Genomic DNA, 56587 nt, shown 5'->3' with positions numbered 1-56587 from the left:
CGGCTCATGCACTAAAGCACGCGCTGCTGCTGAACGTTGTTTCTGTCCACCAGATACTTCAGATGGATACTTTTGAAGTATTTCTGTAATCCCTAACATATCCGCTACTTTTTCTACTTTCGGTCCAATATTACGTGATGCGACACCTTGAAGAGAAAGTGGAAGTGCAATGTTTTCATAAATAGATAAGTTCTCTAATAAGTTAAAATCTTGGAAGATAAATCCTAATTTTTGCGAACGGAAATCTGAAAGCTCACCTTGCTTCATTTTTGTAATATCCGTTCCCGCAATTTCAACAACGCCACCTGTTGCCTTATCTAACGTTGAAATTACATTTAATAATGTCGTTTTACCGGAACCAGATGGTCCCATAATTCCAACAAACTCACCCTCTTGAATTGAGAATGAAACACCCTTTAACGCGTGTGATTGGTTCTCACCTTTTTTACCGTACACTTTTTGAACGTTTTTCACGTCTACAACTGGTTTCGTCATATATATCCTCCTACGCTTGTTTTTCCATTACCTATTTTGCGCTTTTTAGAAGTGAACTGCTATTTGTTAACATTACAATTACCTTACACTTTTGTAAGATAGAAAATGGATGCGTGTAAGGTTGGCTTTTCATACTAGTTCACATTTCGACATAGTAAATCGGTAAATGAAATTACATCGGCGATTGTTAAAATATATCAGCGGTTCTTACACTTTTATCGGCGATTGTTAAAATATATCAGCGGTTCTTACACTTTTATCAGCGATTTTTCAAATATATCGGCGATTCTTACACTTTTATCAGCGATTACCAAAATATATCGACTTATCGACAAAAGATGACAATAAAAATAGGCTGTTCCGCGAAAGGAACAGCCCACTGATTAAAGTTTCACTTTATTTCTTTAAAGGTGTTACCGTCCAGTACGTAATAACACGCCAAACCCATTCTAATGGACCCATTTTAAAGATTTTCATCCAAATTACACTAAACACAATTTGAATTGCATAAATTGCGATACATACATATAGCGTCTGCATGTATGTTAAGTTACCTGCAAAGTTAAATACACTACCAGCAATTAAAATCATTGCCGTTTGTCCGATATAATTTGTTAAAGCCATACGACCGTAGTATTTCAATGGTGCTAATAATGTTTGAACTGGTTTTAACTGAAGTAATAAAATTAATGCTCCTACATAGAAAGCTGAAATAATTGGTCCAACAGTAATACCAATTTTTAGAAACTGGCTTGCAGCATCCATTGTTCCATCTTCATTCATCAATATCATATTTACAAATGGGCCAGCAGGCACGTGTCCATATTGATACCATACAGCTGCCACACTTAAAACAAACATAATGCCTGTAAAAATAGCGACTTGCTTTATGTTTTTTGAAAGATTTTCAAATGCACGATATTGTCCTGCAGCAAGACCTAATAAAATTAAACCAAGTGGTAATAGTTCTTTAACACCCATTACACTAAAGGCTATTGTCAAAATAAGACCAATTACTAAGTTCGCTTGTTTTTTCGCTTTATAAAACGGTAAAACGATTAATCCGCAAATTGCATATAACGTTAACGCTTCTCCAGGCTGAAACATGTAATGAATCAAACCAAAAATAAATAATGCAACTACGCGGCGGAAAAATAGAACATATCCATTTTTCCCTTTCGCAATCGCTCTTGTAATGAAGATATAGAATCCCACTCCAAATAAGAATGAGAAAATCGAGAAAAAACGACCTTCTACAAATAAGTATAGAAACCTTTGATAGCTAGCATCTACTGTATTAGGATCTGGAGTTTTAATATTAAGTAGTGCTAAAATATTTACTAAAATAATCCCCAGTAATGCGAAGCCACGAATGTAATCTAACTCATCAATTCGTTTGTTTGTAATATTGTTCCCCATAAAGCAGCTCCTTGTCCAAAATTTAATCCTCCCTTACTCTACTGGAAAAGGACAATTACAACTATCGGCAAACCTTACAGAAATCTTACACTATTGTCATATAGCAAAATAAAACCAGGTCATATTTCGACCTGGTTTACTCTGATTGTTTTGATTTTTGAGGTTGTCCTTTTTTACTATTACGCTGTTTTACTTGAACAATGGGATCAAGTTCATTCGAAAACTCAGCGTTATGTCCATTTTGTGTTTTTTGCTCTGGGTTATTTTGATCTGAACGTTTCGCCATTACATTCACTCCTTATTAGTGCGGTGTAATAATCATTTGATGTTGCAATTGGCGAATTGCCATACGTGCTCTATTTAATTGCTCACGTTGCTCATCATTCGCATGTTGTTGCATCGTTTGTAAATCGTTATACGCTTGTTCTAATTGTAACTGTGCATCTGAATACTCCATCGTATTGTAATGCTCTTGTCTCATGCCTTGTTCTAATTGTTCTTTTGCATATTCCACCGCTTGTTCCGCTTGTGTAATATACGATTCAAGTGATTGACGCTCTGCCATAATTGTCCCTCCTTGCTTCAATTCCCCTTTAGTGTGTCCCTTCCATCTCTACCTTATGAGTATGTTATAATGGATTTTGTTTCATTTTGACTCGGCTTAGGAGGGAAAATAATGAAGGTTCAAAACCCTTTTCCATATACAAACGACAATAAACGTTATCATACATGGAATTACCATTTACGAAATGAATTTGGTGAAAAAATCTTTAAAGTTTCATTAGATGCTGGCTTCGATTGTCCGAACCGTGATGGTACAGTTGCTTACGGTGGTTGTACATTTTGCAGCGCTGCCGGATCTGGCGACTTCGCTGGTGATCGCCGCGATGATGTTATAACACAATATCATGAAATGAAAGAAAAAATGCGCTCAAAGTGGAAAGATGGAAAATGTATCGCTTATTTCCAAGCGTACACAAATACACACGCACCACTTGAAGTGTTAAAAGAAAAATTCGAACCGCTTCTAGCAGAAAAAGATGTTGTCGGTCTTTCTATCGCAACTCGTCCAGATTGTTTACCAGACGATGTCGTTGAATATTTAGCGGACTTAAATAAACGTACGTATCTTTGGGTTGAACTTGGACTACAAACCGTTCATGAACGCACTGCAAACCTTATTAATCGCGCTCACGATTATCCGTCTTACGTGGAAGGCGTAAATAAATTACGTAAGCACGGCATTAGAGTTTGCTCTCATATTATTAACGGTCTTCCACTTGAAGATTACGACATGATGATGGAAACAGCTCGTGAAGTAGCGAAACTTGATGTACAAGGAATTAAAATCCACTTACTTCACTTATTAAAAGGAACGCCAATGGTGAAGCAATATGAAAAAGGACAACTCGAATTCCTTTCTCTTGAGGATTACGTAAGTCTTGTTGTTGACCAACTTGAAATTATTCCAGAAGACGTAATTGTGCACCGTATCACAGGTGACGGCCCACCTGATTTAATGATTGGTCCAATGTGGAGCTTAAATAAATGGGAAGTATTAAATTCCATCGATGCAGAATTTGTACGCCGCGGAAGCTGGCAAGGAAAATATGCAAATGAGGAGAAACAACAATGAAATTAGAACGTGTATTACCGTTTGCTCGCACACTGCTGCAAACGGCTGTTAAAGAAGGCGACTACGCTGTAGATGCAACACTTGGAAATGGTCATGACACTTGCTTCCTAGCTGAAATTGTTGGGGATAGCGGAAAAGTATTTGGATTTGATATTCAAAAAGAAGCGATTGAAAGCTCAACAACTCGTCTAAAAGAAAAAGAACTTTTTGAACGTACTGTTTTAGTTCACGATAGTCACGATACACTTCTATCCGTACTACCAGAAGACGCAAAAGGAAAAGTAACAGGCGCTATCTTCAACTTAGGTTACCTTCCTGGCGGTGACAAGCATATCGTTACAAAACCGAACTCAACAATTTCGGCAATTGAACAATTACTAGAAGTAATGGCACCTGAAGGTATCATCGTCCTCGTCATTTACCACGGACACCCAGAAGGACAAGTAGAACGCGACGCTGTTCTCAAATTTGCAGAAGAACTAGACCAAAAACAAGCTCACGTACTGCGATATGGCTTCATTAACCAGCAAAATAATCCGCCATTTATTGTGGCGATTGAGAAACGATAAAGTGAAACTTTAATCAGTGGGGGGAATCCCCACTGATTATTAGTTGAACCAATCGGGCATTTATGGGCAGTTTATCTCCCACCTAACATCTTTGCTCCAGGCGAATTTTAAGGTGGGAGTTTTACTGCCCGTTAATGCGGGGTAATATATCAACGATTTTTCAATTATATCTATCGTAACTCGGGATATATAAACGATTTTTTCGATATATCTATCATAACTTACAATATATCAACGATTTCTCGGATATATCGATTGTTCGACAAAACATAACAAAAAAAGACGTGCACTCATTGCACGTCTTTTTGTTATTCTCCTATATAATGGATATATACACTATTTAAAGAAAGAAGGATAGAACTTTGCTAGTAGAACTAAGGGGAATTCAAAAGAAGTATAGCAAATCACTTATACTAGACAACATTGATTTATCCATTCCAGAAGGAGAAGCGCTCGCTATTATCGGCGGGAACGGGACTGGAAAAAGTACTCTGCTCAAAATAATTGCAGGATTTATTTCACCTACGGCAGGGACACTCAAAAGAAAAGAACATATACAAATTGGTTATGTACCTGAACATTTTCCTGAAGGAATTCGTTTTACATTAGCGGATTATTTATTTCATCTCGGCTGCATTCACGGCTTATCAACAACATATTTAAGAAATAAAATTCCGATGCTCCTTGAGACTTTTCACTTACATCATGCAAGACATTCCGTTGTACGAAACTTTTCAAAAGGTATGAAACAAAAAACAGGTATTATGCAAGCATTACTTACGGACGTCCATTTATTAATTTTAGATGAACCGCTTTCTGGGCTCGATCCTAACTCTCAGCAAGAATTAGAACATATTTTACTCTCATTAAAACAACAAGGTATATCTATACTCTTCACATGTCACGAAAAACAACTATTAGAAAACTTCGCCGATAGAATTGTGACGTTAGCAAATCATACAATTGCAGAAAATACCTCTGCACAAAAAGTAGCGGAACAGGTCTATATTGAGGCAATCGTTCACGACACATTTTCAGCAATAGAACTACAAAAGCAATCCGGTTTTATACACGTTGCACACAATGCAAATCAAAATCTTATTCAATTACAAATCGAAAAAGAATATACAAACGAAATACTTCAGTTTTTATTACATAAAAAAGCATCTATCACACTGCTACAACCTAACTTTTAAATCGAAAGAAGGTTTATTATGTTTGCGCTTATTCGTTACCATTTTCTCGACTATACAAAATCGTATAAGTATGTCCCTCCTATTGCGATGTACTTTGTGAGCTTGCTTTTTGTATATACATATAAACCGACTCCTATTGTACCGACATATTTAGAAACAGCTCTCGCGCTTTATTTATTATCTGCCTGGATTACGGTCACAATTTTTCATACTGAAGACCCTGTACAAGAACAAATTACTATTTCTCACACAAATAATATTTCCGCATTATATGTTGGTAAATATATTACAGCTCTTCTCATTTGTACTGTATTATCTTTTATATCCGTAATCTATCCAATTATTTTGCAAATGTTTAATGAAAAAATGACAGTTTCTTTATTTCTAGTCGGATTTCTCTCTCACATGTCTTTCTCTATACTAGGAATTTCAATCGCAACATTATTTACTAGAAATATGATTCAAAAAACAGGCACTGCTTGGCTTAGCCTTACCTTTATATTGCTTATAACGATCGCATCTATCCGGTTTTAAAAAGAGTTATTATGGTTTTTACCACCTGTCGAAAGCTTTCTAATGCTTGGCCAATACAAATATAATATACTGACTCACACACTATGGCTCACAGCTTGGGCTATCGTATATTCATTTTTATTATTTACCTTATTTCTTTTTATCGTTCGCAAAAAACGTTTTTAATTACATATTAAAGGAGACGACACAATGATCGGAATACTAGCAGGAATGGGGCCAAAATCAACTGGACCATTCGTCGATACAGTTGTAGCAGGGTGTCAAACAATATACGGAGCAAAGCATGATATGGACTTTCCTCATATGATGATTTATTCATGCCCAACACCGTTTTACATGGATCGCCCTATTGATCACGAAGCGATGAAAAAAGCGATTATTGAAGGAGCACAAAAACTTGAAAGTACTGGCGCAAGCTTTATCGCTATGCCGTGCAATACGGCGCATCTTTATTTTGAAGAATTACAGCGTTCTCTTTCTATCCCGATTTTAAATATAGTCGATGAAACGTTACAAGCAATTCCTGAAAATATAAAAAGAGTCGCTCTTCTCGCAACAGAAGCAACTGTTCAATCTAGGATTTACCAAGATGGGATTACAAAGCGTAATATAGAATACATTCATCATGAAAAATGGCAGGAAAGCATTAATCAAATTATTACTTGCATTAAATCTGGAGAGATTGAAGAAGCTCGCGAATTGTGGAATGCGCTCGTTTTACAATTGAGAGAGGAAGTTGATACGGTAATTATCGCATGTACTGATTTGAATGTTGTGGCTAGTGAGGATTTTGTTGATTCTTCTCAATGTCTTGCGAAAGCGGTTGTTAGGATGTACTTATCAAATATAATGAGATCTTCATAAACATAAAAAACACTCCTTCTAAAATGTGTTTTCTGTTTAATAAAAATCCCACAAACTTTTAACTTTCTTCACAATTCTTTCAAAGTAATCACACTTAATCTCGCTATATTAAATAAGTAGTTATTCATATAGGGAAGGTTAGGGGAACTGAAAGTATGAAAGTAGATCGTTCGCTTCATTACATTTTTTGGCGTTGGCATTTTTATGCTGGGCTTTTTATTACGCCGCTTCTTATTACGTTGTCACTAAGCGGAATTGGGTATTTATTTCGGGAGGAAGTTGAAGATTTCATCTATAAAGATTTATATTTTGGGAAGAGCGCCCAAACAGAATCTATTTCGATGGCTGATTCTATTTCCTTAACAGAAAAAAAATATCCACATTATAGCGTGGCGAAAATTAGTGAGTTTAATGGGGATTATAATACGAGACTTACGATTACAAATGAATATACAGGGCAACAAAAGTATGTGTATTTAGATAGCAATAATCAAATTGTCGGAGATCAAAACGCAAGTGAAACGTTTGCCAATATAATGCGGGAATTACATAGTTCTCTTTTAGTTGGTGGCACTGTCATCAACTATACTGTAGAACTTGCGGCGTGCTGGACAATCTTTTTAATTGTAACTGGTTTGTATATGAGTATACGACAGTTCAAAAACACACCAGCATCCAATAAGCGAGAAAAAGCAAAACGACGTCATTCTATTATCGGTATTATATTTACAATTCCACTCTTTCTGCTAGTCGCATCTGGATTGCCATGGTCAGGATTTATGGGTAACCAAATTTATAAAATTGCGTCGTCGAATGAATCGCTCGGATATCCGAAATTGTATATGGCGCCGCCTGAATCAAAGGTAAAAGAATTGCCATGGGCAACAAGAAAAGAAGCTCCTCCTGAATCGGATTCAAATGAACCGAAAGCTATTTCTGTCGATGAATTACAAAAAGGAATTGAAATAAAGAAGCCATACGTTATCTCACTACCAGCTGATCCGAAAGGTGTATTCACTGTTTCGAAATCGAGCGGTTCTGGTATTACAGGTATGCATGTTGCACCAAATGAAGAGATAACAGCTTACTTTGATCAATATAGCGGAAAGCTTATTTCCAAAACGGACTATCGTGATTATGGAATACTTGCACAATGGTTCACTTACGGCATCCCGCTTCATGAAGGACATTTATTTGGATGGTCAAATAAAATATTATGCTTACTAACAACATTATCTCTACTACTTCTTATTTATTACGGAGTAAAAATGTGGTTAGCAAGAAAGCCGAAAGGAAAATTAGCAGCACCTCCAAAACAAAGAGATAAGAACAGTATATTCGTTTTCTTTATCATGATGGTTATACTGGGCGCTGTCATGCCTTTATTTGGATTATCTGTATTAGTGATTTTTGCGATTGAACTTCTTATATATGTATTTTCAAAAATACAATCATAATGAAAAGAAAACCACTCTACATGAGTGGTTTTCTTCATCACTGCGCTGTTTTCTTTCGGTACATCTTCCCGTTCCAATAGAAGAATCGTGAAGTGAGGCCTCCGTACTTTACAATGCGCCGTGCCATTTTGTGCATATTCTTTTGTGCCGATACTTTTTGATCTGATAAATAAATACCAAGTAACCCTCGGCTTATAAGGCGATGAAACTTCGCATGAGGCAAATCACCAATGCTCTTCTCTGCTTCTTCTACAAAGTGTTTCATCCGATCTAATATCGCTTGCTCGTTTTCGTAATAACTACAGAAATTCAAATCTCCGCCTATACGGTCTTCTTCTTGATCAATGAAATAATCCAGCAAAATGTGAAGTCCTTGTACGTAAGGGAAGTATCCTTGTCTAATTTTCGCAATATCTTCATCATGTAATTCATCATGAAATGCATATGCGACAAGACAGAAAATCCCAAGTGTAGAACCGGCACATGCTGAAAATTCAAACCAACTCATCTCAGGTAAGTTTTCTTTATGTGCTTCAAACCACGTTTGTAATCGTGGTTCTCTTTCTTCTAATTTTACATGTTTATGAATTTGTAAATCACAATAATAACAAGCAAGTTCATGAAGAACAGGAGCAATTTTATCATAGTGCTTCGTTTTCTTTAAAACATCTTGGCATGTTTCAACAAGTTCATCTAAATAACCACCATCATCTTGATCATCACGATAACGATAATAATTACCGCCGCCTTCTACTTCAGGTGATAATGCCATTAACATCGATTCATGCAGTGCGGCAAAATCATTTGGATCAAGTGATGTACTGCGATCACATAAATTATCTAAATAGTCGCTGATCGTTTGATACGCTACGATAAAACGAATACATTCTTCTCGGTGTTCATTTGCTAGCAGAGCTAAAATGCCACCGCCCTCACAATGAAACGTTTTATGCTCAATACTTGCGATTGCCTGACTATGAAGCTCATCATTCGGAATATGGTAGGCACGCTCTTTCCACATCGCTAGCTCATGGTGTACAACCGGAAACACATCACGGTATACTTTCGCCATGAGCGTTATGGGATTACTCGGTACGTTCACTTCTTCCTTCATCTCCTCTATTAAATGTACAAATAATGATTTATTTGTTTGTTTTTACTATATTATTGACATGCATTTCAGTAAATGACTGAATATAACTCAAAATTTCATCACGCTCATACTCATTTAATAGCTCGTGATAACAATTCGGCCATTCTTTAAAAGCCTTATCACTTATTTTAACACTATCAAACCAAGTGCGGACACGTGTTTTATCTACAAGTTTATCCTCACAAGCTTGCATTAGCAAGAGCGGAACATCTGGAAAATCATCTATTTTTTTATGAGCAATTTCAATAGACTTAATCAATTCACTATACCAACGTACTGATACTTTGCGCAAGAACAAAGAATCATTCTCCATTGCATCTCTCACTTCATGGTTACGTGTTGACATTTCCACCGTAAGATTCGTTGCAAATTGCAATTTTGGAGCCACAACATTTAATATTCTTGAAGCAAATTGAAGCGGAGCAGAGGGTCCAGTCACTACCCCTAAACAAGGCGAACTCAAAATAATACCTTCTACATCTTCTCTCTTCGTTTCTTGCATCATACGAATGATAATAAGACCACCCATACTATGACCGAATAGAAAAATAGGTAACCTATACTTTCTTGCTTCTTTCACCCATAATTTAACTTCCTCTATGTATTCATCAAATGAATCAATATGTCCTCTATTTCTTGAAGTCGTTCCATGTGACGGAAGATCCCCCATCACGACGTGGTAGCCGATATGATTCCACATTTCCGCAACGGCTTCGTAACGTCCGTGATATTCCATTGCGCCGTGCACAATAACAATGACCGCTTTTGCTTCCTCCGCTTCATAATTCCACATACGGCTCTCCTCCATTTCACTCTTTCTCATAATTTGATACACTAAAACTAGTCTCTAGGAAAGGAAGACTTTACATGATATATCCTTACAAAGAAAAAAAACCGAAAATTGCGAGTAGTGCTTTTATCGCTGACTATGTTACGATTACAGGCGATGTTTCCGTTGGCGAGGAATCAAGTATTTGGTTTAATACAGTCATCCGTGGTGATGTGTCACCGACAATCATTGGAGACCGAGTAAATGTACAAGACCAATGTACACTTCACCAAAGCCCGCAGTATCCTCTTATTTTAGAAAACGACGTAACAATTGGGCATCAAGTCATTTTACATAGTTGCCATATTAAGAAAGATGCTTTAATTGGAATGGGATCTATTATATTAGATGGTGCTGAAATTGGCGAAGGAGCTTTTATCGGCGCTGGAAGCCTCGTTTCACAAGGAAAGAAAATTCCACCAAACACGTTAGCTTTCGGTCGTCCCGCGAAAGTCATTCGTGAATTAACAGAAGAAGACCGTAAAGATATGGAGCGTATTCGCACGCAATACGTTGAAAAAGGTCAATATTATAAATCATTACAGAAGTAAATTTCCGCTGCCATAAGATTGGCAGCTTTTTTTATATAAAATCTAACTTTTTCTTTACAAAACATTATTACTCCCTCAACAAAATCTTATTAAAATAAAAGCTAATATCTCCATATATATGTAGATGAGGGAGGAGAATTTTCATGAAGGTCAGTGGGTTATATAAAATAGAATGTTACATTTTCAGAGGAATTAACCGCTACTTTGATCAAAAAACATTAAATATCTTTTTCAGCAATATTACTCATATCGGTGGCGCGACTTTCTCCATCGCACTCACACTTTTCTTTTTAATTTTCGCAAAGGGAACTTTGCATCAAGCTGCAATTGCAACTGCTATTTCGTTAGCAATTAGCCATATTCCTGTGCAAATATTAAAAAGGTGGTATCCGCGAAAACGTCCTTATTTAACAATTCAGGATGCAAAATATCCAGTCCATCCATTAAAAGACCACTCTTTCCCGTCTGGTCATACAACAGCCGTTTTCTCTGTCTTCATTCCATTTATTTGCTATAATCCAAGCTTACTTGCTTTCCTATTACCGTTAGCATTATGCGTCGGTATTTCACGTATTTATTTAGGACTTCACTATCCGTCAGATGTATTCGTCGGTATGTGCCTTGGCACTTGCTCTGGCATCATCTCTTTTTATCAATTCATCCCACTTTTCACATAAAGGAGTGATATGATGAGAGTCGCCATTTTTACCGATACTTTTACGCCACAAGTTAACGGGGTTGCGAAAACGTTAGAGCGATTAACACAATATTTTCAGAAAGAACAGATCTCCTATTCTGTTTTCGCTCCTCAGCATACAGCTGAAGATAATTTTGTAGCGAATGTGAATAAGATGAGAAGTATCCCGTTAACAATATTATATCCAGAATGTCGTTTTTCTTTTCCTACTCCGCGCATTAAACGAGAACTACTTTCCTTTAAACCTGACATTATTCACATTGCCACACCTTTCAACATGGGACTTTGTGGATTGTATTATGCAAAAAAGTTAAACATCCCAGTTGTCGGTTCTTATCATACTGATTTCGATGCCTATTTACGTTATTACAAAATCGAATTCCTCTCCAATATGCTGTGGAACTATTTAAAATGGTTTCATAGTCATATGCAAAAAAATTTTGTACCTTCCTTTGAAACATTACATCAATTAAAAAACAAAGGCTTTCAGACCCTCTCTATATGGGGACGTGGTGTAGATTGCACACTCTTTCATCCTGCTTACAATACAGACCTATTCCGAAAAAAATATAATATTACAGCGAAGTATGTCCTTTCCTATGTTGGACGAATTGCTCCTGAAAAAGATATTGATACGCTACAACACCTTATCGTTAAAACAGCACATACTCGAAACGATATTCATTGGCTCATTGCAGGAGACGGTCCTCTAGCAACAAGTTTACGTGAAGCTGTTCCGAAAACAAATATCACTTTTACTGGCTATTTACAAAGTGCAGATTTAGCTGCAGCATATGCTTGTTCTAACATAATGGTGTTTCCATCAGCTACTGAAACATTCGGAAATGTCGTACTTGAATCACTCGCATGCGGTACACCTGTCATTGGTGCAAGTAGTGGCGGGGTTAAAAATATTATTACAGATGGAAAAACGGGAGTTCTTTGTCCTCCTAAAAATGAAGATGCATTTCTATCATCCATTTATTTTTTATTACAAAATGAAGAAAAACTTGAGCAGATGGGAATAGCAGCTTCATCTTTTGCGAAATCAAAGAGCTGGGATGAGATCTTTCGCGGTTTGCTTAACCAATATGAAGAAGTCCTGCAGCATAACGCATCAGAGTTGCTTGCTTAAATAGAAAAACTCCCTTCAAAAAAACGAAGGGAGTTTATTACATGGTCATAAATTTTAGTTTAATAAATGATACATAAGGTTAAACATTGTTTTATTTCTATATTAATTATATCAAAAATAAACATAACTAAACAGACTTGTAATAAAAACCCATAAAAATTAATATATGGTTATACAGTATTTTAAACTGTATAATGATTTTAAGAATTCCCCTTAAAATCAACTTACTCACATACCTTTATACAGCAATTGTTCCCCAATTCTGTATATCAAAAAACCTTTCATTCATTTGAAAGGTCTTTTTGAGCCTGCACATATTCTTCTTTCGTATTTACATTTATAAACCAATCCGCATTCGCCTGTACATCTTCTCCAGAAACATACTTCACATTACATAGTGATAAAAGCTGGCCCATACTTCTTTTTTCTTCCTGAAGTAAAGCATAAATCTTTTCTTTCACGCGGTTATGATACGCCGCAAGTAGCGGTTGTTTTCTTCCATTAATAATAGGTACAACCGCATCATATTCATTGCTCGTTTGCTCTAGTAAAATGGCAAACCATTGATGCGAAACGTTTGGTGCATCGCAAGGCATAATAGCGTACCAATCTGCTTCTATGTATTCCATACCTGATACAATGCCCGCAAGCGGTCCATTTCCTTTATAGTGCGGGATATCTTCTATAACAGGAACTTGTACGAATTGCTCTACTCGCTCTTTTATATCAGTATGGCTAATTACTACAATGTCTTGCAAAGTAGTTCCCATCACTTTCACAATATGCTCAACAAAAGTAGTTCCCTTCCAAATTGCTAACGCTTTCGGCTCACCAAATCTACTCGACATACCGCCCGCTAATACAATTCCAGCACACTTACTCATTGGCGATGCAGCTCAAATGTAATATGGCCTAATTCCGGTAAAATTAATTTATTCATCGCAAGTCGAACCGCTCCGCTAGACCCTGGCATCGAGAAGACTACTTTGCGCCCAATTGTACCACCAATCGCTCTACTTAACATTGCGCTGCTTCCGATATCTTCTAAATAACTAATCATACGGAACAGCTCACCAAATCCAACAATTTCTTTATCTAATAACGCTGATACTGCTTCAATTGTGACATCGCGTTTCGTAATACCAGTACCGCCGTTTGTTAATACAACATCTACATCTTCCTTATGATAACCAGCTAACACCGCTTGCTGAATACTTTCTTTATCATCTTTTACAATTTCATAAGAAGTTACTTTATGTCCCGCTTCTTTTAACAATTCATGTAATAGTTGTCCGCTCTTATCTGTTTCTTCCGTACGTGTATCGGAAATCGTAACAATCTTGCAACGCACTTCTTTTGGAGCTTGTTTTTTATGTTCAGTTACACTCATTTTTTATCTTTCCTTTCTTAAAGACTTTTCTTCATTTTATCATACATACCTTTACACAATTATGTATGAAGCCAATCATGCGCCATGATACAATATAAGTATACTAACCCACAAAAAGGAAAGTGTACTTTCTTATACTCCTAGACTACACATCTTTGGCTACTCTTTATATTTTCTACATAATAGAATTCAATTTTAAAACTTGTACTAAAAAATAAATTGGAGGTCTACATAGTATGGAACTTTATAAAAAATTAACAACAACATTTATCCTCTTATTCATCGCTTCAATCACTGTCGGCTTTTCCTTAAAAGGCGCAATTCCATACGCTACATTAGTAAGCATTATATTCGCGACACTATTTTTACTAAGTAGTGCCTTTTGCGCAAGTAAAGCACGTCAAATGAAAGGTTGATTACATATGTTCAAAAAGAAATCAATCTTTTGTAAATCATGTAAAACAGAAATACAAACGTATGAAAAAGCGTGGATTCATATGCCCTTTCCGGCGAATGGCATGACAAATATGAAAAAGTATATTGAATTAGAAGGACAAATTTATTGTAGTTCGTGTGTTGAGATAATGAACAAAAACCAGTAAATACAAAAGGGGTGTTTACATTGTTTGAATCCAACCGTATCCAGTTACGAAAGTTTTCCGAAGATGATATTCTAACATATTATAAATGGCATAATGATATAGACGTTATGAGCTCAACTACACTCACTCTTGATAAATATTCCTTTCAAGACACAGAAAAACTTTGCCGGCAATTTATTCATTCTTCGAACTCTAAGAGCTATATCATTGAAGAAAAAGCTACGCATCTTCCAATTGGTATTACTTCTTTAATTCATATTGATTCGTATAATCGAAACGCTGAATGCATTATTGATATTGGTAAAAAGGATTACTGGGGGCAAGGTTATGGGCAGGAAGCTTTAACCCTATTATTGGATTATGCATTTTTAGAATTAAATTTACATCGCCTTTCTTTACGAGTATTTTCTTTTAACGATAGAGCAGTTAAATTATATAAATCACTTGGTTTTCAACATGAAGGAACTTGTAAAGAAGCTATATTCCGCAACGGCACTTGGCATGACATTGAACTCTTCGCTTTATTCCAACGTAATTATAAATAAAAAAAGCTTTGCGCTCACCGCGCAAAGCTTTTTTTCATATATTATAGACCAGCTTGCTCTTTTAAAGCTGCAGCTTTGTCTGTACGTTCCCATGATAGATCTACATCAGTACGTCCGAAGTGGCCGTAAGCTGCTGTTTGTTTGTAAATTGGGCGACGTAAGTCTAACATTTTAATAATACCAGCCGGGCGAAGATCGAAGTTGTTACGAACTAGTTCTACTAGTACGTCTTCAGATACTTTACCAGTGCCGAATGTATCAACTGAAATTGATACTGGTTGTGCTACACCGATTGCGTATGCAAGTTGTACTTCTGCTTTTTCAGCAAGACCAGCTGCTACGATGTTTTTCGCAACATAACGAGCTGCATATGCTGCAGAACGGTCAACTTTCGTTGCATCTTTACCAGAGAATGCACCGCCACCGTGGCGAGCGTATCCACCGTAAGTATCAACGATGATTTTACGTCCTGTTAAACCAGCATCACCTTGTGGTCCACCAATTACGAAGCGGCCAGTTGGATTAATGAAGAATTTCGTTTCTCCATCCATTAATTCTGCTGGTACTACAGCTTTAATTACGTGCTCTTTTAAGTCGCGATCGATTTCTTCCCATGTAACATCTGGGTGATGTTGTGTAGAAATTACGATAGTATCAACACGTACTGGTTTACCATTTTCATCATACTCAACTGTAACTTGCGTTTTTCCATCTGGACGTAAGTATGATAATGTATCATCTTTACGTACTTCAGTTAAACGGCGAGCTAATTTGTGAGCAAGCGAGATTGGAAGTGGCATTAATTCTTGTGTTTCATTACATGCAAAACCAAACATTAAACCTTGGTCCCCTGCACCAATTGCCTCAATCTCAGCGTCAGTCATTTGACCTTCGCGTGCTTCTAGCGCTTGGTCAACACCCATAGCGATGTCAGCAGACTGCTCATCGATAGATGTTAAAACAGCACAAGTTTCTGCATCGAATCCGTATTTTGCGCGTGTGTAACCAATGCCTTGAATTGTTTCACGAACGATTTTCGGAATATCTACGTAAGTAGAAGTCGTAATTTCCCCCGCTACCAATACTAAACCAGTTGTTACAGTTGTTTCACAAGCTACACGTGCATTTGCGTCTTTTGATAAGATCGCATCTAAAATTGAATCAGAAATTTGGTCACAAATTTTATCTGGATGTCCTTCAGTTACAGACTCAGATGTGAACAGATGACGTTTTTTTGTCATGTGGTAAACCTCCCTACAGTAATTGTATATATTGTACGGAACTCATCCTTAATTTGCCACAAACTGCGACATACATTTATTCTCCCACACAAGCATACAGAAAAACCTTTCCTACTTTACATAGAGGAAAGGTTTAATTTGCTACTTGCATACTGCTTTTTGCCCTTCGCTCTTATCGTTCGAGACCTGTAGCCTCGCACAGGTTTTAGCACCTATTCACCTGCATTTATCAATACAAGTGAGGTTGCTGGGCTTCATCGGGCCTGTCCCTCCGCCAGCTCGGGATAAGAGAGTATCCGTCCCAACCTATACTAAAGAAATGATATTCATTTGTCAATTAATATTCACATTTTCCTGAAAGTTTTTCTCAATACGCCTGAAATGAAATATTAATAAGGAAATAATGCATTCACACAAACAAAAAGAAATAAATAGTATACATTATTTATATAATTGTGTTATACTCTTGTTGGGGATTACGAGAAATATTTCATTAAATGAAAAGGATGGTATATAAATATGAGTACTGTGAATGTCCAAATTGGTTTACACGAATTATTGAACGGAAGCAATGCACAGATTCAACTAAGTGTTCCGCAATTAGTGGAAAAAGTATTAATGCGAAATGAAGGGAAATTAACTTCTACTGGTGCCGTTTCTGCTTCAACAGGAAAATATACAGGACGTTCTCCTAAAGATAAATTTATTGTGAAAGAAGCATCGGTTGCTGACAAAATTGCTTGGGGAGCTGTGAACCAACCGATTTCTGAAGAACATTTTAATAAATTATATACTAAAGTTTTAGAATACTTAAAAGAAAAAGAAGAGTTATTCGTCTTCAAAGGATTTGCAGGCGCTGACCGCAATTACCGCCTACCAATTCAAGTTATTAACGAATATGCATGGCACAATTTATTTGTACATCAATTATTCATTCGTCCAACTGAAGAAGAATTAACGACTCATGAATCAGAGTTCACAATTGTTTCTGCACCGAATTTCAAAGCTGATCCAGCTGTTGACGGTACAAACTCTGAAGCATTCATTATGGTTTCATTCGAAAAACGCATCGTATTAATTGGTGGTACAGAATACGCTGGAGAAATGAAAAAATCAATCTTCTCTATTATGAACTTCTTATTACCTGAACAAGATATTCTTTCTATGCACTGTTCTGCAAACGTAGGTGAAGAAGGCGATGTAGCATTATTCTTCGGTTTATCTGGAACAGGTAAAACAACATTATCTGCTGATCCAAACCGTAAATTAATTGGTGATGATGAGCACGGTTGGTCTGATAACGGTGTATTCAATATTGAAGGCGGTTGCTACGCGAAATGTGTAAACCTTTCTCACGAGAAAGAACCACAAATTTTCGATGCAATCACATTTGGATCTGTTTTAGAAAACGTTATCATTAATGACCAAACGCGTATCGCAGACTATAACGATACTACTTTAACAGAAAATACTCGTGCTGCATACCCTATGCATGCGATCGACAATATCGTACTGCCAAGTGTTGCTGGACACCCAAATACAATCATTTTCTTAACTGCTGATGCATCTGGCGTATTGCCTCCAATCAGTAAGTTATCAAAAGAACAAGCTATGTATCATTTCTTAAGTGGTTACACTAGTAAACTAGCAGGAACAGAGCGCGGTGTTACATCTCCGCAAGCAACATTCTCAACTTGCTTCGGTTCACCATTCTTACCACTTGATGCATCTCGCTATGCTGAAATGCTTGGTGAAAAAATTGAGAAACACGATGCGAAAGTATTCTTAGTAAACACTGGCTGGACTGGTGGCGAATACGGCGTTGGTAAACGTATGAACTTAGGTTACACTCGTGCAATGATTCAAGCTGCATTAAACGGTGAACTTGCGAAAACTGAAACAGCTAAACATGACATCTTCGGTCTTGAAGTTCCACTTCACGTACCAGGTGTACCTGACGAAGTGTTAATGCCTGAACAAACTTGGGCTGATAAAGCTGCTTACAAAGCAAAAGCAATCGAACTTGCAAATGAATTCAAAGCTAACTTCAAAAAGTTCGACAGCGTATCTGAAGACATTATTAACTTAGGCGGTCCAATCGCTTAAATTAAAACTTTCTGTTGAAATAACCCTTTACTCATATGAATAAGTGTCGTGTAACCGTAAAGTTTCGCGTACTCACCGACAAAACCCAATGCGGCTTAACGGTTTATACACACTTACATAAAAAAGAAGCTTACGTGAAAACGTAAGCTTCTTTCTATATCTTATATAAAGTGAAACGCTAATCTCTTCATCTGTGACCTAGATTATAAAATTACAGCTTCGAATATATACATTATATCCCTACTGGGTTTCACATCGTATGGGGCTAAAAAAGGCCCTGACCGCTTCTATCCGTGGCTGGATCATCTATTCCATCTAAAAAGAAGTCTTTTACCTTTTTTAGCTCTTTGTTAGTTCTTTCTCATCTTTCATGCTATAGTATCCTAAATTAACAACAATTAAGAAATACCCACCCAAAATCCCTACTGCAAATGCCCACATAACCATGTGGTGCTCAATTTCGTACATAATAATAGCACCCAAAATTGCAGCTGCAAAACGGTTAAACATACCGAGTGTCGGTGCTTTCGTCTTCTTTACAATACTATCTCCAAGCTTCTCAATTCGTCTCCCTAAAAGCCAAACGCAATACATACTTACAATAAGCCCAATTCCAGCACCTAGAAAATGAGCTGAAAACGGCGTTAACATCCAGCCTAGTAAAAGAAAACCTAGTAAATAATACGATTGAATTTTAAACGATCTTAATGACATACTAATCATGCTGTTCTCCTCTTCAGTAATTTTTATCTATCCAACAAAAAATTTCTTTCAAATTCATATTCCTTAAATCCATTTCACTCAAATTAAAAACAACATAAACAGTATGTTTATGTTGTTTAAATATTTTTAGGAAATAATATTATACAAGATTTCAAACATCATATTCTCATATTTTGTGACGGTTTTTCAAACTTTTTTCGTCCATTTATGAAAAAAATGATATCAATCTATGAACATACGGATATGATGTAATAAGCACACAAATAAAGGGGGCGTCTAATGATTTATTTTTTAATGGCTCTCATTCACCTCATTATCCCTGCACTTATTGGACTTTCATTGTATTGGTACACGAAAAACCATAGCATTTTTTACGCTGTCCTCGGTGTTCTTCTTCCAGGTATTATTCTTATTACACTCTTCCGTATTCCATTTTTAAACTTAATTCCACTTATTACTGCTATCTTATTTCTCATCTTCTTACCAAAAATAAAAAAATAGGAAAGCAGATCATAGGTGATCTGTTTTCCTATTTTGATATAGGTTCCCCTGCAATAGAATGAACTTTTACTTTCTCCGATTTCACAAACCATAGACCGACAAAAATGATAATTCCACCGATGATTTGTTGAAACGATACATATTCATTTGCCCAGACAGCTGCAAATAAAACAGCTACAAGCGGCGTTATATACATATATACCATCGTATGTGACGCCCCAATTTTTTGAACACCAACATACCACATTACTAGACCAAATACTGTTACAAAGAAAATAGAATATAGTAAAGCAAATAGTGTCATTCCGTGAGTAATGTGAAATGGCATGACAAACACATGTGGACCACTTAACAATAATAGCGGAATCGCACCCACTAATGCAGACCATGCTGTAACACGTAATGCTGAATATTTTTTAATTAATGGTCCTGCTAAAACAGGATAAAGCCCCCAGCATATTGATGTAATAAGTCCAATTCCATTGCCATAAAAAGAACTAGTAAGCGAATGTCCTGCTACTAAAACTAATGCTGCACCAACAAAGGCAGTCATAGAACCGATTAACTTTCGAGAAGAAAACTTTTCTTGTTTCAAGAAAATCGCAAATGCAGTTGTAAAAATAGGTGAAATAGAAATGAGTAAAGAGGCATTTGTAGCAGATGTATATTTGACAGTTTCCATAAATAACGTTTGATACAGTACAATACCTACAATGCTAACGATAATTAATCTAGGTATATCCTTTCGCTCCATATAAACCGACTTTTCAATAAAAAAGGTAAGGAGTAACAGAAGCGGTGCCGCCGCCATCATGCGAAGTGCAGTAAACTCAATTGCTGTAAATTCTAAAAGTCCATACTTCGCAATTGTATAGTTAATCCCCCAAATAATAACAACACTTAAAATTAACAACTCAATTCCCCATCTTCTCATGCGTATCCCCTCCGCAAAGAAGATTATACAGAAAATTCAATCACATGTACATTTCATTATGTGAAAAAATCTTTTTACTTTTGAAACGTTTTGGTAAATGAAATTATATCGGCGCAACTCCATTTATATCGGCGATTTCCTAAATATATCAGCGCAACTCCATTTATATCAGCGATTTTTTCAATATATCGACTTATCAACAAAAATCGACAATAATAGCGACTTATAAAATAAAAAAGGTGATTCCAAAATACATTTTGGAATCACCTTTCCTTTACTATATTCGAACGTGTAACTTCATATTTGGATTATAAAACTGGCTTGGGCTCTTCAACTGAAAAGTTCCTCCACCTTCATGCCAATCAACCGTTAACTTATCGTCCATAAATACAAGCTTTGTACGATCAGCGATAAAGTTCATTGTGCTTGATTCAATATCCACATCGCGCTCATCTTTCTCTGCTACAGCTACTAAATCGATAATTCCGCTCATGACACAACCGCAACCCTCATTATCGTAAAATAACTTTATATATTTCGCTTCACTTGGAATCGTATCTATAATCTTTTTATATGCTGCTTCTGTTACAGTAACGTACATATGTTAATCTTCATCCTCTCTTCTCTTATCATTCATATATTGTATCACCATTTTTCTTAAAAGTTATATACAGAAAATTAAGACTAATATACAATGTATGTGATAAAGTTTCAGCAATCGAGCTTTTATGAGTAGTTCATGCAGGAGAAAGGAGGTTTACTATCCGTGTTCAAACTACAACGATATCCTATATTATTAGGTCTATTGGGTAGTTTCTTCATTTCTAGCGGAATGCTATTACAGCATGTACTTCCCTATCCTCCTTCTATCGGCTGGATTCTAGGTTTTATTTGTTACCTATCCGCTTCTTATTTTACTACGAAGAATACAAACAACTCATAAAGCAAGAATCATCTTAAGGAGGATTATCAAACATGCCAGCCTTAAAAAAAATAGAGCAATCACTCAATCACTTATTCCAAATTGAAAAATACGGAAAAGATAGTGCCTTTAGTCGATTTATCCCAGCCGTATATGATCCTATCAAATTTCCTTGGCAACAATTTTTCGAAGCAAATTTTGTAGATTTATTTAACGGCCTTATGATGCACGGATCTGAAAATGTAAACAAAGTATTTTTAGCTGTATTCCCTACAGATGACGTTCTCGAAACATTCATTTCACAATCCACACCTGGTGATTTACTCTTTATGCACCATCCCCTTGTAATGGAGTGTGGCGATCCGCTTGGAAGATCAGGTCGCGGTTTCATACCAATTCCTGAAAAATATTTGCAAGGAATAAAAGAAAAACAACTTTCTATATATACATGTCATGTACCAATGGATTTTCATCAAACGCATGGAACGAGTATTTCAATTGCAAAAGCATTAAACGCTACTGTAGTGGACGACTTTGCATATGGAGGTCCAGAACAAGAACCAATTGGCCTTATTTGTGAAATAGATGAAACATCAACAGAAGCACTCCAAAAACATCTAAAACAACTCTTCCAGATTCCTTACACAGACTTCGAAGGTAAACGACATGATTACATTAAAAAAATCGCAATTATCGCTGGGTGTGGCGATGTTGTATCTTTAATGAAGGAAGCAGAAGAAAAAGGTGCTGAAGCATATATTACAGGAGAAATCCATTGCCATATCGACAATGATTACGGCCGACATAAATACTCGCTCATTATGGATTATGTAAAAGAAACGAATATGTCTCTAATTGGTGTGTCACACTCTGCCTCTGAATATTTAGTGAAAGAGACATTGATGTATGATTGGTTTAAAGAAAATTTTGATGTGGATGTTATTTTGCTTCCGCAGGAGAAATGGTGGCTCTAACGCTATCATTTTTTAAATTTATATACACAATACAATCGACCACAGAAAAATAGAGAAATGTGAAAGCACCACCTGTACCAACGTAAATGCTTTCGTTGTGCCGGAAAACGAACCTACTGGTAGCACCGAGTTTACTGGTGCTACCAGTATTACAGCATGAATATATATTCTATTTTTCTAATCACTGACATATAGCAATTCATTTCATAAAAAAAAGACCCGAGATTCGGGTCAACAAATAGAAATATAAATGAACTACAACAAATAACAGACAAAGCCATTATATATTTTTCATAGTAAAACATCCATTATTTTCTTTTTACACTATCAATATATTATTTTTCGTTATCGTCCTCTTTTTTAGAACGTCTACCTAAGAAGAACACAAAAACATTACTTCCAAATAAGTGATGTTTTTTCTATTTAATGCAGTGGTAACATAACCTCAACCGTTGTTCCAACCCCAACTTCACTTTCAAAACTCATTTTACCATTGTGGTCTTTAATAATTTTTTCTGTAACTACTAAACCTAGACCAGTTCCTGTTTCTTTCGTTGTATAAAAGGCTTCATTTAACTTTGGAATTTTATCTTTTGGAATACCACATCCCTCATCTTTCACTTGAACGATGATTCCATCTTTTACAGTAACTTTAATCGTAATTGTTCCCCCAACTGACATTGCTTCAATTGCATTTTTGATTAAATTAAAAAAGACCTGTTTTAATCGTTTTTCATCACATGTAATGGACGGTAAGTCTTTACTGTAAATACCTTGTATGTGGACTCCTTGTTTTAAAGCAGGCTTTTCCATAACTCGAATAACATAAGAGATAATTTCTTGTATGTTATGAGTTTCTGATTCTAGTGATTTAGATTTCTCAAATCCACTAAGTTCTGTAGCAATTATATGAATCCGATCTACTTCTTGTTTCATAATATCACTATAAATTTTATCCTCTGGATGCTTGTCGGCTTGTTTATTCACAAGTTTTTTTAAGTTTGCTAAAGGTCTTCTAATCTTATAACCAATAACCGTTGCCATTTTTCCAACAGCTGCTAGTTTTTCTGTCTGTTTTATTTCTTTGTCCATCATCTCAAGCGTACGAACGTAAGACTGAACCCTCAAAAATATAATCCAACATATAATAGTAAATACACTATATAATGCCATTGGGATTAAAACGAGAGAAGATTGAATAATGATTCCTGTAAGAGCGTACTTCCCGACAAGTATCGCTGGAACTAACCAGAAATATCTTTTGTTCACAAAGATTGGTGCGAACAAAATAAAAAATACTTCTACTATATTTCCACCGTCAAATTCCGCATCGCTACCATAATAAATCATAATGTTATGGATACAATCTAATACATTATAGCCAATTAGAATAATATACTTTACCACAAAAACATTCTTCCATTTCATAAAGTATATTCCACTGCAAAACAATACTACCGTCAAAAAGTAAAGCCATAAACCTAAACCATCTTCAAACTTTCCTACGCCTTCTTGCTCTCCCGCGATTAAAGGTACGATAAATTCATAGGCAAGATCATACACAAAAAATATAATAAAAAATAAACTTAAAAATACTTTCAATGCCTTTATTTCTTCATTTTTAAATATATAGCCTTTATTCATATGGTAACTCCTAGCTTTTCTTCCACTTGGATTTCAGTATTTCCACACTTCCTTGGGAGAATGATGTCTATTCTCGTTCCAGTATCTCTTTCACTTGAAATATGCAGCTCACCAAGGTGCTCGGCGACAATTCGATTCGCTACCGTAAGTCCCAGACCAATTTTATCTTGTTTCGTTGTATAAAAGGCTTCTGTAACACGGGTTAAGTTTTCTTGCTTAATACCATGACCATTATCGATTACGCTGATTATTACATATTCTTTCCCTTTATTCTCTAATTGCAAATGTAATATGCCACCTTGTTCCATTGCCTCTAAAGCATTTTTTATCGTATATAAAAAGACTCCTCTTATTTTTCGTTCATCACATTCAACTTCTATTGTTTTTTCTTCCACATTAGAAATAAACTGCACGTTTAATTCATTCATTTTTCCGCGAAGACTTGTTATTACTTGTAATACAATTTTTCCTACATCATGTTTCTTATAAATAGAAGGTTTGCATGTAGCAACTTCCATCAACTCACTTATCATATTATTCATATTTTCTATTTCAAAAATCATACGTTTATAAATAGGATCCTCTTCATGCTTCTCTCGTTGTAATTGCGTAAATCCTTTTAATGAAGCCAGTGGATTTTTAATTTCATGTCCAACAGTCGCTGCCATTTTTCCGATTACTGCTAATTTTTGTGATTCACTAGCAATCGCAATACTTTCCTTTACGGCTGAAAGATATTGTAAAAATCGATTTAAAATGATATATGCAACTATTAACATAAGTGTACACATAATAAGGAACATAAATGCTTTTATTTCCTCTAATACAAATAAATAAATTAAATATTTTCCTACAATAGAGGAAAGCAAAAACACATAAAATTTTTTATTTAAAAATATGGGTACAAAGAAAATGAGAATAATTTCTATTATATTTGTCGCATCAAACGCCGCCTTATTATAAAAAATATACGAAACTATATTAGCGATTTCTATCCCTATGTATGCAAATATCCATGCATATTTAACAAGGTTTGCCTTCTCTTTTTTCAGTAAATATATATTCACGCATAGTATTGCTACTCCGCAAATAACTTGCCATATTATGTTGTATCCCTTATCCATTATTGATTTATCTTCTAATACGATTGCATAGAAAATTTGATATACAATAACAATGACATATAACACCCATAAAAGGAGTTTTGCATTCCTTTCTTCTTCTTTATATGATAGAAAACTTTCTTTCACTTCAACACCCCTTCAAAATAACATCTCAAAGAATACCATTTATTATAATAAATGATTTTCATAGACAAACAAAGATAAATCGAACATTTGAGGAAAATCGTACCAAAAACGCAATATATTTAGACTATATACAGAGCATAAAATCTATGATCATTAATACGTATATTATGGAGGATGTTTTATATAGACGGCCTAAAAAGTAAAACAAAGCTTTTAGAATGGAGCCTATTGATAGAACAGGGGGAGTTTTATGTTTGTTACTGTCGAGAAAGATGTGCATATTTTTGTGCAAGACGTTAATCCTGGTCCAGGTAGTAAGACTGTTTTCTTCGTTCACGGATGGCCTTTAAATCATCAAATGTATCAATATCAACTCAATGTTTTACCAGAGCATGGCTTTCGTTGTATCGCCATGGATATACGAGGGAATGGGCAATCTGATAAGCCATGGACTGGTTACACGTATGATCGATTAGCCGATGATATCGCAATTGTTCTAGAAGCACTCCAAGTAGAGAACGCTACATTAGTCGGTTTCTCAGTTGGTGGTGCTCTTTCTATTCGCTATATGTCTCGCTATCATAGGCGCCGCATTTCTAAGCTCGCATTAATTGACGCTGTCTCCCCCTCTTTCGTTAAAAATCAAGAGTCCCCTTACGGTGTACCGAAAGAACAAGCAGATGCTCTCATTAATCAAATGTATGCTAATTTACCAAAATTTTTAAATGACGTATCTTTATCCTTTTTCAATAGAAACTTAGGGGCTGCAACCCTTGAATGGTTTTCTTATCTCGGTATGCAGTCCGCTTCTTATGCCCTTATCAAAATTTTACAAGCAGCTGCAAATGAAGATGTAACGAAAGATTTAAATAAAATTAACGTCCCAACAAAAATCTTCCACGGCGTTCACGACCAACTAATTCCTTACAAAAGTGCTGAGCTCACGCAACAACGAATTAAAAATTCTCAGTTACATGCTCTTACAAATAGTGGTCATGGTTCACCAATCGATCAAGCGGATGAATTAAATAAAGAACTGATAAAATTTTTACATGCATAACAACTGCAATACAAGAACGAAAGTTAATATAATAGATTTTTTCACAAAACATAAAATTCACATATTTCTCACAAATACACAAATAAAACGATTACATTTTCATATATACTAAATGTACAGGTAATACTCCCTAAACCCAGCTTGTCTGGTTACCCCGTTAAATACTATGAAAAAAGAACTTGTATCGTTATACAAGTTCTTTTTGTTTCTTTTATTTAAAGAGGATATCTGTACTATATTGATTTCCAACGAGTAAATCATATTGGAGCATTTTATATTGCTCTAACATTTCTTTTTGTTTCTTTGTTAAATCATTGATTACTTCTCCATTTTTATCAACTTTTAATTCATCTCTAAGCACTGGTATTTCCTTGTAAAGTTCCGATAAAAATTGATAAAATAAGGATTTATTTAATCCTGCATAATCAAAAATAAGATTAGAAAAATGAATTGGGCTTACTAAACCTAAATTATCATTTGGCATATCAAAGTTTGCATACATTAATAGCGGCGTTTGCGCCATCGCTAAACGTTCACTCGGTGTTTTTTCATTCGTTATATACCCGTTTTCTTTATAAAAAGATTTATTTGTTCCTAGTGATGGAAGATGATCTCCAAAGAATACTAATAATGTAGGTCTATCTAAATTATCTAGTTGCTCTATTAAATATTGAAGTGCCTCATCTGAACGTCTTAACCCTTCTGTATACGTCTCTAATTCTCCCTTTGATTCTTCATTTTCTAGCCCGCTAATTTCTATTAGGTTTTCACCAAATCGGCCCTCTGTAAATGGAAAATGATTTTGCATCGTAACTGCATGAATAAATGTAGGCTGTTTTTGTTCCTCTAACTCAGCAATTATCTCTTTACTTATCGCTAAATCACTAATATAATCTCCATCAATATCCACATTTTTCATCGTGTCCTCTGCATTAAACTTATCAAATCCTAACACCTTATATACATCATCACGTTTAAAGAATGTGCGACCAAATGAATGAATTGCACTTGTGTAATACCCTTCTTTTTTCAACGCCGTAGGGATTGATGGAATTTCTTTCTTATTTGTAATAACCTGCTGATATGGTATAGAACCTGGCTTTAACAAACTCATTGAATAACTTGTTAATGCCTCAAATTCAACGTTCGCTGTATTTCCCCCAAATGTAGGAGAAATAGTTTGTCCCCCAGGAAAGTTTTCTATATAATGATGCAAATTTGGTACAGGATCTTCACTAAAAGAAAGGTTGGTTACTTTCGTCGGATCCCAAAACGATTCACTCATTACAAAAATAATATTCGGTTTCTCTTTTTTCTTTTGATTCCCTATATTTCCACTATATTGTTTTTTTATATCGTTTGCTATTTGAAGCATATTTTCTTTAGAATAATTTTTTGGTTTTTCCATAACTGTTGTATCTAAATTGCTAATAAACCCAAGTACAAAACCATTTGAAGCGTAGTTCTCATTTTGATTCCACAAAACAAAATCTACACCTGATTTTTGAAATACTTTATTCATAAATGTATTCGCAAAATTACCGTACGCATATAGAACAAAAATAGATCCTACTACTAATAAGGCTCTTATTCCTAGATGAATCTTTACATTTTGAATATACCTTCTCATATATATCCCTGCTACAATACAAGCTACGATACTTACGATAATGACAAAAATATAACTCCAACTAAAATAGTCCATCACCATCGGTATAACAGATTGCATATGCGTAATTTGTGTGAAATCAGAAGGATATAACGGATCACCTCTGAAAATAAGCTTCAAATAATTCACAATACATAAAATGACTAACGTACAGCTCGTTAAAACCATACTTAGAAAAACCTTACCTATTAAATTATATACAAGAATATATATTGCATAAATTACTACAAAACTTAATATAAACTGCATATTATAAAAGTAAATCCAATTCATTGCCTCTATGAAACTCATATTAACTTGCATGACAATATAAAATAACGCTACTGTATGAGCTAATAAAAGTAATATAAAATGCACTCGCAGGGATGCTCTAAGTATAGACATCTCTTTTTTATTGAAATGCGTAATATAAAACGTTATGCCCCATATGAAAATCATCATAACACTTAAAACAAGCTTTTGATTTAAATGATCTTTCATCATGTCTAAATTAAAAACCTTTAAAATCATAAACAGCATAGTTATTACTAATAAAGTCACCATACTACTTATAATGCTAGAAATTAATATATTTCTTTTTGGAAGATGAAAAAGTGTAGAACCATACTTCAATTCATTCCCTCGTTTCTATGTCTTAATTTCCCCCGCATCGAAAGAACTATTTCTATTAAAATAACATATATTACATATTTCGTCTGCATACTTGCTTCTACCATAAATGTATTGTCTTAATATTCCCTTAATCAACAGTTAAATTGTGGTATACAAATTACTCATTCTTGAAAAACTTAATTTCAGCATTCCACTTTATGATATAATAACTATGTTTTGGAAATCCTTAATACTATTAAAGATTTCACATAAAAATACGAAAGAATTAATAAAAAAGGAGTTGCTCATTTTTGCTTACTAAGTTTAAGAGTTTGCCTAAAGCGGTATATGCAATTTTGGCGCTTTCTTTCCTGTTGCACGTTTTTTGTTTAGTAAAACAGCCAGGATTAGATGGAGAGTTAGTCAAAGTAACATATGGTGCAAATGATGCCTTTAACTATTCGTTAACAGCTGAACAACTATTAAAACATGGTGTATTTGGTTATGTGTATTTAGAACCTAGTGAAGTTCCAGGGAAAAATGCATATATTACACCAGGTCAGCCATTACTATTAGCTGGCGCTATGATTATTTCTGATATTACATCAATTCCTTACTATTACGTAGCAACTGTTATTAACATGATCATGAACCTTTGCACAGTGCTATTAGTATTCTTAATAGGAAAAGAATTGTTCGAAAAAAACATTTATGGAATTGTTGCAAGTATTTTATATGCTATTTATCCAAGTAACTATACATACTTCCGTACATTGCTAACAGAAGTTCCATCCATATTCTTATTGGCGTTATGTGTATATGTATTTGTTCTCGCATGGAAATACAATAAAGTGAAATTCCATATATGGTTTGGAATTGTCGTTTCAATTTTACTTATGTTCCGTCCAAATCCAGCTCCAATGATGCTCATTCCTGTTCTTGTTGTGTTATTTACATATGGATTTAAAGAATCCATTCGAATCGGATTGTTATGGTTTATCGGACCTTTCTTTATTATTGGCGCATGGGTTGTTCGTAACTACTTAGCACTCAACCAATTTATTTTATTCTCAACCCAAGGTGCAGATCCACTAATTGCCGGTGCAGATCCATTTAATAAAATTGGATATGAAAATATAGTAAATGAAATGAGAGCTAAAGGCTTAGATGACAAAGGTGCATACGCAAAAGAATTAATTAAGAACGGATTTAAGACGGACTTCACTTATTGGTTCTCTTGGTTCACTGTCGGTAAAACAATTGAATTATTCAAAACAGCTCCTGCTGTAGACCAATATCGTATTCACAACTTTATGCAACTATGTCATAGAGTGTTTATCATCGGTACATTCTTGAGCAGCTTCTGCTTCATGCTAAATTCATTTAAACATAAACGCGTTATGATGCTAGTAGCAAGTTCAATTATTTACATTATCTTCTCAAACTTATTCTTAGCAATTAATCGCTATGGATTTTTCATTAATCCTCTTATGTGCTTAATTCTTGCATACGGATTAATTCACATTGTGCAGAAGCTTCCATTCTTCCGCACTAATCAAGCATAATAAGAAAGAGGTCGTCCACCGTTGGACGACCTCTTTCTTATTCCCCCACACTTTACATACGGCCAATTTGTCCATTCTGTAATCGCACTTTAATTCCGTATGTATGTGTGTCTGTATTTGTCAAAATATCTTTCACAACACCACTCACTGTTTTACGTATAAATGCAAGTTTTTTACAACTATTACTATAACGAAAAGAGAAAATAATTAGTATGTGTATTATATAAAAGGAAACAGCCATATTTTCCATACGATACATACGAGCACTATAACTACAAAATCAAAAAAATCTAATCTCGGTCCTTTTTTCATATTCATATGTAGCCACATATGAAACCATTTTATTTTTGTATATTTATGGATGTTTTTCTTTGCAAATCGGTAAATAAGCATTTGCATAATAAAAAATCCGGCCACAAAAATAAATAATAAGATGAGAAATCCAATCACAAAATTCCTCCTATTTTTGTAGCGTTTTTTCTACTATCCGATTTTTCAAAACCCACTCTTCAAACTGGGCACTTCCAAATTCCCAACTAAGATCGCGAGCATGTACAGAAAAAACGTAATAACCGGCATATTCGTCCATAAACCTACCTAACTCTACATCGTCTTTCTGAATACCGTATACTCCAAAATTAAAATACACATCCCATACGTCTTCATTCTTCCTCTTATAAGCGATCGATTCCATATCACATTCTGTCCCGAAATAATCAAGATGTAAATGTACGCTATCATCGTATTCGTACTCCATTTTATCACCCCTTATATTTGTACTTCTTTACCACCCAAAAAATTCCTGCTATCTACACTCACATATGGGCACTTACCTACATATCATGCTTGTAGAGTGACTTCTAGGAGGTGTTATATAGTGAAAAAATTAATCGCGATTTTTTGCATCATGTTACTAGCTGTTTTTACTTTTGCTGCTTGTAGTAGTAAAAAAGAAAGTACGAAAGAACAAACTCAAAACATTCGCGTTGGCGAAGTTACCCATTCTCTCTTCTATGCCCCATTATATGTCGGGATTGAAAAAGGATTTTTTAAAGATGAAGGACTAAATATTGACCTACAAACAACAGCTGGTGGCGATAAAACGATGACCGCCCTATTATCTGGCGGAATTGATATTGCTCTCGTCGGTTCTGAAACGTCTATTTACGTTCATCAACAAGGAGCGAAAGACCCTGTCATTAACTTTGCACAGCTTACACAAACAGATGGGACATTTTTAGTTTCACGTAAAAAACTAGACTCTTTTAATTGGAATGACGTAAAAGGTGTTACATTTTTAGGACAGCGTAAAGGCGGCATGCCGCAAATGGTTGGGGAATACGTTTTAAAGAAAAATGGCATTGATCCTCGGAAAGATACGAACTTAATTCAAAATATCGAATTTGCTAATATTGCAAATGCCTTTGCATCTGGTACAGGAGAGTTTGTGCAGCTCTTTGAACCGACTGCAAGCATATTCGAAAAAGAAGGTAAAGGTTATATCGTCGCTTCATTCGGAAATGAATCTGGTACTGTTCCTTATACAACGTTCATGGCAAAAGAAAGTTTCTTAAAGAAAGATAAAGCTGCTGCTGAAAAGTTCACACGTGCGCTCTATAAAGCACAGCAATGGGTTGATACACATAGTCCAGAAGAGATTGCTGATGCTGTTTCTCCGCTATTTAAAGACACTTCAAAAGACATTACAGTAAAAGTAATTGAACGGTATAAAAAACAACATTCTTATGCGACAAATCCACTACTAGATGCGGAAGAATGGAAACAACTCCAAACTATTATGAAAGACGCTGGTGAATTACAAAAAGAAGTCCCACATGAAGCGCTCGTCAATACAAAAATTGCCGAAAGCGTTATTAAGAAATAGAGGCGAAGTGTATGAGTTTTTTACAAATACGTAACGTTTCTCACTGTTTTTTCGCAAAAGAGAACGCCAAACTTATTCTCGAAGATATGAGCTTACAAGTGGAAGAAGGAGAATTTATTTCTATACTCGGCCCAAGTGGTTGCGGTAAAACAACGCTCCTCTCAATCATTGCTGGACTACTTGATCCAATTGATGGTATCGTCTTTTTAGATGGTGAACCAATTACAACGAAAACTTCATCTATGGGATATATGTTGCAGCAAGATTACTTATTCCCGTGGAAAACAATTGAAGAAAATATTATGCTTGGACTTCATATTCGAAAGATTTATGATGAACAGATGAAAGAACATACTTTAAATCTTTTAAAACAAGTCGGTCTACATGGGGTAGAAGGACAATATCCTCGTGAACTATCCGGCGGTATGCGTCAACGTGCTGCTCTCGTTCGAACGTTAGCAACTGATCCGAAAATTTTATTACTAGATGAACCATTCTCCGCACTCGATTATCAAACGAAATTAAAACTAGAAGAACTCGTTTTCAACTTACTAAATAAATATAAAAAAACATCACTACTTGTTACTCACGATATTGAAGAGGCGATTGCGATGAGTGATCGTATTTATTTACTGCAAGCGAATCCTGGAAAAATCGCAAAAACCTTTATCGTCCCGGAAAGTATCCGTTCTTTATCACCGTTAGAAGCACGCCATCACTACGATTTCCCAGCCCTCTTTCAAGATATATGGAAGGAGCTGGAACGACTTGGATAATATAAAACAACTACATGAACAATTTCGAAAGAAAGAACGCAGGCGTGCTTGGATTGCTCGCTCATTACAGCTTTTACTACTTATTCTTTTCTTTGCACTATGGGAAATAGCTAGCAAAAAAGAATGGATCGATCCTTTACTCTTTAGTTCTCCTTCGAGTATTTGGGATCTCTTCTTAACGAAATGGATCGACGGTTCACTTTGGGTCCACATATGGACGACATTGCTGGAAACAGGAGTAGGCTTCATTCTCGGAACGGTACTCGGTGCTATTATTGCCACGTTTCTTTGGTGGATGCCACTTCTAGCCCGCGTACTTGATCCTTACCTCGTCGTCCTAAATGCAATGCCAAAAGTTGCACTCGGTCCAATCATCATCGTTATTTTCGGTCCAAACATTTCATCTTCTATCGCAATGGGAGTAATCATTTCCATCATCATTACCATTCTCGTTATTTACAGTGCATTTCAAGAAGTCGATTCTAACTATATAAAAGTGATGGACACATTTGGCGCAAATAAATGGCAATGTTATAAGCAAGTCGTTCTCCCTGCATCCTTTCCAGCAATTATCTCAACGTTAAAAGTAAATGTTGGTTTATCCTGGGTCGGTGTTATTTTCGGAGAACTTCTCGTTTCCAAACAAGGACTTGGCTACTTAATTAGCTACGGATTCCAAGTCTTTAACTTCACACTCGTCTTACTTAGCGTACTACTCACATGTGTTCTTGCAACTCTTATGTATGTATTTGTTGAGGCATTTGAAAAAATTCTAATTGGAAAAAGAAAAAGAAGCTGACTCAAAACAGTGCGCTATAGTCAGCTTCTTTCTTTTACCTTTTATCACACATTTTCGTTTCATTTGTAATGTTTCCATCCGCAACCGTAACTGTATGGAAACAGTCTTTCACACGTACTGTAACGACATTATCTTTTCGATCTATCACATGATAATCATTAAACTTTTCATTCAAAGCACTACGAATTTGCTCCCCTTCAAAAATCGGAAAACCGTGAGACATTACCCAAATGAGACCAGCAACAGCAAGAATCGTTTTCATACGTTTCATTACCTCCTCGAGAGTAAACTTATAGTCCCTACAACACGCGCATTATAATTGTGTCTAAATTGTGACATTTTTATACTAATTCTATTTTATACCGCAAGTTCCTTCTTCTTTTTAATGAAAATACAGAATTTTCAATTTTATCAACATAAAAAAACGCAAAGAATTAAAAATTCTTCACGCTTTTCTTTAACGAAACTATATCGAAAGCATAACTCACATTAGTCTCCACTTTGTTGTTCTATCGTTTTTGAAACATCATATAATCCCGACAGCACTTCCGCTCTCATTTTTACAAGCTCAGGGAACTGATAGAAGAAAGCAATTTTTTTATATTTTAACTCTGTTCCTTCTTTCACCTTTTTTGAATCTTGTAAAATGAACGCTGTAAATGTATCTGCGATATCCTCCGTTACATTTGTTGTTCCATACAGCGATACAAAATCATCATGCTTTTCTTTATAAAATTCAATTTGTGCCTCTTCACTTTCTTCTACTTTCTTTTCTGTCCACTCTTGCTCAATTGGTTTCCAAAATTCATTATAAAATTGGTTAATATACGAAGTTTTTCTCGCACATCCATTTTTCAAGAACACCGTGTTACATTTATTTCGATATGATGAAATGTCTTTCTCTTCATCAAACGCCTCTAAATATTTCCTATCCACTGGTACTTGTTTATGCCCAATCGTTAATACGTGAGCCGTTTCATGAATTAATGTTTTCATCACTTCATCTATATTCACCCCAGAATCGAGCACGTCTAAACTAAGCAACCAATCTCTCGGGTCATCCATACTTGGCATGACATGGGCAACAACGCCGTCATAACCATCCGTTATTAAATCCAACCCTGTTATATTCTCACGATATTTCACTGGAATGAGAGTGCGATACATGTCCCATAACGTTTCATGATACTCTCTATCTTGCCGCTGGCTTAACAAATCATCTTTTGCTACTTTGTCATCTGCAAAAACTTTATTCAATCTCTTACGATCCAATTTCTCAAAATAAGGATCTACAATTTCATCATCATCGATATAATAAGAAGCTAAAAAGAAGTAATTGTCATCCTCTTCTTTTTTCTGTTCCGCCTCTTTCATATTCATACTTTCATACTCTTCTATGTCATAATCCTCTACTTTTTCAAGTTCTGAAAGTCCCTCTATCTTTTTATATACTTTTTGTAATGTTTTATCTCCTATTTGCGTGCACTCTTCTTCTGTTTTACAAATTTCTTTTTCATTCGTAACCTCGATAGCACTCTCGCATCCTGCAACTAAACTGCTTGCTATAATACAACACACTAACTTGCCATACAGTTTCTTCATACAATCCCCCATTATTCCATTCTACAAAATATCATAATCATTTTTTTGCGAATATGCGATAATTAATTATAAAAACTGCAAGGAGGCTTCCCATGATTCGTGCAATCTTATTCGACTTAGATGGAACACTATTAGATCGGCGCCAATCTTTAGAACAATTTATTTGTGAGCAATATAATCGCTTCGCCTCACATTTGAAGAGCATAGAGAAATCAAAGTATTGTTCTCGATTTCTTGAACTCGATAATAATGGCTATACGTGGAAGGATAAAGTATATGCTACTCTCCTTTCTGAATACAACATTACTACTTTAACGCAAGAACAACTACTACACGACTATATTACAAACTTCCAACATCATTGTATTCCTTTCAAAAACACGCATGAACTACTTCAACAGTTAAAGCAGCGAAACATTAAAATTGGTATTATTACAAATGGTTTTACTGAATTTCAGATGAGCAACCTTCGAGCACTACATATACATACGTATACAAACACCATTCTCGTTTCAGAAGCTGAAGGAATTAAAAAACCTCATCCTGAAATTTTCGAACGTGCTTTGCAAAGACTAGATGTGAAGGCAGAAGAATGTCTTTATGTTGGAGATCATCCAGAAAACGATGTGCTTGGTTCTGAACAAGTAGGGATTCTTGGTGTTTGGAAAAAAGATTCGTTTTGGAGGAATTTTAAGCATTCACGTATCGTAGATGATTTGTTGGAGGTGCTTTCGTTTTTAGAGGTGGAGGTATCAACACAATAATAACAAATAAATTATATCAGCGATTTTCACAATATATCAATTCACCAACCAAAAGTAACAATAATAAGAGGAGGCGTTTTTCACAAACGCCTCCTCTTATTATTCATACACTGTAAACTGAGGTTTACTCGGATGATCTTTTACTAGCGCATCATCTGGAAACTTTGAAACTTTTTGATATACGGCAATGTCACCGATACAACCTCCTGTTAGTAGAATTCCTAAAAATGAGAGTGGCTCCAGATTCATAGCTAATCCCAATACAATTGGCAAAATTCCAGTTGGTAAAAACGGAAGCATTAACACTTTCTTCATTTGCTTTACTGTAACCGCCTGTTTAGAATGAGCATATGCAACACCTAATTTCCAATTAACGCCCCATTTTAGTTCACTCCACGGAACACCTCCGATATAGCGAAAGCCAATTAAATGTATCGCCTCATGAATACAAACGAGAACAATCATTGCGATAATAAAAAGAAACATCGTTAATAATGTAACTTCAACTTGAACCCCACCTGAAAGAAATATATGCAAATAACCAATTCCAAACGACAAAGCAATTATTATAAAAAATAAAGAAAAGTTTAATTTAACCATCGAAACAGTAACAGTCGTTTCTTTTCTTTTATCCATCTTCCCCCTCCTAAAATGTAAAGATATCTTTACAAAATTGTATAATATACCCAAAATAATGTAAAGATATATTTACATTTATTCTTACATACAAAAAAAGAAACCGGCTACTTTACTTCGTAAAACAGCCGATTTCTTCTATATGTTTCATCGTACGCGCTAATACGTCATCGCGCATTATAAAGCTAAATTTTCTATTCGTTTTAATGTTGTCAGGAATGTCTTTTAATAAAACAGACCCTTTCGTTTCTTCGTAATGCGTATGTTCTTCTACCGCACTAATTGTTGCAAAATAAATGTTTTTAATGATTATTTTGTCTTTTCCAGATACTTTGTATTGTCCTAAGTAAGTTAAATCAGAAACTATGCCGCCGGTTTCTTCATGAACCTCTCGAACTGCCGCTTCTTCCGGTGTTTCCCCTAGTTCTACTTTACCACCTGGAAATTCAAGACCGCGACGTAAATGATGCGTTAATAACCATTGATCCCCGTACCGGCATACAACCCAAACATGCTTTGGCTCAGGAGAAAATGGATAACGTTCAAACGATAATTGTACAGTGTTGTGGTAATAATCTTTAAATTTGTACATGCCATTACTCCCCTATTGATGGTTACAAGTTTTTCCTACCACAAATTGTAGCATATTCTCGCTTTTCTGCATAATATTATCCAATTACAATCCATTGATTATTCCCATTTGCGCGACTAATTCTTTCGTCTCATGATTTCCTAAATCGTAAATCATTTTATATGCTTTTTGTAGTTGTTCATCATATCGGTCATTATTTGAATCGTGATGATACTCAACAAATGGAACGTGGGAGCGTACAAATGACCCTAAATCTTCTACATATGCTTGATCAAAGTGCTCTCTTAATTCCGTAATTTCCTCATCATTTGCGGAAATCTCAAAATTATACGTATCCGCCGTCTTCACTTGTGAAATTTGACCATTTCCTATTGATATATAATATGTTTTTTTCGTCTCCATGTAACACCCTTCTTTCATCCTTTTATTTTCTATTGTTTTCATCAATTACAAAATTATGTAAAATAAAGAAAAGGAGGGATTTTATGTTCAAAATATTAATTATCGGTATTATCATCGTCCTAATCATCCTCGTACTCTCCATCATGACAATTAATAAAGGCTATGCTTATAAACATTCCGTCGATAAACTAGAAGACAATCCTTATACAAAAAAGAATAAGGAGAATTCCTAATATGCTTCGTATACTTCGCATCATAGTAGCACTCACTGTGATCGTTATGTCGGCAATTGGATTATATACAGGTCAAAATAATTTTTTACCTCTTTCACAATTTCTATTAGGGGCTTTAATGTTTCTCATCGCATTTGAACAAATAAAGAAAAAGGAGGCAGCAACTGGATTTATTTGTATTATTGCCGGTGCTTTCATTTGGATAGTTCTCATTATTACCTACATAAAATAGAGGAGGTCTTTTATGCTAAAAGGGGGTCGGATTACTTTATCACTTATTGCCTTATCTATAGCAATCTATGGATTTTTTACTGGTAGTAGAGAAATAATGCCTTATATGTTCATCTTTTTAGGAGGTATGGCCCTCACCATAAGTTTAGAGGAAATATTAAAACGACAAACAGGAGGTAGTCTGCTCGCTCTACTAGCAGGGGCCGCTGCTTTATTTATTGGTTTCACAGAAATATTCTAGTAAATGGTCTAAAGGAGGCTATACAATGCTAACTCTAACTATATTACGGAGTTTTTTAGCATTTCTCATGCTTCTCTTACTCACTCTAAGCACTTATGTCCATGTTACCGATAATTTTTCACTTCTTCCATACGTACAATTTATTCTCAGTTGTTCCTTTATTCTTCTAGGAATTAATGAATTAAAATCCGGACGAAAATCAATGAGTATCCCGTATTTTTTCGTTTCCAGTCTCATATTCTTCTTTTTAATATCAAACTACTTTCGTTATATGTAGAATGAAATTTTGACCAATTTAGCATTTATAATTATTTTCTCTCAGTAACTATGTCTTTCTACTAAGGGGGATTCCATGTTAAAAAACATTCGAATTATAATCGCCACTATCGCTCTTTCTCTCGTCCTATTTAGCTTCTTTGCAAACTTCACTATTCTTTTACCTTACGTGTTCATCCTTTTGGGAATCGATGAAATAAAGCAGCAGCAAAAAGCGAAAGCATTTGTTTATTTTCTCTGTTCTGCCTTTATTTTATATGTTGGAGTATCTAATATATTTTCATACAAAAGAAGAGTATGGTCGCTCTTAGCACAATAAAAAAACTGCCCTTTCACAGGCAGTTTTTCTTTTTATCCAAAAACTTTCTCAAGTTCATCTTTATCTTGGCTTAACCAGAAGTTCATTAAGCGTTGTGCTCCTTCTAAGTCGTGAAGCTTCGCTTGACCACATTGCGTTTCATTTGCAGCCGGAATTTCTGTAATTTGAACCGCATCTTTTAATGTTAGTTCTAATAAATCAATGATTTCTCGAACTGTCGGCGTTCCGCTCACTACAAGATAATATCCTGTTTGGCAGCCCATCGGTGAAATATCGATAATATCAAAGTGCGGATAACGATCAATATATTTACGTAAATTAAATGCTAATAAATGCTCTAACGTATGAATAACATCTGGTTTCATTGCTTGTTTATTCGGTTGACAGAAACGAATATCAAATTTATTTACAATACCGTCACTACCTACATTGTGAACTCCGCAATGTCTTACATAAGGTGCCTTTACAATCGTATGATCTAATTCAAAGCTTTCTACTGATGGCATACAACATCTCTCCCGCTTTTAATTTAATTCCGTTATATCCAATATGATATAACGGAAATGCACATTAGTAAAGTATTATGTACAGTCGTGCTATAATACTTTAAGAATATGCTGAAAAGGAGACCGTTATGAAACAGATTTTTATTGGGATTATACGCTTTTATCAAAAGTTCATTTCTCCGATGACGCCACCAACATGTCGTTTTTATCCAACTTGTTCTCATTACGGATTAGAGGCGTTTCAAAAACATGGTGCACTCAAAGGCTTTTGGCTTACTTGTAAGCGTATATTAAAATGTCACCCTTTCCACCCGGGAGGATTTGATCCTGTCCCAGATAAAAAGGATGACAAAGTAAATTCTTAATTGTCGTAACCATTCACAACTAAATCTAATTTTCCTGTATCAGGATCTATAACAAGACCGTGAACAGGTACTTCTTCCGGAAGTAATGGGTGGTTGCGAAGTACTGATACGCTATGTTCTACACTTTCTTCCACACTAGAGAAACCGCGCAAGAATTGTTCTAAATCGATTCCAGAATAACGAAGCATATCTAATTTCTCTTCTGTTATACCGCGTTCTTTCATTCTCTCAATCGTACTACTTGCTTGAATTTTTGCCATACCACAATCATGGTGACCAACTACACATACTTCATCAGCGCCAAGTTCGTATACAGCGACTAAAATACTACGCATAATACTTCCAAATGGATGTGAAATAACAGCGCCTGCTACTTTAATAATTTTCACATCACCGTTACGCATATTCATCGCTTTCGGTAATAGTTCAACCAGTCGTGTATCCATACAAGAAATAATTACCATTTTTTTGTTTGGAAATTTCCCCGCTACAAACTCTTCATATTTTTTCTCTTCAACAAATTTCTCATTGTACTGCAAAATCTCTTCTAATGACTTCATAGTAAAGGACCCTCTTTTCTCTCGTTTACACTACATAAATAGTGTACCAAAATATGAAAAACTCAAAAAGGATATCGCTTTATAGTAAAAATAAGATATTTTCAGATAATCGACATAATTCTTTCAAAATATACACACATCTTTGTAACAAGTTTCACATACTTTAAACGTATTTTCACTATAAACTGATTGTAGATAATGTAAAAAAGGAGTGAATATTTATTATGTCCGACGTTCTGTTACTGAGTCGTTTTCAATTTGCAATTACTATTTTTTATCACTTTTTATTTGTACCTTTGACAATCGGACTTGTCATTTTAGTAGCATGTATGGAAACTCAATACGCCCGCACATTGAATCCAACATACCGTAAAATGGCAAATTTTTGGGGTAAATTATTTACAATTAACTTCGTAATGGGGATTATAACCGGGATTACGATGGAATTCCAATTTGGAACAAACTGGTCTGAGTACTCCAAATATATGGGAGACATTTTCGGATCCCCTCTCGCAATCGAAGCACTTGTTGCCTTCTTCTTAGAATCTACTTTCATGGGAATATGGTTATTCGGTAAAGACAAGATTTCACCAAAGTTTCGTGCCTTCTGTATGTGGATGGTTGCACTTGGAACAAACATTTCCGCCCTTTGGATTATTACAGCAAACGGCTTTATGCAAAACCCTGTTGGATACGTCGTGCGTAACGGCCGCGCTGAATTAAATGATTTCTGGGCACTCGTTACGAATCCATACGCTTGGAACATGTTCTTCCATACTGTAGTTGGTTGTTATATCGTAGGTGCTTTCTTCGTTATGGCAATTAGTGCCTATCACTTATTACGTAAAAATGAAGTAGAATTCTTCAAAAAATCATTTAAGTTTGGTTTAATGTTAGGCTTATTCGCCGCAACAATTACACCGTTTATGGGACATCAATCTGGTGTATCAGCAGCTAAATATCAACCCGCAAAAGGTGCTGCGATGGAAGCAGTTTGGGAAACTGGAAAAGGACAAGGCTTCTCAATTGTTCAAATTCCTGATGTGAAAAATGAGAAGAACTTTGAATTCCTTACGATTCCAAAACTCGGAAGCTTCTTCTACACAAATTCATTTAATGGCGAAATTGTTGGTTTAAAAGATATTCCGAAAGATGAACGTCCAAATGTTAACCTCGTGTATTATAGCTTCCGCTTAATGGTTGCACTCGGCATGTTCTTTATGGCATTAACTTGGTATGGCTTCTATTTAAACCGAAAAGGAAAACTAGAAAACTCAAAACGTTATTTGAAAATTACAATATGGTCTGTCTTACTTCCTTATATCGCAATTAACGCAGGATGGATTGTCGCTGAAGTAGGTCGTCAACCATGGACAGTATATAAACTAATGCGTACAGCAGAATCTGTATCACCTATATCTGTCCCGCAAATTTGGTTCTCATTAATTAGTTTAATTTTATTCTACACTTTACTTTTAATCGCAGACGTATACTTAATGCTGAAGTTCGCGAAAAAAGGACCTGCCGCATTAGAAGAACCTGCTACTGAGGGAGGTGTAGCTCATGTCTCATGATATGCTTGCAATCATCTGGTTCGGTTTATGGGGCGTGATTTGGACAGTTTACTTCATTCTTGACGGGTATGCACTTGGTAACGGAATGATTTTTCCTTTCGTTACGAAAGATCGACAAGAACGAAATCAATTACAAGAAGCAATTGGCCCGTTCTGGGGCGGTAATGAAGTATGGTTAATTACAGCTGGTGGCGCAACATTTGCTGCCTTCCCAGTCACATATGCTAATATGTTTAGTTATTTATATACACCGTTATTCTTAGTATTACTTGCACTATTTGCTCGTGCCGCTGGACTGGAATTCATGCATAAAGATGATTCACCAATTTGGCAAAAAACTTGTAAATGGGCATTTGCAATTGGCAGTTTCCTAATCGCCTTCTTATTCGGTGTTACGTTCGCTAATCTTTATTACGGACTACAAATCGGAAAAAATGGCTATGAAGGAAATTTACTTAGCTTACTAAACCATTACGGTATATTAGGTGGTCTTTTCTTCACTGCTATATTTGTCGTATCCGGTGCCCTTTGGGTCATGATTAAAACGACTGGTGAAGTATCTGATCGTGCTTATAAAATCGCAAGACCATTTTCAATGGCAGCTGCTATTATTTTAGCTATCTTCTATGTAGCAACTGCTAATCGGACAAACTTATTCCAAAACTTTACGGAATATCCGGTACTATTCATTCTTCCAGTACTTGCAATGCTAATGAGTGTACTCGCACTTATTATGGTGTACAAACATAAAATTGGCCTTGCATTCACATTCGTTTGCCTAACAATCGCAATGTTTATGACAACTGGCTTTGCAGGTATGTTCCCAAGAATGTTACCATCTCGTATTAACGATGCATACAGTACAACGTTATATAACGCAGCTGGTAGTCAATTAAACTTAAAAATTATGTTCTTCGTTGCAATGGTTATGGTACCAATCGTTATTGGATATCAGCTTTGGAGCTACAGTATTTTTAAAAATAAAATTCATAAAGACTCTGCTAAAGGGTATCACTAAAGTAAAAAAAGACACTTCGTTTGAAGTGTCTTTTTTTGTACGTATGATTTTCGATAAGATGTTATATTTCTAATCTAACAACTATAATACAGAAGAATCATTAACAGCTCACAGCTAGAGTGTAACATACAACAAACATGTTACTTTATGCAATTTTGCATTTTAAAATTATAACGTTGATTGAATAACTTGATCATACGCATCATTATCCCTTACATCCGCCGTACTAATCCCGCTAAACGTTTGTACTTTCATTCCTGTATTTGATGATCCCGATCCATTATAAGCTTTCGTCTTTTCAATCGGCTGTACGTTATATTTATCCCCTACATTAATTGTTCCATTGCAGTTTTCAATAATAACACCTTCCACAACTGCCGGCATTTTGTCACCCACTTTCATTTCTTTACTTTTATTTTATGAAAATCGCCTAGAAAAATAGCATGTTTCAATAAGAAAAAGCACTCAATTTGAGTGCTTTTTCTTTAAGCATAAAGACAAGTTTGGAGACAGTTGACTTCTTCAAAATTTTATTAGGGGTAATATTTTGAAAAAGAAAGCCTTTCATATGTAGGTTAACACCACTGGAATATATAGTAAATTGATAATATTTATACGGAAGATTGCTAATGTTTAGTATAGATAGTTTACACTATGCTAACAGTGAAAACTATCTATACTAATAAAAAAAGGTGCCTTCAAAAAAGACACCTTTCAAAAACAGACACTATAAAACAGAATTATTTATTGTTATACGATTGTTAGATACAAAAAGTAGAGGGAAATGTTTGTATTAAATTCTGCTTTATAAAGTCTGTCTACAAATTATATTGTAATCCTCTTCATTTGAAAAAAAATATAATATGCACAATTGCATACAAAAAGAAAAAGCACTCTATTGAGTGCCTTTTCAACCATTTTACTTTTAATATATCGCTTTGAATATATTGTAACATATGTATCCATATATTTTATTGAGAAAATTCAAAATCCTTTTTCTTTCATTTTCACTTATAAAATCATGTAATATAAAAGGTATGTCAAATTCTTATACAAATTGAGGTGTACTATATTTATGATGTATTTCGGAATTATTCCTCTTATATTATTTATTATTTTTCTTATCTCATATTTAAAAGATCCGCGAAAAATAATAAACGGCTTTTTATTTAATTCCTTTGTCTGTTTTTTCCTTCTTTTTTGTGTGATTATATCTGTAAATTCAAGTAGTGATGTCCTACGCTATATTATAATTTTACCTATTTTAGCACTTCTTATTATGCTTCCTTTCGGTATTGTTGCTTTAATGTTTGGGCTATTTCTTAATGCTAGAATTTTAATGAAGCGAGAAGGAAGACGGTTCACTAACTGTTTAACACTCCTTGCTGCTTTAGGGATGTTATTCTTTATGTTACTCCCTATCATAAACCCAGCAAGTTTGGTCTCATCGCATTTAGAGCCTATTTTTGCAGCTATTTCTCTTATAAGCTTCTATTTCTTTATACACTTATCTAACTTCTTAAGCGCATATTTTTTATACCAATTCAACAGACCAAGACGTAATCAAGATTTCATTATCGTTCTTGGTAGCGGCTTAATTAATGATAAAGTACCACCATTACTTGCAAGCCGCATTAATAAAGCTATCGACTTCTATTGGAAACAAGCAGCTGTAAATACACCACCAACAATTATTTTCTCTGGTGGTCAAGGTCCAGATGAAGGTCTTCCAGAGGCAGAAGCAATGCAAAATTATGCTGTTGAAAAAGGAATTCCTCTTGAACATACGGTGCAAGAAAATCGCTCTGTAAACACATATCAAAATATGTTGTTCTCTAAAGAAATTATGGATTCTTTAAAACCTGAAGGTAAATATAAAAGTATTTTTACCACAAATAATTTCCACCTTTTCCGCGCTGGCATATACGCTAGACAAGCTGGTCTTAATAGCCAAGGAATCGGGTCAAAAACTGCATTTTATTACTGGCCTAACGCAATGATTCGCGAATATGTTGCGATTGTCGTAATGGGACGTAAGCGCCATATGAAAATATGTGGAACTATTTTAGGTTTCGCTTTATTCGTATCAATACTTAGTTTTATATTTTCTTAATAGCATCCCATCCTTTGAAAGGATGGGATTTCTTATACTGATTTCAAAAATATTTTAAAGATAATATGGTGATAATATTCCCTGCATACATCCATTAAAGGAGAATTTTTTCAAATTAAATGTTAAAATAAAATTTAGGTGTGAATGACGTAACAAATAAGAAACTAGTTTGAAACGAGGAAATTATATGGAGAAAATTATCAAAAACAAGCCCAATAAGCTAAAAATTGCTTCAAAAGCTTTGATGATTATTATTGGGGCATTTATCACAGCGTACGGATTAGAAGCAGTATTAATTCCAAATAACGTATCAGACGGTGGTGTGACTGGTTTAAGTATCGTTAGTTCAAGATTATTTGGATTGCCATTAGGAGCTCTAATCGCAGTTATTAACATTCCTTTCGTTTGGTTAGGGTATAAGCAAATCGGTAAAAGCTTTGCGATTTATTCTATTATCGGAATTGCTTCATTAGCAGTAGGTACCGTTGTCATGCACGGAATACCAGCTATTATTGAAGGCGATACATTATTAGTTACAGTTGTTGGTGGTATTATCATCGGTTTTGGTATGGGACTAGCATTACGTAACGGTGGGGCATTAGATGGAATCGATATGCTTGCTGTATTGCTTTCTCGTAAGTTACCATTTGGAACGAGTGACCTTATTTTATTCTTAAACATGTTCGTATTTATTTTCGTATCAACGGTATTCGGTCTTCAGGGAGCTATCCTTTCGGCAATTGCTTACTTTATCGCTTCGAAAGTGATTCATATCGTTGAAGTTGGTTTAAGTGGTTCAAAAGCATTTAAAATTATTACAAAAGAGCCTGAATTAATGGTAGAAACAATTCGCGATCGTTTAGGCCGAAGTGCAACATATAACGAAGTATACGGTGGTTATTCAAGAGAGAAATTCAAAGAAATTTCTTGCGTAATTAACCGTTTAGAAGAAAGTAAAATGAAAGAACTTATTAATGAAATCGATCCACACGCCTTTATTACAGTTTATGACGTAGCAGAAGTAAAAGGCGGTAATTTCAAGAAACGTGATATTCATTAATCGTTATATAAAAGAGGGTGTGCCAAAATTTTGGCACACCCTCTGTTTATTATTAAGTTGCTATCGTTGTCAGTTTTTGTGGGTAAGTCGATATATTTCAATAATCCCTGATATATTTTAAGTTGTGGTCGATATATTCTAATAATCGCTGATATATTTTTACTTCCCCCCTTATGCCTAAATCGTACCAACTGAAAGGGATTAATTCCCATAACAAAAAAAGACCAAAAAGCAATTTACACTTTTCGGTCTCTACACTATCTTCTCTTCGTAATCTTTCCTGAACCACCGACCCTCGTTTTCGGAGGAGATGTATTCCTTGGCGGCGTTTTAATAGATGATTTTGGCTTCACATCTGATCCGCTTGAACCGCCTGGTGTTTTCGTAATTTTCCCCTTGCTTCCAGTAGAAGGTGGGGGCGTCGTATTACTTCCTTTTTCAGTAATACTTCCCTTATCACCTACTGATGGTTTCGAATCTACATTATCGCCTCGCTTAATGATAGATCCTTTCCCTTCCTTCGTAATTGGAGGTGGGGTTTTCTTTTCTTCTTTCGTAGGTGGTCTTTCTGGAATAACTGGTTGATGATTTTGTCTGTCATTATATCCTCGGTAATCACCGGATGATGATCTTTTTGAACCGAATATATCGTTTAATATGCTACCCATAATATATCCTTGCAAGAAGGACGGTTGGTAATTTTGACGGACAAATTCTTTATTACTTATTTCAATTAACGTATCAGATGGTTTCTCTTTATCCTTTTGCAGGTTATAAATCTTATCAGAATAAACGAGGAACATTTGATTTTCGTCTTCTTTAGATGCTTGCTTCGGTTCTCTTTCGTTAATGAGTTCCTTCGCTACTTCAGGAACTGACCGATTGGCGGCCCTATACACGTAAGATTCTTGTTTACCTTCCTTGGCAACAGATTCAAGTGGATAACGGTCTTGAATCGACTTTGTCTGCCCGCCTTGACAACCTGATAAGGCATAACCAGCAACAACAAGTAATATAACGATAGCAAGTATAGGGATTACAAACGATTTAATCATGGTAAACAATCGGTTTGACATGATTACGCCCCCTTACGTTGCTCTTATAATTTGTACATCAGCAGGAATGATTGCTTCTCCCTCATACATCATTGTGCGACCATTTTGCCATTCAATACGCAATAATTTTCGATTGTCTGATTGGAATTCCCATACGTGCTGTTCTTCTGAAGCTGAGAATGGAGTTTTTCCCATAACAACAACACGTCCGTTATATTGTTCTTCCATATGGTACTCGGTATCATCCATTTCAATTGTCGTCGGAATTTCATCAATTGAATCTAAGCGACCATCAATTGGTGTATATAATTTGTAATACGTATTTTCACGATCTTCAATTTTTAAATAACGAATGTCTTTTCCATCTTGCAATGTCAAAACAATTTCCTTACGCGAATGCATACTCGTTTTCCCAATTAATTCATACATAACTAATGACACTTCAATCATATCGCCAGGAGCTAACGTTAAAAGACTCTTTTCCGGCTTCGGTGGCTCTGGGCTTTTCATTATATTTTTAATTCGTTTAAATAAACTCATGATCTACCCCTCCTTTTCTCTTTATAAACAAGCACCTAAAATTAGTGCACCAACAATATGTAATGATCCGGCTAACATCGCATGTGCAACGCTACCTTCTTTCGTACCTTCTTCTAAATCAAGACCAGACATTTTCTTTAATACAAATTCGATAAACATTTCTACCACTAATAAAATAACGAAAGAAACTGCTGAAGCAAGAAGTGCCTGCCATAAGTCATTTGCTTTCGTAATTGATTGGGATAAAATGTATCCTTGTGCAAATAATTTCATAATAAAACGAGTTGTTACAGCTGTATTTCCATTTTTAATTTCTTTTAAATCATTGTATTTTGTAAAAATTGAATCAACCCACATAATTGCAAATAAAAGTACTGCACTCGCTCCAGTCCATACAAGCATGGCAACTACATTCATCCATGTCATTGCAAAACCTCCTCTAAATATAATAGAAAACCGACATGAATATATTTAGACATGTCGGTTCATTTGTCTTTATTCTATATTATTTCTCATACTGCTTCATAATACGAGCTAATTCATCGTCAACAGCAGAATTTTTGTTTAAGCTTGCGAATTCATCATCTAATGATTTTTCTTTCTTATAAACTTCACCGCTTGCTTCTGCTTCAGCCTCTAATTGAAGAGCTTTCTCTTCCATACGGCTTAAACCAGCTTTTGCTGAGTTTGAATCAAATCCAGACATCGCCTGATTAATATTTTTTTGTGCTTTCGCCGCATTTACACGCGCTACAAGTGTCTCACGTTTATTTTTCAGCTCATTTAATTGCTTACGCATTTCTTCTAGCTTTAGGCGCAGGTTATCAGCAGCAGCTTTATTTTGCTCATAGCTTGCTTTATACTCATTCATCTTTTGCTCCGCATTTTGTTTTTCTTCTAGTGCACGGCGCGCAAGATCTAAGTTATTAGCTTGAACAGCCATATGAGCTTGCTCTTCACGTTTTTTCACAAGTGCTTCTTGCTCTTCAAATAATATTTTGAATTTCTTCTCAAGCGCGATTTGAGCTGCTACACTTTTCTCAGCTTCTTGTACATCCGCTTGCATATCGCGTAAATATTGATCAGTCATCTTAACTGGATCTTCCGCTTTTTCAATTAATGAATATACATTCGACATTGTTAAATCTCTTAATCGTTTGAATACAGACATCTAAATTCCTCCTATGATATACCTCATATTTCAAATTCACTACTTGGAAAACTGAAAAATCTCCCTTTACAGTAAAGAATATTCATTTTTACAGCCTATGTGTTTATTATAACAAAACTAATATGTCCTTACATGTTATTTCAAAAATACATCCATTATAATATGACATTCTATATACAATATTGTATTTCTAATATATTCTCATTATCCCTTTTTGAAATTAACTTACTTTTATGCAATTTCACTAAATTACATAAGTGTAATGTTACTGTAAGCTAACTCGATAGTTGCATTCTAATATTTCTTATACACTAATACCAGAAGCAACAAACAAGCTTCTTCACTTGTAAGCAATAATACAAAAATTGTATTTAATATAAAACATATAAAAGGAGAAATCATCATGAAAAAATTAGTAGGAATCGGATTAGCAGCAGCAATTTCACTTGGAGCATTATCAGGTTGTTCTTTATTAGGAGAGAAAGCGAACGGTTTTGTACTGTACGGCTCAGAAGAACAAGTTCAGCAAATTACAGATAAAAACAAAAAAGAAGTGAAAGAAAAAGACTTCTATAAAATGAAAATGACAACATTAGATGGTAAAAAAGTTCTTGTAATGGATAAGAAAACTGGTGAGGAACTAGTGAAAAAAGAGTTACTTAGCAAAGTTGATGAAAAAGACAACACGAAACCACTTGATAAATTACCAGCTGTAACAACAGAACAAGGTGTATTATTTGCAAAAGAAAAAGTAGAAAATGCTACACTTGATGGAGCGAAATTAAAATATGAAGGCAACACAATTATCGGAAGTGGCCGTGCATATACAGATATGTATGCGATTGTCGATGACGCAACTTACAACAATGTAAAAGGTGATGAAAAATCTGTAGGTGTATTAAAATTTGATAAAGACCCAAGTAAAGAATTCCCTGGTTACAACGGCGTCGAAGCTTCTCAACTTGTAAAAATTAAAAAGTAAAACAAAAAAGCTTTGCGACATTCGCAAAGCTTTTTTCTATTTATTATGAGCAACTTGTTCCATATCTGGACTACAAGTTTTCGACTGACATGACTTATTTAAAGAACATGCTGCGCATTTTCCTTTTTTACTTCTCTTTACAAAATTAACTAACGTGTATGCTGCATAACCAAAAATGATAGCTCCAATTATAATATTGACCATCATTATACATCTCCTTTTAGAATCCTAGTAAAGATCCAACTTGGTATATAATAAGCGTTAATACATAAGCAACAACAAGCGGGTAAACGACTGAGAAAATCGTCCATTTCACTGATCCTGTTTCACGTTTAATAACAGCCACCGTCGCTAAACATGGAACGTATAATAAAATAAAGAACATAAATGCATAAGCTGATAATGCTGTATAATGTACTCCCATTACGTTTCCAAGCACATCTTCTTTAACTGCATAAATAATTGCCATTGTTGAAACGACAACTTCCTTCGCTAAAAATCCTGTTAAAAGGGATGCTGCAGCTTGCCACGTTCCGAAGCCGAGCGGTGCAAATAGTGGTGCGATAAATCCACCAATCATCGCTAAGTAACTGTCTCCCATATCAACACCAAATCCTGATGGACCTGCATAGTTTAATAACCAAATGACAACCGAACCACCAAAGATGAATGTACCAGCTTTACGAACAAATCCTTTTCCTTTCTCCCACGTGCTCAGCCATAATGTTTTCGCTTGTGGCACACGGTAAGGCGGTAATTCAATTACGAAAATAGACTTTTCCGCTTTCAAAATCGTAAGAGACATAATTTTTGTAACTAATAACGCAAGAACAATCCCTGCAACATATAAAGAAAATACAACAGTCGCCTGACTATGCGGGAAGAATACGCCCGCAAATAATGCATATACAGGTAATCGTGCTGAACAAGACATAAATGGTGTTACTAAAATGGTAAGTAAACGTTCTTTCTCCTGTTCAATCGTTCTCGCAGCCATAATACCTGGAACGTTACATCCAAAACCGATAATCATCGGAATAAAAGCTTTTCCGTTTAAGCCGAAAAACTCCATAATTCTATCCATAACAACTGCAATTCGCGCCATATACCCTGAGTCTTCTAATAATGAAATGAAAAAGAATAGTGCAAAGATTTGTGGTACGAATACTAATACAGCACCAACACCGGCAATAATACCTTCTGTAACGAGTGCTTGAATAAAATGAGAAGCTCCAATACTTGTAAGTCCAGCCGTCACCCAATCCGTAAGCTGGCCACCAAAAAACTCATCTAACATATCCGATAAAGGTTTACCAATCCACGTAAACGTAACCTGAAAAATAAAAAACATAACTGCTAAAAAGATTGGAAGTCCTAAAATTTTATGTGTAATTAATCTATCAATTTTTTCTGAAAAAGGAATTTCCCCTTCTTTCTCATGCTTCATAACATTTGTTTTTAACTTTTCAATATACGCTTCACGAGTTTTGTAAATGTGCTCTTCTAACGTACAATCAAGTTTTCCTTCTAAGCGAGATCGAATGGCTATGAGTTCCTTATAAATTGGTAATGCTTTCATTTCTTTTTCTACTACTTCGTTATTGCTTAAAAATTGAAGTGCTAACCATCTCGGATGCTCGTAATTCACTGTCTCTAAAAGAGCAATTACTTCTCCAATTCCTTCATCCATTTGTACACCATATGAAATAAGGAATGGCTTTTTCTCTTTTTTGTCATTTTCTTTAAGAGTCGTAAGCAGTTCTTCACAGCCTTTTCCACTCCTTGCAACAACAGGAACGACTGTTACACCTACTAGTTCTGATAATCGTTTTACATCAATGACAATTCCTCTTTGCTTCGCCACATCAACCATGTTTAAACCAATTGAGACTGGCTTACCAAATTCAAGTAACTGCAACGTTAAATGCATATTTCTTTCAAACTGCGAGGAATCTACGATATTTAACATATGATTAAATTCTTCTGTTAATAGAAAGTTTGTTACAACACCTTCATCACGTGAAACTGGATTTAAATCATAAACACCTGGTAAATCAATTAATGTTCCTTGTCTATCTTTTAATTTACCAACCTTCTTTTCTACTGTTACACCGCTCCAGTTTCCTACATACTCATAAGAACCAGTAAGTGCATTAAATAATGATGTCTTCCCTGTATTCGGATTCCCTAGCAAAGCTACCTTATTCACGCTAATTCCACCTTTATCATTTTCGCGTCACAATGACGAATACTAATTAACTGTCCACGACACTCCAATGTACAAGGACCTTTAAACATCGCTTTCTGTTTCAGGCGAAGTTCGCTTCCTTCAGCAAGACCGAAAGCAGCTAGTCTACGCTTTAATAGCTGATCTAAAGACTGAATACTTTTTACTAACACTTTCTCTCCAATTTTAATATCTACTAAGCTCATAACCTTCCCCCTCAGAAGAGAATGATAATTATTTTCAAAAAAATTATACCACACCCAATTTCTCTTGTACTATACCCTTTTGCTTCATATTTATTAACATTTCGCTACAATTCTATTTCAATTATTGTCATACTGTATTCGTTTGCCATTCTCATCCATTTCGCTTACAATAAACAATAGCAAATAAAGAATCTCGTTATCACTGGGGGAGCCATGCCGCTGAGAGGGAACACTTCGTTCCGACCCTTCGAACCTGTTAGTTAATGCTAACGCAGGGATTGTGCAAACGTCCGAAATACATACCTCATTTTTATTTACGTATTTCGTATCCTCCTATGATATCTATTCTTTTTTGTACAACTTGGATTTAGGGGGAGACAACATGCGTAACACTAATTTACAAGCGATGATCGAATCTGCTATTCTTGCAGCCTTCGCCATGATTATCGATATTTTACCATTATCACTTAAACTTCCAACAGGCGGTTCTATCTCATTCGCTATGATTCCTATTTTTATTATTGCTTACCGCTGGGGCTTTAAATCAGCTTTCTTAGGTGGTTTAGTTTGGGGACTATTACAAATAGTCGTGGGGGATGCTTATATTTTAACACCTGTTCAAGCATTCATTGAGTACTTCATTGCCTTTGCTTTTATCGGATTTGCTGGCTTATTCTATCGTCCAATTCAAAAAGCACTTTTAACGTCTAATGAAAATAGTGAAGAACATTCAAGTTTAGGTAGTCGCAATGAAAAACCTTCAGCAAAACAAAACCATGGTAAGAAAATCCTTGTTTACATTATCCTTGCTACATTTGTCGGTAGCTTTGCTCGCTATTTCTGTCACTTTATTGCCGGTATTATTTTCTGGGGACAATATGCGCCGAAGGGTCAATCAGCTGTGTTATATTCATTAATCGTAAATGGAAGTACAATGCTTGGTTCTTTTATTTTATGTACAGTTTTACTTATATTTTTATTCCTCACTTCCCCACGCTTATTCAAAAGCATCAGTGCTTATCAAATGAATACACAAAAAAAGGGCGCTTAATGAGCGCTCTTTTTTCATATCGTAATATTAATTAAAAATACAATAAATGCGCAAAAGAAAATAAATACCATTATACTTAGCCAATTGCTATGCACGGTTCATCGACTCCTTACATAACCTCATTTTCTAACCAGATTATATCGCTTAAAAATAAAGATTAGGTAAAGATAATATGAAAATAAATTAAAAAAAGCGTAGCATGCATTATCTACGCTTTTTTCGGTAAGTAAAAGTAAAATAATACACCGTCTTCTGTATTTTTCACTCCATATTCAGCATCGTGTAATTCTAAAATATTTTTAGAAATAGCAAGCCCAAGTCCCGTCCCACCTTGTGAACGCTGACGAGCTGTATCCACTCGATAAAAACGATCCCAAATTTTATCTAATTGTTCTTCTTCAATGTGAGTACCTTTATTTTCAATGCACACTTTTATACGATCCTTCTCATCTATTGTAGAAATAATAATATCTTCTTTATTTGGTGTATAACGTATGGCATTCGTAATGAAGTTAACGATGACTTGTTCAATCCGGCCTTGATTTGCAATCAATTCAAATGAATGTATATTTTTATGAACATGAAGTTCTTTTTTCTCTATTTCCACAGATAGATGTTCACATATATCTTCAATTACTGTATCAATATAAAACGAAGACTTTTTCATTTTATATGTACCAGATTCAAATTTAGCTAACTCAAGCATATCCAAAATTAAAGTATCCATTTTGTCTACTTCTCTCTCCATCGCTTGAAAATAATACTCTTTTTTATGCTCAGCTACCCCGTCTTTTAAAATGGAAATACAACTTTTCATAATACTTAGCGGTGTTTTTAATTCATGCGAAACACCAGAAATGAATTCTTTCCGTGTATTTTCTAACTTTCTTTCCTTTTCAATATCTTCTTCTAACTGTCCAATATGGGAATGGAGTTTATTTGATAGCACATTAATATTTTTCGATAAATCTCCAATTTCATCTTTTGAAGTAATCGGTATTTTTTCTGTAAAATCTAATTGTGCTATTTTCTTCGTCGTATCATTTATTTTTAATAACGGTTTGGCAATTTGTTTTGAGTAATAGAACGAAGCTAAAAAAATAAGAACAACTACAAATGCAATGATATAGATGTAATAATCTTGCACCATTTGTACAGCTTCATCTACGGGCTGTAAAGAAGCCATCGCATAAATATATGTTACTGATCCGTCTTTTTCTATTGGCTTGATTAATAATTTATATTTAATATCATTTTTTTCATAGTCCATTGTTTGTGTTGTATATTGTATGGGCTTGCTCTCTTTTAATAATAAATTAGTTTGAAATTCTTTTATGCTATCTAAGAAGATGCCATTTTTATAAATTGGATTCACAGGACCTTTTACATCTGGTAACTGTACTTTTGTAACACGTCCTCCTATGTAAACGCCTAATTCCTGAGCAGCTTGCTCCTGAACAGCTGGTTTCTTTTCCTTAACAAGTTGTTCCTCAACTGCTCTCTTTTTCTCCTCATTTAATTTGCTCATTTTCTCATTAAATGCTTTTTCTAACGGTTTATTAGATCCACTTAAATTCTGCTTAGATAAAGAAAAAGAGAATGGAATAAAACTATCTTCTTTTCTCACTCCAGAAAAATAAATTTCTTGCCCTAAAAACTGCTCTGATAATTTATTATCAATTTCCTCTATATTGACGAGATTACCTAAGGGAATTTTAAATATTTGTTGTCCAAAGCTCTTTTGTTGCCTACGATCTATCGTTACTTCAAAATAAAAATCATCTGCATGTTTTAAATTCCCGTTCTTATCTAATGTCGTAATCCACGTATTATTTTCTCTTAAAAAGTCTTGCTCTAGTTTCTGAATTTCTTCTGCATTTCCTGCACGATTTAAATAGTTCTTCTCAAAGGAATTTAAATTCACTTTAATATCTTCCACTTTTCGATTCGCATAATATTGTTTAAAAAATATCGTTTGTCCAATAAATATCGTCGCTAAAATTAACATGCATAATGCTGTTGTAAGAGTAAATAATTTTAGTACAATTCCTTTCTTCATACATTCCCCTCAAATTTATAACCAGTTCGTACTACAGTTGTAATATACTTTGCTTTCTCTCCTAATTTATTTCTTAAATTACGAATATGGCTATTCACCGTTCGATCATCGCCAGCAAATTCATATCCCCAAATTCTTGAAATGAGTTGCTCTCGCGTTAAAACGATTCCTTGATTTTTCATGAAATACACCAATATTTCAAACTCCGTATGCGTTAAACTAACATCTGCCTCATCAACAGTAACAGTACGCGACGGAAAATGGACATGGATGCCATGAATCGATAACGTATCATCTTCGTTTTCTAAAGGTTTCTTCGATGCTTTTCTACTTTCTAATAATCGTTTCGCTCTTGCTAATAAAATTGGAGGACTATACGGCTTCGTCACATAGTCATCTGCTCCAAGTTCAAAACCAAGTAACGTATCGTCTTCATCTACACGCGCCGTCAGCATAATAATAGGCACCTCGGACGTCTTCCTAATCCTTCGGCAAACAGACCATCCATCGAGTTCTGGCAACATGATATCTAAAATAACTAAATCAACCTCTTCTTCTTCAAATACAACTAAAGCCTCTTTCCCGTCCCTCGCTTCAAACACTACATATTGTTCACTTAAAAAATAATCTTTTAATATTTCACGTAATATGTCTTCATCTTCAACAATTAAAATGTTTTTTGACATAACTTATATATCCCCCTCTCGCTTTCAGAAACTATAATTTCACTTTGAATAACTGCCAGTTAACTTCGCCTCGATAATATATCTATCTGGTGCATCCCCTATATAATCAAATGGGTAACAAGTTGTCAGTGTTAATATCGGTTCTTCTTTTTTTATAATAACAGTACGATCATCCGCATGAGTAATCCATGTCTTTTGAATTTCATATGTGTACGTTTTATTATCATACTCTAAAACAAGGGTATCCTTTTCTTTCAACTCTTCTAAATCTGTAAATACAGTATCTCGATGTCCACTCAGTACAGTATGTCCCCCTCCAGATGGAGTTGTCGTTAAATCACTAACGAACATACCCACTCCTTTTTTCAAAGTCGTATCATCTGCTCCCCAATATATAGAAAACTTC

At 35.1% G+C, this 56587-nt stretch carries 67 protein-coding genes, 2 pseudogenes and 2 riboswitches (2 of these 71 only partly in view); of the genes and pseudogenes, 33 read left to right on the top strand and 36 right to left on the bottom strand.

Annotated elements, in window-relative coordinates; translation table 11 throughout:
* From QO049_RS05980 to QO049_RS05965, 4 genes are all read right to left on the bottom strand, one after another.
* On the bottom strand, positions 1-495 hold the 5' portion of the coding sequence (locus QO049_RS05980; protein WP_000165837.1) for an ABC transporter ATP-binding protein. 267 nt of this gene lie to the left of the window's left edge; 495 of the gene's 762 nt are visible here — the first part of the coding sequence; the start codon lies at positions 493-495; its stop codon lies off the left edge, out of view.
* A gap of 396 nt (positions 496-891) precedes the next feature.
* Entirely contained in the window at positions 892-1914 is a 1023-nt protein-coding gene (locus QO049_RS05975) for a DUF418 domain-containing protein (RefSeq protein WP_098283985.1), read from the bottom strand.
* Between the two features lie 136 nt (positions 1915-2050).
* Positions 2051-2200 carry a hypothetical protein gene (locus QO049_RS05970; RefSeq protein WP_001129340.1) on the bottom strand — a complete coding sequence of 50 codons (150 nt, stop codon included), beginning with the start codon at positions 2198-2200 and terminating at the stop codon, positions 2051-2053.
* A gap of 15 nt (positions 2201-2215) precedes the next feature.
* Positions 2216-2479, bottom strand: a complete 264-nt coding sequence (locus QO049_RS05965; RefSeq protein ID WP_000840871.1) for a YtzC family protein — start codon at positions 2477-2479, stop codon at positions 2216-2218.
* A 111-nt stretch (positions 2480-2590) separates the two neighbouring features.
* On the opposite strand from QO049_RS05965, the gene mnmL reads away from it, so the two are divergent.
* The 6 genes and pseudogenes from mnmL to QO049_RS05935 all read left to right on the top strand — a co-directional run bounded on the left by mnmL (position 2591) and on the right by QO049_RS05935 (position 8170).
* A complete protein-coding gene (gene mnmL / locus QO049_RS05960) occupies positions 2591-3550 on the top strand; it encodes a tRNA modification radical SAM protein MnmL/YtqA (protein ID WP_000868034.1) in 960 nt (319 codons plus the stop codon).
* Complete coding sequence (gene mnmM / locus QO049_RS05955) at positions 3547-4119, top strand: tRNA 5-(aminomethyl)-2-thiouridylate-methyltransferase MnmM (protein ID WP_000764497.1); 573 nt, start codon at positions 3547-3549, stop codon at positions 4117-4119. Before mnmL ends, mnmM begins: the two co-directional genes overlap by 4 nt.
* 362 nt (positions 4120-4481) lie before the next feature.
* Positions 4482-5315, top strand: coding sequence for an ABC transporter ATP-binding protein (locus tag QO049_RS05950; protein WP_000959746.1), 834 nt, complete (start codon positions 4482-4484; stop codon positions 5313-5315).
* An 18-nt stretch (positions 5316-5333) separates the two neighbouring features.
* A pseudogene (locus tag QO049_RS05945) lies at positions 5334-6014 on the top strand (ABC transporter permease).
* 24 nt (positions 6015-6038) lie between these two features.
* Positions 6039-6713 (top strand): aspartate/glutamate racemase family protein, encoded by a 675-nt coding sequence (locus QO049_RS05940; protein ID WP_246961432.1) that lies wholly within the window; start codon positions 6039-6041, stop codon positions 6711-6713.
* 155 nt (positions 6714-6868) lie between these two features.
* Positions 6869-8170 carry a PepSY-associated TM helix domain-containing protein gene (locus QO049_RS05935; RefSeq protein ID WP_246961433.1) on the top strand — a complete coding sequence of 434 codons (1302 nt, stop codon included), beginning with the start codon at positions 6869-6871 and terminating at the stop codon, positions 8168-8170.
* 37 nt (positions 8171-8207) lie between these two features.
* Here the strand turns inward: QO049_RS05935 and QO049_RS05930 are convergent, their stop codons facing one another.
* Together QO049_RS05930 and QO049_RS05925 are read right to left on the bottom strand one after the other, a co-directional pair.
* Positions 8208-9272 carry a tetraprenyl-beta-curcumene synthase family protein gene (locus QO049_RS05930; protein WP_070757014.1) on the bottom strand — a complete coding sequence of 355 codons (1065 nt, stop codon included), beginning with the start codon at positions 9270-9272 and terminating at the stop codon, positions 8208-8210.
* Positions 9273-9312: 40 nt separating this feature from the next.
* Positions 9313-10116, bottom strand: a complete 804-nt coding sequence (locus QO049_RS05925; RefSeq protein ID WP_284489202.1) for an alpha/beta hydrolase — start codon at positions 10114-10116, stop codon at positions 9313-9315.
* A gap of 74 nt (positions 10117-10190) precedes the next feature.
* On the opposite strand from QO049_RS05925, the gene QO049_RS05920 reads away from it, so the two are divergent.
* The 3 genes from QO049_RS05920 to QO049_RS05910 all read left to right on the top strand — a co-directional run bounded on the left by QO049_RS05920 (position 10191) and on the right by QO049_RS05910 (position 12535).
* Entirely contained in the window at positions 10191-10703 is a 513-nt protein-coding gene (locus QO049_RS05920; protein WP_000640186.1) for a gamma carbonic anhydrase, read from the top strand.
* A gap of 143 nt (positions 10704-10846) precedes the next feature.
* The gene (locus QO049_RS05915; RefSeq protein ID WP_000868592.1) at positions 10847-11380 is read left to right on the top strand and encodes a phosphatase PAP2 family protein; all 534 of its coding nucleotides are present in this window, start codon (positions 10847-10849) and stop codon (positions 11378-11380) included.
* Positions 11381-11392: 12 nt separating this feature from the next.
* Entirely contained in the window at positions 11393-12535 is a 1143-nt protein-coding gene (locus tag QO049_RS05910; protein ID WP_098283988.1) for a glycosyltransferase family 4 protein, read from the top strand.
* Positions 12536-12816: 281 nt separating this feature from the next.
* On the opposite strand, the gene QO049_RS05905 is transcribed toward QO049_RS05910, so the two are convergent.
* Both QO049_RS05905 and QO049_RS05900 read right to left on the bottom strand, forming a co-directional pair.
* Positions 12817-13419: a molybdenum cofactor guanylyltransferase gene (locus QO049_RS05905; protein WP_000030834.1), complete on the bottom strand. Its 603-nt coding sequence runs from the start codon at positions 13417-13419 to the stop codon at positions 12817-12819.
* On the bottom strand, positions 13416-13925 hold the full coding sequence (locus QO049_RS05900) for a MogA/MoaB family molybdenum cofactor biosynthesis protein (protein ID WP_000117124.1): 510 nt from the start codon (positions 13923-13925) through the stop codon (positions 13416-13418). Before QO049_RS05900 ends, QO049_RS05905 begins: the two co-directional genes overlap by 4 nt.
* A 236-nt stretch (positions 13926-14161) precedes the next feature.
* Here QO049_RS05900 and QO049_RS05895 point away from each other — a divergent pair, with 236 nt between their 5' ends.
* Genes QO049_RS05895 through QO049_RS05885 form a run of 3 tightly spaced genes read left to right on the top strand, consistent with a single transcriptional unit; the run spans position 14162 to position 15072 of the window.
* Complete coding sequence (locus QO049_RS05895) at positions 14162-14341, top strand: hypothetical protein (protein WP_000424800.1); 180 nt, start codon at positions 14162-14164, stop codon at positions 14339-14341.
* Between the two features lie 6 nt (positions 14342-14347).
* Positions 14348-14527, top strand: a complete 180-nt coding sequence (locus QO049_RS05890; RefSeq protein ID WP_000473617.1) for a hypothetical protein — start codon at positions 14348-14350, stop codon at positions 14525-14527.
* Between the two features lie 20 nt (positions 14528-14547).
* Complete coding sequence (locus QO049_RS05885; RefSeq protein ID WP_000464120.1) at positions 14548-15072, top strand: GNAT family N-acetyltransferase; 525 nt, start codon at positions 14548-14550, stop codon at positions 15070-15072.
* A gap of 41 nt (positions 15073-15113) precedes the next feature.
* Here the strand turns inward: QO049_RS05885 and metK are convergent, their stop codons facing one another.
* A complete protein-coding gene (gene metK / locus QO049_RS05880; protein WP_000163123.1) occupies positions 15114-16313 on the bottom strand; it encodes a methionine adenosyltransferase in 1200 nt (399 codons plus the stop codon).
* Between the two features lie 169 nt (positions 16314-16482).
* Positions 16483-16604: riboswitch (SAM riboswitch) on the bottom strand.
* Between the two features lie 228 nt (positions 16605-16832).
* On the opposite strand from metK, the gene pckA reads away from it, so the two are divergent.
* Positions 16833-18419: a phosphoenolpyruvate carboxykinase (ATP) gene (gene pckA / locus QO049_RS05875; RefSeq protein WP_000108802.1), complete on the top strand. Its 1587-nt coding sequence runs from the start codon at positions 16833-16835 to the stop codon at positions 18417-18419.
* A gap of 339 nt (positions 18420-18758) precedes the next feature.
* Here pckA and QO049_RS05870 read toward each other — a convergent pair whose 3' ends face one another.
* Complete coding sequence (locus QO049_RS05870; protein ID WP_000624933.1) at positions 18759-19142, bottom strand: ATP synthase subunit I; 384 nt, start codon at positions 19140-19142, stop codon at positions 18759-18761.
* A gap of 279 nt (positions 19143-19421) precedes the next feature.
* On the opposite strand from QO049_RS05870, the gene QO049_RS05865 reads away from it, so the two are divergent.
* On the top strand, positions 19422-19643 hold the full coding sequence (locus QO049_RS05865) for a hypothetical protein (RefSeq protein WP_000639042.1): 222 nt from the start codon (positions 19422-19424) through the stop codon (positions 19641-19643).
* Positions 19644-19671: 28 nt separating this feature from the next.
* On the opposite strand, the gene QO049_RS05860 is transcribed toward QO049_RS05865, so the two are convergent.
* Complete coding sequence (locus QO049_RS05860; protein ID WP_001255414.1) at positions 19672-20577, bottom strand: DMT family transporter; 906 nt, start codon at positions 20575-20577, stop codon at positions 19672-19674.
* Positions 20578-20854: 277 nt separating this feature from the next.
* Positions 20855-21178, bottom strand: coding sequence for an iron-sulfur cluster biosynthesis family protein (locus QO049_RS05855; protein WP_084063911.1), 324 nt, complete (start codon positions 21176-21178; stop codon positions 20855-20857).
* A 165-nt stretch (positions 21179-21343) separates the two neighbouring features.
* On the opposite strand from QO049_RS05855, the gene QO049_RS05850 reads away from it, so the two are divergent.
* Complete coding sequence (locus tag QO049_RS05850) at positions 21344-21520, top strand: hypothetical protein (RefSeq protein WP_097842346.1); 177 nt, start codon at positions 21344-21346, stop codon at positions 21518-21520.
* A 32-nt stretch (positions 21521-21552) separates the two neighbouring features.
* Entirely contained in the window at positions 21553-22473 is a 921-nt protein-coding gene (locus QO049_RS05845; protein ID WP_098283989.1) for a Nif3-like dinuclear metal center hexameric protein, read from the top strand.
* Positions 22474-22896: 423 nt separating this feature from the next.
* On the opposite strand, the gene QO049_RS05840 is transcribed toward QO049_RS05845, so the two are convergent.
* Together QO049_RS05840 and QO049_RS05835 are read right to left on the bottom strand one after the other, a co-directional pair.
* On the bottom strand, positions 22897-24117 hold the full coding sequence (locus QO049_RS05840; protein WP_001032637.1) for an ATP-binding protein: 1221 nt from the start codon (positions 24115-24117) through the stop codon (positions 22897-22899).
* Positions 24114-25367: an ATP-binding protein gene (locus QO049_RS05835; protein ID WP_061654617.1), complete on the bottom strand. Its 1254-nt coding sequence runs from the start codon at positions 25365-25367 to the stop codon at positions 24114-24116. Before QO049_RS05835 ends, QO049_RS05840 begins: the two co-directional genes overlap by 4 nt.
* A gap of 250 nt (positions 25368-25617) precedes the next feature.
* Here QO049_RS05835 and QO049_RS05830 point away from each other — a divergent pair, with 250 nt between their 5' ends.
* Positions 25618-26427, top strand: coding sequence for an alpha/beta fold hydrolase (locus tag QO049_RS05830; RefSeq protein ID WP_284489201.1), 810 nt, complete (start codon positions 25618-25620; stop codon positions 26425-26427).
* A gap of 211 nt (positions 26428-26638) precedes the next feature.
* On the opposite strand, the gene QO049_RS05825 is transcribed toward QO049_RS05830, so the two are convergent.
* Positions 26639-28708, bottom strand: coding sequence for an LTA synthase family protein (locus QO049_RS05825; RefSeq protein ID WP_098279282.1), 2070 nt, complete (start codon positions 28706-28708; stop codon positions 26639-26641).
* 290 nt (positions 28709-28998) lie between these two features.
* Here QO049_RS05825 and QO049_RS05820 point away from each other — a divergent pair, with 290 nt between their 5' ends.
* Positions 28999-30252, top strand: a complete 1254-nt coding sequence (locus QO049_RS05820) for a glycosyltransferase family 39 protein (RefSeq protein WP_000956220.1) — start codon at positions 28999-29001, stop codon at positions 30250-30252.
* A gap of 52 nt (positions 30253-30304) precedes the next feature.
* Here the strand turns inward: QO049_RS05820 and QO049_RS05815 are convergent.
* From QO049_RS05815 to QO049_RS05805, 3 genes and pseudogenes are all read right to left on the bottom strand, one after another.
* Positions 30305-30406: pseudogene (locus QO049_RS05815) on the bottom strand (DUF2196 domain-containing protein); the annotation flags it as partial.
* A 65-nt stretch (positions 30407-30471) separates the two neighbouring features.
* Entirely contained in the window at positions 30472-30702 is a 231-nt protein-coding gene (locus tag QO049_RS05810; RefSeq protein WP_246961439.1) for a hypothetical protein, read from the bottom strand.
* Between the two features lie 10 nt (positions 30703-30712).
* Positions 30713-31009 carry a DUF3986 family protein gene (locus tag QO049_RS05805; protein ID WP_000455580.1) on the bottom strand — a complete coding sequence of 99 codons (297 nt, stop codon included), beginning with the start codon at positions 31007-31009 and terminating at the stop codon, positions 30713-30715.
* 120 nt (positions 31010-31129) lie between these two features.
* Between QO049_RS05805 and QO049_RS05800 the strand changes: the two genes are divergently transcribed.
* From QO049_RS05800 to QO049_RS05790, 3 genes are read left to right on the top strand one after another with little or no spacing between them, the layout of a single operon-like run.
* The gene (locus QO049_RS05800; protein ID WP_000733151.1) at positions 31130-32137 is read left to right on the top strand and encodes an ABC transporter substrate-binding protein; all 1008 of its coding nucleotides are present in this window, start codon (positions 31130-31132) and stop codon (positions 32135-32137) included.
* An 11-nt stretch (positions 32138-32148) separates the two neighbouring features.
* Entirely contained in the window at positions 32149-32913 is a 765-nt protein-coding gene (locus QO049_RS05795; RefSeq protein ID WP_000009025.1) for an ABC transporter ATP-binding protein, read from the top strand.
* Positions 32906-33712, top strand: a complete 807-nt coding sequence (locus QO049_RS05790; RefSeq protein ID WP_000368771.1) for an ABC transporter permease — start codon at positions 32906-32908, stop codon at positions 33710-33712. The genes QO049_RS05795 and QO049_RS05790 overlap by 8 nt, the downstream gene beginning before the upstream one ends.
* Before the next feature lie 34 nt (positions 33713-33746).
* Here QO049_RS05790 and QO049_RS05785 read toward each other — a convergent pair whose 3' ends face one another.
* Both QO049_RS05785 and QO049_RS05780 read right to left on the bottom strand, forming a co-directional pair.
* Positions 33747-33974 (bottom strand): hypothetical protein, encoded by a 228-nt coding sequence (locus QO049_RS05785; RefSeq protein WP_000849112.1) that lies wholly within the window; start codon positions 33972-33974, stop codon positions 33747-33749.
* 227 nt (positions 33975-34201) lie between these two features.
* Positions 34202-35314: a hypothetical protein gene (locus tag QO049_RS05780; RefSeq protein WP_000737832.1), complete on the bottom strand. Its 1113-nt coding sequence runs from the start codon at positions 35312-35314 to the stop codon at positions 34202-34204.
* Positions 35315-35406: 92 nt separating this feature from the next.
* Here QO049_RS05780 and QO049_RS05775 point away from each other — a divergent pair, with 92 nt between their 5' ends.
* Entirely contained in the window at positions 35407-36078 is a 672-nt protein-coding gene (locus QO049_RS05775; RefSeq protein WP_246961441.1) for an HAD family hydrolase, read from the top strand.
* A gap of 99 nt (positions 36079-36177) precedes the next feature.
* On the opposite strand, the gene QO049_RS05770 is transcribed toward QO049_RS05775, so the two are convergent.
* The 3 genes from QO049_RS05770 to QO049_RS05760 form a co-directional block, all read right to left on the bottom strand.
* Entirely contained in the window at positions 36178-36714 is a 537-nt protein-coding gene (locus QO049_RS05770) for a DUF3267 domain-containing protein (protein ID WP_000361289.1), read from the bottom strand.
* 112 nt (positions 36715-36826) lie between these two features.
* Positions 36827-37306, bottom strand: coding sequence for an antimutator 8-oxo-(dGTP/GTP)ase (gene mutTA / locus QO049_RS05765; protein ID WP_000276385.1), 480 nt, complete (start codon positions 37304-37306; stop codon positions 36827-36829).
* An 84-nt stretch (positions 37307-37390) separates the two neighbouring features.
* Positions 37391-37708, bottom strand: a complete 318-nt coding sequence (locus tag QO049_RS05760) for a hypothetical protein (RefSeq protein ID WP_000448409.1) — start codon at positions 37706-37708, stop codon at positions 37391-37393.
* Positions 37709-37791: 83 nt separating this feature from the next.
* Between QO049_RS05760 and ytzI the strand changes: the two genes are divergently transcribed.
* The 4 genes from ytzI to QO049_RS05740 all read left to right on the top strand — a co-directional run bounded on the left by ytzI (position 37792) and on the right by QO049_RS05740 (position 39008).
* Positions 37792-37941, top strand: a complete 150-nt coding sequence (ytzI, locus tag QO049_RS05755; protein WP_000472791.1) for a YtzI protein — start codon at positions 37792-37794, stop codon at positions 37939-37941.
* Position 37942: 1 nt separating this feature from the next.
* Positions 37943-38173, top strand: a complete 231-nt coding sequence (locus QO049_RS05750; protein WP_000944456.1) for a DUF3953 domain-containing protein — start codon at positions 37943-37945, stop codon at positions 38171-38173.
* A 12-nt stretch (positions 38174-38185) separates the two neighbouring features.
* A complete protein-coding gene (locus tag QO049_RS05745; protein ID WP_000911652.1) occupies positions 38186-38413 on the top strand; it encodes a DUF3953 domain-containing protein in 228 nt (75 codons plus the stop codon).
* 352 nt (positions 38414-38765) lie between these two features.
* Positions 38766-39008, top strand: coding sequence for a DUF3953 domain-containing protein (locus tag QO049_RS05740; protein WP_097861717.1), 243 nt, complete (start codon positions 38766-38768; stop codon positions 39006-39008).
* 32 nt (positions 39009-39040) lie between these two features.
* Here QO049_RS05740 and luxS read toward each other — a convergent pair whose 3' ends face one another.
* Positions 39041-39514 carry an S-ribosylhomocysteine lyase LuxS gene (gene luxS / locus QO049_RS05735; protein ID WP_001141371.1) on the bottom strand — a complete coding sequence of 158 codons (474 nt, stop codon included), beginning with the start codon at positions 39512-39514 and terminating at the stop codon, positions 39041-39043.
* Between the two features lie 128 nt (positions 39515-39642).
* On the opposite strand from luxS, the gene yidD reads away from it, so the two are divergent.
* A complete protein-coding gene (yidD, locus tag QO049_RS05730; RefSeq protein WP_000809334.1) occupies positions 39643-39879 on the top strand; it encodes a membrane protein insertion efficiency factor YidD in 237 nt (78 codons plus the stop codon).
* On the opposite strand, the gene QO049_RS05725 is transcribed toward yidD, so the two are convergent.
* Positions 39876-40439: a beta-class carbonic anhydrase gene (locus QO049_RS05725; RefSeq protein ID WP_000838164.1), complete on the bottom strand. Its 564-nt coding sequence runs from the start codon at positions 40437-40439 to the stop codon at positions 39876-39878. The genes yidD and QO049_RS05725 overlap by 4 nt on opposite strands.
* 224 nt (positions 40440-40663) lie before the next feature.
* Between QO049_RS05725 and cydA the strand changes: the two genes are divergently transcribed.
* A complete protein-coding gene (gene cydA / locus QO049_RS05720; RefSeq protein ID WP_001286194.1) occupies positions 40664-42013 on the top strand; it encodes a cytochrome ubiquinol oxidase subunit I in 1350 nt (449 codons plus the stop codon).
* Positions 42003-43031: a cytochrome d ubiquinol oxidase subunit II gene (gene cydB, locus QO049_RS05715; RefSeq protein ID WP_000017662.1), complete on the top strand. Its 1029-nt coding sequence runs from the start codon at positions 42003-42005 to the stop codon at positions 43029-43031. The genes cydA and cydB overlap by 11 nt, the downstream gene beginning before the upstream one ends.
* Before the next feature lie 168 nt (positions 43032-43199).
* Here the strand turns inward: cydB and QO049_RS05710 are convergent, their stop codons facing one another.
* The gene (locus tag QO049_RS05710) at positions 43200-43433 is read right to left on the bottom strand and encodes a spore germination protein (protein ID WP_002062565.1); all 234 of its coding nucleotides are present in this window, start codon (positions 43431-43433) and stop codon (positions 43200-43202) included.
* Positions 43434-44106: 673 nt separating this feature from the next.
* Here QO049_RS05710 and QO049_RS05705 point away from each other — a divergent pair.
* Both QO049_RS05705 and QO049_RS05700 read left to right on the top strand, forming a co-directional pair.
* Positions 44107-45144, top strand: coding sequence for a YdcF family protein (locus QO049_RS05705; protein ID WP_000990101.1), 1038 nt, complete (start codon positions 44107-44109; stop codon positions 45142-45144).
* A 187-nt stretch (positions 45145-45331) separates the two neighbouring features.
* Positions 45332-46204, top strand: a complete 873-nt coding sequence (locus QO049_RS05700) for a YitT family protein (protein ID WP_000411244.1) — start codon at positions 45332-45334, stop codon at positions 46202-46204.
* A 257-nt stretch (positions 46205-46461) separates the two neighbouring features.
* Here the strand turns inward: QO049_RS05700 and QO049_RS05695 are convergent, their stop codons facing one another.
* From QO049_RS05695 to QO049_RS05680, 4 genes are all read right to left on the bottom strand, one after another.
* Positions 46462-47280, bottom strand: a complete 819-nt coding sequence (locus QO049_RS05695; RefSeq protein ID WP_000071185.1) for a DUF4247 domain-containing protein — start codon at positions 47278-47280, stop codon at positions 46462-46464.
* 12 nt (positions 47281-47292) lie between these two features.
* Positions 47293-47799 carry a DUF4178 domain-containing protein gene (locus QO049_RS05690; RefSeq protein ID WP_000051744.1) on the bottom strand — a complete coding sequence of 169 codons (507 nt, stop codon included), beginning with the start codon at positions 47797-47799 and terminating at the stop codon, positions 47293-47295.
* A gap of 21 nt (positions 47800-47820) precedes the next feature.
* On the bottom strand, positions 47821-48225 hold the full coding sequence (locus QO049_RS05685; protein WP_000220087.1) for a DUF350 domain-containing protein: 405 nt from the start codon (positions 48223-48225) through the stop codon (positions 47821-47823).
* A 79-nt stretch (positions 48226-48304) separates the two neighbouring features.
* Positions 48305-48970, bottom strand: coding sequence for a PspA/IM30 family protein (locus QO049_RS05680; protein WP_000110280.1), 666 nt, complete (start codon positions 48968-48970; stop codon positions 48305-48307).
* Positions 48971-49373: 403 nt separating this feature from the next.
* Between QO049_RS05680 and QO049_RS05675 the strand changes: the two genes are divergently transcribed.
* Entirely contained in the window at positions 49374-49952 is a 579-nt protein-coding gene (locus QO049_RS05675) for a lipoprotein BA_5634 family protein (RefSeq protein ID WP_000737502.1), read from the top strand.
* Positions 49953-49988: 36 nt separating this feature from the next.
* Here QO049_RS05675 and QO049_RS05670 read toward each other — a convergent pair whose 3' ends face one another.
* The 3 genes from QO049_RS05670 to QO049_RS05660 are packed head-to-tail and all read right to left on the bottom strand — an operon-like array spanning position 49989 to position 52385.
* Positions 49989-50159: a FeoB-associated Cys-rich membrane protein gene (locus QO049_RS05670; protein WP_000989593.1), complete on the bottom strand. Its 171-nt coding sequence runs from the start codon at positions 50157-50159 to the stop codon at positions 49989-49991.
* 13 nt (positions 50160-50172) lie between these two features.
* The gene (feoB, locus tag QO049_RS05665; protein ID WP_284489200.1) at positions 50173-52161 is read right to left on the bottom strand and encodes a ferrous iron transport protein B; all 1989 of its coding nucleotides are present in this window, start codon (positions 52159-52161) and stop codon (positions 50173-50175) included.
* On the bottom strand, positions 52158-52385 hold the full coding sequence (locus QO049_RS05660; RefSeq protein ID WP_000060512.1) for a FeoA family protein: 228 nt from the start codon (positions 52383-52385) through the stop codon (positions 52158-52160). The genes feoB and QO049_RS05660 overlap by 4 nt, the downstream gene beginning before the upstream one ends.
* 194 nt (positions 52386-52579) lie before the next feature.
* A riboswitch (TPP riboswitch) is annotated at positions 52580-52681 on the top strand.
* A gap of 86 nt (positions 52682-52767) precedes the next feature.
* On the opposite strand from QO049_RS05660, the gene thiT reads away from it, so the two are divergent.
* Positions 52768-53436: an energy-coupled thiamine transporter ThiT gene (gene thiT, locus QO049_RS05655; protein WP_001246585.1), complete on the top strand. Its 669-nt coding sequence runs from the start codon at positions 52768-52770 to the stop codon at positions 53434-53436.
* Between the two features lie 208 nt (positions 53437-53644).
* Here thiT and QO049_RS05650 read toward each other — a convergent pair whose 3' ends face one another.
* The 3 genes in view from QO049_RS05650 to QO049_RS05640 are tightly spaced (at most 39 nt apart) and all read right to left on the bottom strand, a layout consistent with a single transcriptional unit that may run on beyond the window.
* Positions 53645-55495, bottom strand: a complete 1851-nt coding sequence (locus QO049_RS05650; protein WP_098382219.1) for a sensor histidine kinase — start codon at positions 55493-55495, stop codon at positions 53645-53647.
* On the bottom strand, positions 55492-56181 hold the full coding sequence (locus tag QO049_RS05645; protein ID WP_000041848.1) for a response regulator transcription factor: 690 nt from the start codon (positions 56179-56181) through the stop codon (positions 55492-55494). The genes QO049_RS05650 and QO049_RS05645 overlap by 4 nt, the downstream gene beginning before the upstream one ends.
* Positions 56182-56220: 39 nt before the next feature.
* Positions 56221-56587 carry the 3' portion of a class D sortase gene (locus tag QO049_RS05640; RefSeq protein ID WP_000771590.1) on the bottom strand. The gene runs 254 nt beyond the window's last position, so 367 of the gene's 621 nt are visible here — the last part of the coding sequence; its start codon lies beyond the right edge, outside the window; its stop codon occupies positions 56221-56223.

The sequence above is a fragment of the Bacillus sp. RB3 genome (assembly GCF_030164735.1).
GTDB lineage: Bacteria > Bacillota > Bacilli > Bacillales > Bacillaceae_G > Bacillus_A > Bacillus_A cereus.
The sequence above is the reverse complement of the archived record's forward strand: the minus strand, read 5'-3'. Positions and strand labels throughout refer to the sequence as shown.

Coding starts and splice junctions, on each gene's coding strand:
- QO049_RS05780 (WP_000737832.1), bottom strand. CDS start 35,314: ATGAAGAAACTGTATGGCAAGTTAGTGTGTTGTATTATAGCAAGCAGT.
- QO049_RS05940 (WP_246961432.1), top strand. CDS start 6,039: ATGATCGGAATACTAGCAGGAATGGGGCCAAAATCAACTGGACCATTC.
- QO049_RS05795 (WP_000009025.1), top strand. CDS start 32,149: ATGAGTTTTTTACAAATACGTAACGTTTCTCACTGTTTTTTCGCAAAA.
- QO049_RS05830 (WP_284489201.1), top strand. CDS start 25,618: ATGTTTGTTACTGTCGAGAAAGATGTGCATATTTTTGTGCAAGACGTT.
- pckA (WP_000108802.1), top strand. CDS start 16,833: ATGAGTACTGTGAATGTCCAAATTGGTTTACACGAATTATTGAACGGA.
- QO049_RS05650 (WP_098382219.1), bottom strand. CDS start 55,495: ATGAAGAAAGGAATTGTACTAAAATTATTTACTCTTACAACAGCATTA.
- QO049_RS05710 (WP_002062565.1), bottom strand. CDS start 43,433: ATGAAAGTGGGTGACAAAATGCCGGCAGTTGTGGAAGGTGTTATTATT.
- QO049_RS05760 (WP_000448409.1), bottom strand. CDS start 37,708: ATGGAGACGAAAAAAACATATTATATATCAATAGGAAATGGTCAAATT.
- QO049_RS05935 (WP_246961433.1), top strand. CDS start 6,869: ATGAAAGTAGATCGTTCGCTTCATTACATTTTTTGGCGTTGGCATTTT.
- QO049_RS05695 (WP_000071185.1), bottom strand. CDS start 47,280: ATGTCAAACCGATTGTTTACCATGATTAAATCGTTTGTAATCCCTATA.
- QO049_RS05700 (WP_000411244.1), top strand. CDS start 45,332: ATGGAGAAAATTATCAAAAACAAGCCCAATAAGCTAAAAATTGCTTCA.
- QO049_RS05750 (WP_000944456.1), top strand. CDS start 37,943: ATGCTTCGTATACTTCGCATCATAGTAGCACTCACTGTGATCGTTATG.
- QO049_RS05900 (WP_000117124.1), bottom strand. CDS start 13,925: ATGAGTGTAACTGAACATAAAAAACAAGCTCCAAAAGAAGTGCGTTGC.
- QO049_RS05870 (WP_000624933.1), bottom strand. CDS start 19,142: ATGATTAGTATGTCATTAAGATCGTTTAAAATTCAATCGTATTATTTA.
- QO049_RS05890 (WP_000473617.1), top strand. CDS start 14,348: ATGTTCAAAAAGAAATCAATCTTTTGTAAATCATGTAAAACAGAAATA.
- QO049_RS05860 (WP_001255414.1), bottom strand. CDS start 20,577: ATGAGAAGATGGGGAATTGAGTTGTTAATTTTAAGTGTTGTTATTATT.
- QO049_RS05785 (WP_000849112.1), bottom strand. CDS start 33,974: ATGAAAACGATTCTTGCTGTTGCTGGTCTCATTTGGGTAATGTCTCAC.
- QO049_RS05925 (WP_284489202.1), bottom strand. CDS start 10,116: ATGTGGAATTATGAAGCGGAGGAAGCAAAAGCGGTCATTGTTATTGTG.
- QO049_RS05805 (WP_000455580.1), bottom strand. CDS start 31,009: ATGGAGTACGAATACGATGATAGCGTACATTTACATCTTGATTATTTC.
- QO049_RS05905 (WP_000030834.1), bottom strand. CDS start 13,419: ATGAGTAAGTGTGCTGGAATTGTATTAGCGGGCGGTATGTCGAGTAGA.
- QO049_RS05965 (WP_000840871.1), bottom strand. CDS start 2,479: ATGGCAGAGCGTCAATCACTTGAATCGTATATTACACAAGCGGAACAA.
- QO049_RS05690 (WP_000051744.1), bottom strand. CDS start 47,799: ATGAGTTTATTTAAACGAATTAAAAATATAATGAAAAGCCCAGAGCCA.
- QO049_RS05745 (WP_000911652.1), top strand. CDS start 38,186: ATGCTAAAAGGGGGTCGGATTACTTTATCACTTATTGCCTTATCTATA.
- QO049_RS05975 (WP_098283985.1), bottom strand. CDS start 1,914: ATGGGGAACAATATTACAAACAAACGAATTGATGAGTTAGATTACATT.
- QO049_RS05685 (WP_000220087.1), bottom strand. CDS start 48,225: ATGACATGGATGAATGTAGTTGCCATGCTTGTATGGACTGGAGCGAGT.
- luxS (WP_001141371.1), bottom strand. CDS start 39,514: ATGCCATCAGTAGAAAGCTTTGAATTAGATCATACGATTGTAAAGGCA.
- QO049_RS05740 (WP_097861717.1), top strand. CDS start 38,766: ATGTTAAAAAACATTCGAATTATAATCGCCACTATCGCTCTTTCTCTC.
- mutTA (WP_000276385.1), bottom strand. CDS start 37,306: ATGTACAAATTTAAAGATTATTACCACAACACTGTACAATTATCGTTT.
- thiT (WP_001246585.1), top strand. CDS start 52,768: ATGCGTAACACTAATTTACAAGCGATGATCGAATCTGCTATTCTTGCA.
- cydB (WP_000017662.1), top strand. CDS start 42,003: ATGTCTCATGATATGCTTGCAATCATCTGGTTCGGTTTATGGGGCGTG.
- QO049_RS05670 (WP_000989593.1), bottom strand. CDS start 50,159: ATGATGGTCAATATTATAATTGGAGCTATCATTTTTGGTTATGCAGCA.
- QO049_RS05775 (WP_246961441.1), top strand. CDS start 35,407: ATGATTCGTGCAATCTTATTCGACTTAGATGGAACACTATTAGATCGG.
- QO049_RS05675 (WP_000737502.1), top strand. CDS start 49,374: ATGAAAAAATTAGTAGGAATCGGATTAGCAGCAGCAATTTCACTTGGA.
- metK (WP_000163123.1), bottom strand. CDS start 16,313: ATGACAAAAAAACGTCATCTGTTCACATCTGAGTCTGTAACTGAAGGA.
- ytzI (WP_000472791.1), top strand. CDS start 37,792: ATGTTCAAAATATTAATTATCGGTATTATCATCGTCCTAATCATCCTC.
- QO049_RS05840 (WP_001032637.1), bottom strand. CDS start 24,117: ATGAATAAAGGCTATATATTTAAAAATGAAGAAATAAAGGCATTGAAA.
- yidD (WP_000809334.1), top strand. CDS start 39,643: ATGAAACAGATTTTTATTGGGATTATACGCTTTTATCAAAAGTTCATT.
- QO049_RS05680 (WP_000110280.1), bottom strand. CDS start 48,970: ATGTCTGTATTCAAACGATTAAGAGATTTAACAATGTCGAATGTATAT.
- QO049_RS05915 (WP_000868592.1), top strand. CDS start 10,847: ATGAAGGTCAGTGGGTTATATAAAATAGAATGTTACATTTTCAGAGGA.
- QO049_RS05865 (WP_000639042.1), top strand. CDS start 19,422: ATGATTTATTTTTTAATGGCTCTCATTCACCTCATTATCCCTGCACTT.
- QO049_RS05645 (WP_000041848.1), bottom strand. CDS start 56,181: ATGTCAAAAAACATTTTAATTGTTGAAGATGAAGACATATTACGTGAA.
- QO049_RS05660 (WP_000060512.1), bottom strand. CDS start 52,385: ATGAGCTTAGTAGATATTAAAATTGGAGAGAAAGTGTTAGTAAAAAGT.
- mnmL (WP_000868034.1), top strand. CDS start 2,591: ATGAAGGTTCAAAACCCTTTTCCATATACAAACGACAATAAACGTTAT.
- QO049_RS05770 (WP_000361289.1), bottom strand. CDS start 36,714: ATGGATAAAAGAAAAGAAACGACTGTTACTGTTTCGATGGTTAAATTA.
- QO049_RS05705 (WP_000990101.1), top strand. CDS start 44,107: ATGATGTATTTCGGAATTATTCCTCTTATATTATTTATTATTTTTCTT.
- QO049_RS05920 (WP_000640186.1), top strand. CDS start 10,191: ATGATATATCCTTACAAAGAAAAAAAACCGAAAATTGCGAGTAGTGCT.
- QO049_RS05910 (WP_098283988.1), top strand. CDS start 11,393: ATGAGAGTCGCCATTTTTACCGATACTTTTACGCCACAAGTTAACGGG.
- QO049_RS05725 (WP_000838164.1), bottom strand. CDS start 40,439: ATGAAGTCATTAGAAGAGATTTTGCAGTACAATGAGAAATTTGTTGAA.
- QO049_RS05970 (WP_001129340.1), bottom strand. CDS start 2,200: ATGGCGAAACGTTCAGATCAAAATAACCCAGAGCAAAAAACACAAAAT.
- cydA (WP_001286194.1), top strand. CDS start 40,664: ATGTCCGACGTTCTGTTACTGAGTCGTTTTCAATTTGCAATTACTATT.
- mnmM (WP_000764497.1), top strand. CDS start 3,547: ATGAAATTAGAACGTGTATTACCGTTTGCTCGCACACTGCTGCAAACG.
- QO049_RS05855 (WP_084063911.1), bottom strand. CDS start 21,178: ATGTACGTTACTGTAACAGAAGCAGCATATAAAAAGATTATAGATACG.
- QO049_RS05845 (WP_098283989.1), top strand. CDS start 21,553: ATGCCAGCCTTAAAAAAAATAGAGCAATCACTCAATCACTTATTCCAA.
- QO049_RS05895 (WP_000424800.1), top strand. CDS start 14,162: ATGGAACTTTATAAAAAATTAACAACAACATTTATCCTCTTATTCATC.